53 protein-coding genes, 1 tRNA gene and 1 pseudogene (1 of these 55 only partly in view) are annotated in these 56,607 nt (G+C 61.8%); 26 read left to right on the top strand and 29 right to left on the bottom strand.

The window, feature by feature from the left end; all coding sequences use genetic code 11:
* The 4 genes and pseudogenes from ACGYLO_RS21335 to ACGYLO_RS21320 form a co-directional block, all read left to right on the top strand.
* Positions 1–690 carry the 3' portion of an N-acetylmuramoyl-L-alanine amidase gene (locus ACGYLO_RS21335; protein ID WP_271687578.1) on the top strand. The gene continues 531 nt to the left of window position 1, outside the view, so 690 of the gene's 1,221 nt are visible here — the last part of the coding sequence; its start codon lies beyond the left edge, outside the window; it ends in the stop codon at positions 688–690.
* 128 nt (positions 691–818) lie between these two features.
* Positions 819–3,374: a penicillin-binding protein 1A gene (locus ACGYLO_RS21330; RefSeq protein ID WP_271687577.1), complete on the top strand. Its 2,556-nt coding sequence runs from the start codon at positions 819–821 to the stop codon at positions 3,372–3,374.
* Between the two features lie 126 nt (positions 3,375–3,500).
* Entirely contained in the window at positions 3,501–4,625 is a 1,125-nt protein-coding gene (gene prfB / locus ACGYLO_RS21325) for a peptide chain release factor 2 (RefSeq protein WP_067268656.1), read from the top strand.
* 49 nt (positions 4,626–4,674) lie between these two features.
* A pseudogene (locus tag ACGYLO_RS21320) lies at positions 4,675–5,557 on the top strand (amidase family protein).
* Between the two features lie 6 nt (positions 5,558–5,563).
* On the opposite strand, the gene ACGYLO_RS21315 reads toward ACGYLO_RS21320, so the two are convergent.
* Entirely contained in the window at positions 5,564–6,361 is a 798-nt protein-coding gene (locus ACGYLO_RS21315) for a helix-turn-helix domain-containing protein (protein ID WP_271687576.1), read from the bottom strand.
* Positions 6,362–6,577: 216 nt separating this feature from the next.
* On the opposite strand from ACGYLO_RS21315, the gene ACGYLO_RS21310 reads away from it, so the two are divergent.
* On the top strand, positions 6,578–6,937 hold the full coding sequence (locus tag ACGYLO_RS21310; RefSeq protein ID WP_271687575.1) for a hypothetical protein: 360 nt from the start codon (positions 6,578–6,580) through the stop codon (positions 6,935–6,937).
* 12 nt (positions 6,938–6,949) lie between these two features.
* On the opposite strand, the gene ilvN is transcribed toward ACGYLO_RS21310, so the two are convergent.
* The 6 genes from ilvN to ACGYLO_RS21280 all read right to left on the bottom strand — a co-directional run bounded on the left by ilvN (position 6,950) and on the right by ACGYLO_RS21280 (position 12,128).
* Positions 6,950–7,510, bottom strand: a complete 561-nt coding sequence (gene ilvN, locus ACGYLO_RS21305) for an acetolactate synthase small subunit (RefSeq protein WP_271687574.1) — start codon at positions 7,508–7,510, stop codon at positions 6,950–6,952.
* Between the two features lie 71 nt (positions 7,511–7,581).
* Positions 7,582–9,336: an acetolactate synthase 3 large subunit gene (locus ACGYLO_RS21300; protein ID WP_067268663.1), complete on the bottom strand. Its 1,755-nt coding sequence runs from the start codon at positions 9,334–9,336 to the stop codon at positions 7,582–7,584.
* A gap of 389 nt (positions 9,337–9,725) precedes the next feature.
* On the bottom strand, positions 9,726–10,544 hold the full coding sequence (locus ACGYLO_RS21295) for an arginyltransferase (protein ID WP_271687573.1): 819 nt from the start codon (positions 10,542–10,544) through the stop codon (positions 9,726–9,728).
* 72 nt (positions 10,545–10,616) lie between these two features.
* Positions 10,617–11,054, bottom strand: a complete 438-nt coding sequence (locus tag ACGYLO_RS21290) for an RDD family protein (RefSeq protein ID WP_271687571.1) — start codon at positions 11,052–11,054, stop codon at positions 10,617–10,619.
* A gap of 59 nt (positions 11,055–11,113) precedes the next feature.
* Positions 11,114–11,521: a DUF2852 domain-containing protein gene (locus ACGYLO_RS21285; RefSeq protein WP_209218085.1), complete on the bottom strand. Its 408-nt coding sequence runs from the start codon at positions 11,519–11,521 to the stop codon at positions 11,114–11,116.
* A gap of 124 nt (positions 11,522–11,645) precedes the next feature.
* On the bottom strand, positions 11,646–12,128 hold the full coding sequence (locus ACGYLO_RS21280) for a YbaK/EbsC family protein (RefSeq protein WP_271687570.1): 483 nt from the start codon (positions 12,126–12,128) through the stop codon (positions 11,646–11,648).
* A 115-nt stretch (positions 12,129–12,243) separates the two neighbouring features.
* Here ACGYLO_RS21280 and ACGYLO_RS21275 point away from each other — a divergent pair, with 115 nt between their 5' ends.
* The 4 genes from ACGYLO_RS21275 (at position 12,244) to ACGYLO_RS21260 (ending at position 17,145) form a co-directional block, all read left to right on the top strand.
* Positions 12,244–15,045, top strand: coding sequence for a glutamine-synthetase adenylyltransferase (locus ACGYLO_RS21275; protein ID WP_394377340.1), 2,802 nt, complete (start codon positions 12,244–12,246; stop codon positions 15,043–15,045).
* Positions 15,042–15,305, top strand: coding sequence for a hypothetical protein (locus ACGYLO_RS21270; protein WP_271687567.1), 264 nt, complete (start codon positions 15,042–15,044; stop codon positions 15,303–15,305). The genes ACGYLO_RS21275 and ACGYLO_RS21270 overlap by 4 nt, the downstream gene beginning before the upstream one ends.
* 62 nt (positions 15,306–15,367) lie before the next feature.
* Positions 15,368–16,594, top strand: coding sequence for an RSP_2647 family RNA methyltransferase (locus ACGYLO_RS21265; RefSeq protein WP_271687565.1), 1,227 nt, complete (start codon positions 15,368–15,370; stop codon positions 16,592–16,594).
* Positions 16,594–17,145: an RSP_2648 family PIN domain-containing protein gene (locus ACGYLO_RS21260; protein ID WP_271687564.1), complete on the top strand. Its 552-nt coding sequence runs from the start codon at positions 16,594–16,596 to the stop codon at positions 17,143–17,145. Before ACGYLO_RS21265 ends, ACGYLO_RS21260 begins: the two co-directional genes overlap by 1 nt.
* A 1-nt stretch (position 17,146) precedes the next feature.
* Here the strand turns inward: ACGYLO_RS21260 and ACGYLO_RS21255 are convergent, their stop codons facing one another.
* The 6 genes from ACGYLO_RS21255 to ACGYLO_RS21230 all read right to left on the bottom strand — a co-directional run bounded on the left by ACGYLO_RS21255 (position 17,147) and on the right by ACGYLO_RS21230 (position 22,225).
* Positions 17,147–17,830 carry a M48 family metalloprotease gene (locus tag ACGYLO_RS21255; RefSeq protein WP_271687562.1) on the bottom strand — a complete coding sequence of 228 codons (684 nt, stop codon included), beginning with the start codon at positions 17,828–17,830 and terminating at the stop codon, positions 17,147–17,149.
* Positions 17,831–17,902: 72 nt separating this feature from the next.
* The gene (locus ACGYLO_RS21250) at positions 17,903–18,334 is read right to left on the bottom strand and encodes an OsmC family protein (protein ID WP_271687561.1); all 432 of its coding nucleotides are present in this window, start codon (positions 18,332–18,334) and stop codon (positions 17,903–17,905) included.
* A 72-nt stretch (positions 18,335–18,406) separates the two neighbouring features.
* Positions 18,407–19,594 carry a VWA domain-containing protein gene (locus ACGYLO_RS21245; RefSeq protein WP_394377339.1) on the bottom strand — a complete coding sequence of 396 codons (1,188 nt, stop codon included), beginning with the start codon at positions 19,592–19,594 and terminating at the stop codon, positions 18,407–18,409.
* Positions 19,594–19,764, bottom strand: coding sequence for an apolipoprotein acyltransferase (locus ACGYLO_RS21240; protein ID WP_067262001.1), 171 nt, complete (start codon positions 19,762–19,764; stop codon positions 19,594–19,596). The genes ACGYLO_RS21245 and ACGYLO_RS21240 overlap by 1 nt, the downstream gene beginning before the upstream one ends.
* Positions 19,765–19,791: 27 nt before the next feature.
* The gene (locus ACGYLO_RS21235; protein WP_271687558.1) at positions 19,792–21,162 is read right to left on the bottom strand and encodes a DUF2927 domain-containing protein; all 1,371 of its coding nucleotides are present in this window, start codon (positions 21,160–21,162) and stop codon (positions 19,792–19,794) included.
* A 223-nt stretch (positions 21,163–21,385) separates the two neighbouring features.
* Entirely contained in the window at positions 21,386–22,225 is an 840-nt protein-coding gene (locus ACGYLO_RS21230) for a MoxR family ATPase (RefSeq protein ID WP_271687557.1), read from the bottom strand.
* 169 nt (positions 22,226–22,394) lie between these two features.
* On the opposite strand from ACGYLO_RS21230, the gene dksA reads away from it, so the two are divergent.
* Both dksA and ACGYLO_RS21220 read left to right on the top strand, forming a co-directional pair.
* The gene (gene dksA, locus ACGYLO_RS21225) at positions 22,395–22,817 is read left to right on the top strand and encodes an RNA polymerase-binding protein DksA (RefSeq protein ID WP_067262021.1); all 423 of its coding nucleotides are present in this window, start codon (positions 22,395–22,397) and stop codon (positions 22,815–22,817) included.
* 59 nt (positions 22,818–22,876) lie between these two features.
* Positions 22,877–24,043 (top strand): FAD-dependent monooxygenase, encoded by a 1,167-nt coding sequence (locus tag ACGYLO_RS21220; RefSeq protein WP_271687554.1) that lies wholly within the window; start codon positions 22,877–22,879, stop codon positions 24,041–24,043.
* A 33-nt stretch (positions 24,044–24,076) separates the two neighbouring features.
* On the opposite strand, the gene ACGYLO_RS21215 is transcribed toward ACGYLO_RS21220, so the two are convergent.
* From ACGYLO_RS21215 to ACGYLO_RS21200, 4 genes are all read right to left on the bottom strand, one after another.
* Positions 24,077–25,126, bottom strand: coding sequence for an ornithine cyclodeaminase (locus ACGYLO_RS21215; protein WP_276154305.1), 1,050 nt, complete (start codon positions 25,124–25,126; stop codon positions 24,077–24,079).
* Positions 25,127–25,140: 14 nt separating this feature from the next.
* Positions 25,141–26,064 (bottom strand): arginase, encoded by a 924-nt coding sequence (gene rocF, locus ACGYLO_RS21210; RefSeq protein ID WP_271687552.1) that lies wholly within the window; start codon positions 26,062–26,064, stop codon positions 25,141–25,143.
* 132 nt (positions 26,065–26,196) lie between these two features.
* A complete protein-coding gene (locus ACGYLO_RS21205; protein WP_271687550.1) occupies positions 26,197–26,664 on the bottom strand; it encodes a disulfide bond formation protein B in 468 nt (155 codons plus the stop codon).
* A complete protein-coding gene (locus ACGYLO_RS21200; RefSeq protein ID WP_209218107.1) occupies positions 26,661–27,239 on the bottom strand; it encodes a YqaA family protein in 579 nt (192 codons plus the stop codon). Before ACGYLO_RS21200 ends, ACGYLO_RS21205 begins: the two co-directional genes overlap by 4 nt.
* A gap of 126 nt (positions 27,240–27,365) precedes the next feature.
* Between ACGYLO_RS21200 and ACGYLO_RS21195 the strand changes: the two genes are divergently transcribed.
* Positions 27,366–27,449 (top strand) — tRNA-Leu (locus tag ACGYLO_RS21195).
* Positions 27,450–27,596: 147 nt separating this feature from the next.
* On the opposite strand, the gene ACGYLO_RS21190 is transcribed toward ACGYLO_RS21195, so the two are convergent.
* The 4 genes from ACGYLO_RS21190 to ACGYLO_RS21175 form a co-directional block, all read right to left on the bottom strand.
* Positions 27,597–28,643: a tyrosine-type recombinase/integrase gene (locus tag ACGYLO_RS21190; protein ID WP_271687547.1), complete on the bottom strand. Its 1,047-nt coding sequence runs from the start codon at positions 28,641–28,643 to the stop codon at positions 27,597–27,599.
* On the bottom strand, positions 28,640–29,335 hold the full coding sequence (locus ACGYLO_RS21185; protein WP_271687545.1) for a hypothetical protein: 696 nt from the start codon (positions 29,333–29,335) through the stop codon (positions 28,640–28,642). Before ACGYLO_RS21185 ends, ACGYLO_RS21190 begins: the two co-directional genes overlap by 4 nt.
* Positions 29,332–29,547, bottom strand: a complete 216-nt coding sequence (locus ACGYLO_RS21180) for a hypothetical protein (RefSeq protein ID WP_271687543.1) — start codon at positions 29,545–29,547, stop codon at positions 29,332–29,334. The genes ACGYLO_RS21185 and ACGYLO_RS21180 overlap by 4 nt, the downstream gene beginning before the upstream one ends.
* Before the next feature lie 594 nt (positions 29,548–30,141).
* Entirely contained in the window at positions 30,142–30,687 is a 546-nt protein-coding gene (locus ACGYLO_RS21175; protein WP_295037004.1) for a TetR/AcrR family transcriptional regulator, read from the bottom strand.
* A 126-nt stretch (positions 30,688–30,813) separates the two neighbouring features.
* Between ACGYLO_RS21175 and ACGYLO_RS21170 the strand changes: the two genes are divergently transcribed.
* The 14 genes from ACGYLO_RS21170 (at position 30,814) to adh (ending at position 48,352) form a co-directional block, all read left to right on the top strand.
* A complete protein-coding gene (locus ACGYLO_RS21170; protein WP_271687540.1) occupies positions 30,814–31,494 on the top strand; it encodes a cupin domain-containing protein in 681 nt (226 codons plus the stop codon).
* Position 31,495: 1 nt separating this feature from the next.
* Positions 31,496–32,173, top strand: a complete 678-nt coding sequence (locus ACGYLO_RS21165) for an SDR family NAD(P)-dependent oxidoreductase (RefSeq protein WP_271687539.1) — start codon at positions 31,496–31,498, stop codon at positions 32,171–32,173.
* The gene (locus ACGYLO_RS21160) at positions 32,173–33,258 is read left to right on the top strand and encodes an NAD(P)/FAD-dependent oxidoreductase (RefSeq protein ID WP_271687538.1); all 1,086 of its coding nucleotides are present in this window, start codon (positions 32,173–32,175) and stop codon (positions 33,256–33,258) included. Before ACGYLO_RS21165 ends, ACGYLO_RS21160 begins: the two co-directional genes overlap by 1 nt.
* A 97-nt stretch (positions 33,259–33,355) precedes the next feature.
* The gene (locus ACGYLO_RS21155) at positions 33,356–34,561 is read left to right on the top strand and encodes an MFS transporter (protein ID WP_271687537.1); all 1,206 of its coding nucleotides are present in this window, start codon (positions 33,356–33,358) and stop codon (positions 34,559–34,561) included.
* A gap of 62 nt (positions 34,562–34,623) precedes the next feature.
* The gene (locus ACGYLO_RS21150) at positions 34,624–35,118 is read left to right on the top strand and encodes a DUF2938 family protein (protein ID WP_271687535.1); all 495 of its coding nucleotides are present in this window, start codon (positions 34,624–34,626) and stop codon (positions 35,116–35,118) included.
* An 830-nt stretch (positions 35,119–35,948) separates the two neighbouring features.
* On the top strand, positions 35,949–36,803 hold the full coding sequence (locus tag ACGYLO_RS21145) for a helix-turn-helix domain-containing protein (RefSeq protein WP_394377338.1): 855 nt from the start codon (positions 35,949–35,951) through the stop codon (positions 36,801–36,803).
* Positions 36,804–36,918: 115 nt separating this feature from the next.
* Entirely contained in the window at positions 36,919–39,903 is a 2,985-nt protein-coding gene (locus tag ACGYLO_RS21140) for a molybdopterin cofactor-binding domain-containing protein (RefSeq protein ID WP_271689184.1), read from the top strand.
* Positions 39,900–40,727: a xanthine dehydrogenase family protein subunit M gene (locus ACGYLO_RS21135; RefSeq protein WP_271689185.1), complete on the top strand. Its 828-nt coding sequence runs from the start codon at positions 39,900–39,902 to the stop codon at positions 40,725–40,727. The genes ACGYLO_RS21140 and ACGYLO_RS21135 overlap by 4 nt, the downstream gene beginning before the upstream one ends.
* Positions 40,715–41,221 carry a (2Fe-2S)-binding protein gene (locus tag ACGYLO_RS21130; protein WP_271689186.1) on the top strand — a complete coding sequence of 169 codons (507 nt, stop codon included), beginning with the start codon at positions 40,715–40,717 and terminating at the stop codon, positions 41,219–41,221. The genes ACGYLO_RS21135 and ACGYLO_RS21130 overlap by 13 nt, the downstream gene beginning before the upstream one ends.
* Positions 41,214–42,743 (top strand): AMP-binding protein, encoded by a 1,530-nt coding sequence (locus tag ACGYLO_RS21125; protein WP_271689187.1) that lies wholly within the window; start codon positions 41,214–41,216, stop codon positions 42,741–42,743. The genes ACGYLO_RS21130 and ACGYLO_RS21125 overlap by 8 nt, the downstream gene beginning before the upstream one ends.
* 20 nt (positions 42,744–42,763) lie before the next feature.
* Positions 42,764–43,585, top strand: a complete 822-nt coding sequence (locus tag ACGYLO_RS21120) for an enoyl-CoA hydratase/isomerase family protein (protein WP_394377337.1) — start codon at positions 42,764–42,766, stop codon at positions 43,583–43,585.
* A gap of 37 nt (positions 43,586–43,622) precedes the next feature.
* Positions 43,623–44,882, top strand: a complete 1,260-nt coding sequence (locus ACGYLO_RS21115; protein ID WP_271689188.1) for a benzoate/H(+) symporter BenE family transporter — start codon at positions 43,623–43,625, stop codon at positions 44,880–44,882.
* Positions 44,883–45,739: 857 nt separating this feature from the next.
* Positions 45,740–46,699 carry a GAF domain-containing protein gene (locus ACGYLO_RS21110; RefSeq protein ID WP_394377336.1) on the top strand — a complete coding sequence of 320 codons (960 nt, stop codon included), beginning with the start codon at positions 45,740–45,742 and terminating at the stop codon, positions 46,697–46,699.
* Positions 46,700–46,828: 129 nt separating this feature from the next.
* Positions 46,829–48,352, top strand: a complete 1,524-nt coding sequence (gene adh, locus ACGYLO_RS21105; RefSeq protein WP_243263512.1) for an aldehyde dehydrogenase — start codon at positions 46,829–46,831, stop codon at positions 48,350–48,352.
* A gap of 432 nt (positions 48,353–48,784) precedes the next feature.
* Here adh and ACGYLO_RS21100 read toward each other — a convergent pair whose 3' ends face one another.
* From ACGYLO_RS21100 to ACGYLO_RS21065, 8 genes are all read right to left on the bottom strand, one after another.
* Complete coding sequence (locus tag ACGYLO_RS21100) at positions 48,785–49,639, bottom strand: hypothetical protein (RefSeq protein WP_271687531.1); 855 nt, start codon at positions 49,637–49,639, stop codon at positions 48,785–48,787.
* Positions 49,636–50,841 (bottom strand): amidase family protein, encoded by a 1,206-nt coding sequence (locus ACGYLO_RS21095; RefSeq protein ID WP_271687529.1) that lies wholly within the window; start codon positions 50,839–50,841, stop codon positions 49,636–49,638. Before ACGYLO_RS21095 ends, ACGYLO_RS21100 begins: the two co-directional genes overlap by 4 nt.
* 11 nt (positions 50,842–50,852) lie before the next feature.
* Entirely contained in the window at positions 50,853–52,151 is a 1,299-nt protein-coding gene (locus ACGYLO_RS21090) for a TRAP transporter large permease (protein WP_271687528.1), read from the bottom strand.
* 2 nt (positions 52,152–52,153) lie between these two features.
* A complete protein-coding gene (locus tag ACGYLO_RS21085) occupies positions 52,154–52,663 on the bottom strand; it encodes a TRAP transporter small permease (protein WP_067627084.1) in 510 nt (169 codons plus the stop codon).
* 84 nt (positions 52,664–52,747) lie between these two features.
* Positions 52,748–53,707, bottom strand: coding sequence for a TRAP transporter substrate-binding protein (locus ACGYLO_RS21080; RefSeq protein WP_271687527.1), 960 nt, complete (start codon positions 53,705–53,707; stop codon positions 52,748–52,750).
* Between the two features lie 69 nt (positions 53,708–53,776).
* Positions 53,777–54,445, bottom strand: a complete 669-nt coding sequence (locus ACGYLO_RS21075; protein ID WP_271687526.1) for a DUF4286 family protein — start codon at positions 54,443–54,445, stop codon at positions 53,777–53,779.
* Positions 54,446–54,630: 185 nt separating this feature from the next.
* The gene (locus ACGYLO_RS21070) at positions 54,631–55,509 is read right to left on the bottom strand and encodes a LysR family transcriptional regulator (protein ID WP_271687525.1); all 879 of its coding nucleotides are present in this window, start codon (positions 55,507–55,509) and stop codon (positions 54,631–54,633) included.
* Positions 55,510–55,733: 224 nt separating this feature from the next.
* Positions 55,734–56,607: IS256 family transposase (locus ACGYLO_RS21065; protein WP_394377335.1), on the bottom strand; the 874-nt coding region annotated here is incomplete at its 5' end.

The raw sequence follows: 56,607 nt of genomic DNA, 5'->3' as shown, positions 1-56,607 counted from the left end.
GTCGTTCTGGACCCCGGCCACGGCGGCATCGACCCCGGTGCGCAGCGCGAGGGATTGGACGAGAAAGACCTGATGCTCAACTTCGCCCGCGACCTGCGCGATGCGCTGCGGCGCAAGGGGGTGGATGTCTTGCTGACCCGGGATGAGGATATTTTCGTCGCCTTAGAGCACCGGGTCGCCATCGCCCATCAGGCCGAAGCGGACCTTTTCATTTCGCTCCATGCCGACAGCCTGTCGCAGGGCGGGGCGAGCGGGGCGACGGTCTATACCCTTTCCGATGATGCCAGCGATGTGGCGACCGAACATCTCGCGGCGCGACATGACCGGTCGGACATCATCGCGGGGGCGGATTTGACCGGCTCAGATGATCAGGTGGCGGGCATCCTGCTGGATCTTGCCCGGCAAGAGACCGAGCCGCGCTCAGATGCGCTGGCCGAGATTTTGGTCGATGGCATGGGCGCGGCGGGCGGGCCGTTGAACAGCCGACCCCTGCGGCGGGCGGGTTTCTCGGTCTTGAAGTCCGCCGATATTCCTTCGGTTTTGGTCGAAGTGGGGTTCCTGAGTTCCAAGCGCGATCTGACCAATCTGCGCGATCCGGTGTGGCGCGCGTCAATGGTGAGCGCGATGGCGGATGCGATCGTGACGTGGCGTGATCAGGATGCGGCGCTCAAACCATTGATCAGAAAGTAAAATAAAAAGATCTGACCGCTTTCGCGATGGGCGAAGATTCGCCCCCGCTGGCGGCCATGTGTTTTGACCCGAGCCGGTGCATCCTGTATAGGCTCGGAACTGTCCCTAGCCAATGGTGGTCCGCGCGCGTGTTTCGATTTGTTCTGTCCTTTTTCGGGGGGATCTTTACCACCCTGACCCTGAGCGTCGGCATGGTGGCTTTGACCATCGGGGCGGTGTTCTGGATGTATGGCCGTGATTTGCCCAGCCATGAGTCGCTGGCGCAATACACGCCGCCGACGATCAGCCGAATTTACTCGGGCCAAGGCCGTTTGATTGACGAATTTGCCAAGGAACGCCGTCTTTTCGCCCCGGCCAATACCATTCCGGATCTGGTGAAACAGGCCTTCATCTCGGCAGAGGACAAGAACTTCTACACCCATGAGGGCTATGACCTGCGCGGCATCGGTGCGGCGGCGGTGGATGCGGTTAAATCGCGCGGGCGCGACGTGCGCGGGGCCTCGACGATCACCCAGCAGGTGATGAAGAACTTCCTTTTGTCGGGCGACCGCCGGGCCGAGCGTAAAATCAAGGAGATCATCCTTGCTTCGCGCCTTGAAGAGACCTTGAGCAAAGAGAAAATTCTTGAGCTCTATCTGAACGAGATTTTCCTCGGCCAGAACTCCTATGGCGTGGCGGCGGCAAGCCAGACGTATTTCAACAAGACGCTGAGTGAGTTGGCCCCGCATGAGGCGGCCTTCCTCGCCTCGCTGCCCAAGGCGCCGTCGGATTACCACCCGGTGCGTCGCAAGGACCGGCTGCTGGCGCGGCGGAACTTCGTGCTGCGCGAGATGAAAGAGAATGGCTATATCTCGGAAGCGGTCTATGAAACCGAAGTGGCGCAGCCGCTGCGCTCGGTCCAGAACGGTGATTTCGAGAGCTTCAAGGCCGAACTGCCGCCGCGGGATTACTTCACCGACGAAATCCGTCGCCAGTTGAGCGAAGATTTCGGCGAGGGGGAGTTCTTTACCGGCGGTTTGACCGTGCGCGCGACCATCGACAACGAGATGCAGCCCATCGCGGCCAACGCTCTGCGCCGTCAGCTGGAGCAATATGACCGCGGGCGGGGCATCTGGCGCGGGACGCGTTTTGAGATCCCCGCCGATCAATTGGACAGCGAAGAGGAATGGCGCGCTGCGCTGGCGGACCTGCGGGTGCCGCGCGACATCGATCTGGAGAACCAGTGGTATCCGGCGGTGGTGCTTGAGGTCGGCAGCAATGACGCCCGCATCGGCATCGAAGGCGTCGAGGATGACGAAGACGGCCACTGGATCCCGGCCAAAGACGTGCAATGGGCGCGCAAACGGCTAGATGACGGCTCTCTGGGGCGCAAGGCTCAGGTGGCGGGCGACCTGCTTGAGGTGGGTGAGGTCGTCTTGGTCCGGCGCATGACCTCGGACAGCGACGGATCTTTCATCCGCTGGACTTTGCGGCAGGTGCCAGAGGTGCAGGGCGGTTTCGTCGCGATGGACGTGCACACGGGCCGCGTGATCGCGATGCAGGGCGGCTTTTCCTATCAGGCGAGCGTGTTCAACCGGGCCACACAGGCCAAGCGCCAGCCGGGGTCGAGCTTTAAGCCCTTCGTCTATGCCTCCGCGCTCGACAGTGGCTATAGCCCCGCGACCATCGTGGTCGACGCCCCGATTGAGATCAACACGCCGCAGGGCGTTTGGCGGCCGCAGAACGCCTCGCATAAATTCTATGGGCCGACGCCCCTGCGTACGGGCATCGAACAGTCGCGCAACCTGATGACCATCCGTCTGGCGCAAGAGGTCGGGATGGATGTGGTCGGCAGCTATGCGGAGCGTTTCGGCGTTTACGACGACCTCGCGCCCTTGCTGTCGAACGCGCTCGGCAGTCAGGAAACCACGCTGTATCAAATGGTTTCGGCCTATGCGATGTTCGCCAATGGCGGTGAGCGGGTGCAGCCCACTTTGGTCGACCGGGTGCAAGACCGCTATGGCCGCACCGTCTACAAACATGATGAACGCAAATGCTACGATTGTGAGCAGATCAACCTCGCCCCCGGTGAAGCGCCGCGGATCATTTCCAACCGCGAGCGGGTGATGGACCCGGTGACCGCCTATCAGTTGACCTCCATGATGCGGGGCGTGGTCGAGCGTGGCACGGCGCGCAATGCGGTGAACCTGCCGGTGCCGATCGCGGGCAAGACAGGCACCACCAACGATGAGAAAGACGCGTGGTTCGTGGGTTTCTCCTCCAACGTGGTGGCGGGCTGCTACATCGGTTTTGATACCCCGCGCCCGATGGGCCGGGGCGCGGGCGGCGGGCGGCTCTGCGCGCCTGTCTTCCAGCGCTTCATGTCCGAGGCGATCAAGAAGTATGGCGGCGGTGACTTCGCGGTCCCCGACCAGTGCCGCTTTATCAAGATCGACCGTTTCACCGGTGCCCGTTTGAGCGACAGCGCCACCGGCGCCAATGTCGTGTCGGAATGTTTCCGCGATGGCGAAGAGCCGCTTTTCGGCATTTCTTTCGACGGCGGCTTTGCCATGGGGGCGGACCTGCCACTGGTCGAGGAACTTGGCGGGTCTTCCTCGCGTCAGGTCACCACGTCGACCGGCAAGAAAGCCACCGTCGGCCCCAAGGCTAGCTTTGGCACACTCAGCTCCGGCGGTCTTTACTAATCAGGCCAAAGGGGGCGGGGCAAAGTTGCGCTTTGCCGCCCCCCACTTGCCGCCGCTGGCGGGCTGGTCTATCTCTCGTGCGGCTCCGGTTTTCGGGGCCGCATTACTTATCAAAGGCAGGCACACATGCGCGCAGAGGCACAGAATACCGCGGACCAGATCAGCAAATCGCTGGAATTGCTGGCCCAGCGACTGGATGTGGAGACCGCGCCCTACCGGCTGGAAGAATTCAACGCCCGCGTCGAAGACCCGAACCTTTGGGACAACCCCGATGCGGCGCAAAAGCTGATGCGCGAGCGTCAGTCGTTGGTCGATGCCATCGACACCTATGAGGGCATCAAACAGGAGTTGGCCGACAATCTCGAACTGATCGAATTGGGCGAGATGGAAGAGGACGAAGAGGTCATCTCTGACGCCGAGGCGGCGCTGAAGGCGCTGGCAGAAAAGGCCGCGCAGAAAGAACTCGAAGCGCTGCTAAACGGTGAGGCCGACAGCAACGACACCTTCCTTGAGATCAACGCAGGCGCGGGCGGCACGGAAAGCTGTGACTGGGCCAGCATGCTGGCGCGGATGTATGTCCGCTGGGCCGAGAAGAAGGGCTATAAGGTCGATCTTCAGGCCGAAAGCCCCGGCGACGAGGCGGGCATCAAATCCGCGACCTATAAGATTGAAGGCCACAACGCCTATGGCTGGCTGAAATCCGAAAGCGGTGTGCACCGTCTGGTGCGCATTTCGCCCTTCGACTCGGCAGCCAAGCGGCACACCTCTTTCACCTCCGTGAAGGTTTACCCGGTGGTCGACGACAATATCGAGATCGAGGTGAACCCCTCCGATATCCGCATCGATACCTACCGGTCCTCCGGCGCGGGCGGTCAGCACGTCAACACCACCGACTCGGCGGTGCGGATCACCCACCACCCCACGGGCATCGTCGTGACCTCTTCGGAGAAGTCGCAGCACCAGAACCGCGACATCGCTATGAAAGCGCTGAAATCGCGGCTCTATCAGATGGAGTTGGACAAGCGCTCGGCACTGGTGAACGAGGCGCATGAGAACGCAGGTGACGCGGGCTGGGGCAACCAGATCCGCTCCTACGTTCTGCAGCCCTATCAGATGGTCAAAGACCTGCGCACCAATTACGAGACCTCGGACACCAAAGGCGTGCTCGACGGCGATCTCGACGGGCTGATGGGGGCGACGTTGGCGTTGGCAGTCTCGGGCAAAAGCCGGGCCGAGGCGCAGGGCGACTGAGCCCATGACGTCCCCTTCATGGAATGACAGTGACCAATAGGGGGACATGATGGAATTGCTAAATTGGGACGCCTCAGAACTGTCTGAGGCGCTGGCCGCGCGAAAGATATCCGCGGTCGAGTTGATGCAGGCGACATTGGACCGGATCGTGGCAGTGAACGGCAAGGTGAATGCCGTCGTCTCCCTCCGTAATCGCGACGCTTTGCTGGCCGAGGCTGAGGCCGCCGACGCGGGCCCGCGCAAGGGCTGGCTGCACGGCATTCCCATGGCGATCAAGGATTTGGCGGATGCAGAGGGGCTGCCCACCTCGCAGGGCTCGCCGCTCTTTGGGGCAGCCCCGGCCACGCGGGATCACCCGGCGGTCGCGCGGCTTCGCGCCGCCGGTGCGATTGTGATCGGCAAGACCAACACCCCGGAATTTGGCCTCGGCAGCCATACCTTCAACCCGGTGCATGGGGCGACCTGCAACCCCTATGACCTTGACCGCTCGGCTGGCGGCTCCTCTGGCGGGGCGGCGGCGGCGCTGGCGGCGCGGATGGTGGCCGTGGCCGATGGGTCCGATATGATGGGCTCCCTGCGCAATCCGGTGGGGTGGAACAACGTCTACGGCATGCGGCCCAGCTGGGGCACGGTGCCTTCGGGCAATGACGGCGCCCTCGGCGCAGGTCTGGCCCTTTGCGGTCGAACAGGTGCACCCGACCGAGATCGACGGTCAGCCGTTGGATACCTATCACCGTTGGATGCAGGTGGTGGTCCCGGCCAGCCTGATCGGCCTGCCGGTGGTCAACATCCCCGCAGGTTTCGACGCGCGCGGTCTGCCCTTGGGGCTGCAACTGATCGGCAGACGCGGCAGCGACGCGCGTCTGCTCCAACTGGCCCAAGGTTGGCATGAGGCGACGGGCTATCCGAAGGCGCAGCCGCCCCAGCTTTAACGGGGCTTAGTTAAAAGGCGCGTCAGGCTGAAGCAGGCGGCGGTGGTAGGGCATCAGCGCGTCGATGTCGGTGAACCCCGCCTGCCGCGCGGCGGGCAGAACGGTTTTGGGGTCTCTGCCGATATACTCATAGGTCAGCCGGGTCACCCGCGTGCCCGCGGCGCTTTCGGGGGCGGTGCGGGTGACGTAGCCAACCCAAAAGTTATTTTCGAAAGAGGCGACGCGGTTGAGGTAGTTGAACGACCCGGTCAGCGTACGACGCCGCGAGACGACGATGGAAACCCCATTCTCCTGCCGTGAGACGATGCCGCGATATTCCCGCGCCATCGGGTTGGTCGGCAGCTCTTGCGCGCGCAACGATGGCGCGCTCTCATAGCCGCGCAGGAAGGTGCTGCTGCCATGGCGCGTGATAAAAACCACGCCGGTCACGAACCTGTCCTGATCCAGAAAAGACCGCCGCGCGAAACGGTAAAAACCGCTTGGGAAATCCGCCTCGGGCACATTTTGAATTCCGGTGCCCAGGAAGTCGCGCAGGAAGCTGTTGTTGATCGGATCTTGGTTCAGGGAAATCTCGGTCACCGGCTCCAGCAGCACCCGCGCGTCGATCTCGAAAAAGCGGCAGATCCGCGCCAGCACATCGGGCCGGGGGAAGCTTTCGCCCGAAAGGTAGCGGTTGAATTGCGTGCGATTGATGCCAAGCTGCCGGGCAAGGTCAGAGATCGAGGGGTAATCCGCTGCCAACTGGCGCAGATTGGCGCCGAACATGCTACGAAGTTCAGAGGGAGAGCGGTTGGGAGCGGACATGCAGCCTCGTTCTGAATGGGTCGCGACCTTGGAATAAAAGCCGCTATGGCCAGATGGTTAACAGACTGACGCGAAGGCGCGTCAAAGCTGACGCCGAATTGTAGCTGACCCTACTGGAACCGACACAAAATGCAAGCGCACGTTGCATTTTAACCTATGTTTCACCTCTTTCGATTGTCGCAGAATGGAGAACAAACATCGAAAGCGGGGTGTACTATGATTGGTGTAGTTCTGTGGAGCGATAATAGCGCCGGAAAAGCGGTTTTCTGGTGCGAAGATCAAGGCGATCTTGCCTATTACGAAGAGCCGGCGATCCGTGTCGGGCAGGGGGCGGGGTTTGACACGGGCGATATGGTGCAGTTCGACGTCTCAGTGCATCGCAAGCTGCGTATCGCGGACAACCCCCGGCTGGTTCAGGAGAAAGCGGCTTCGCATCTGCCCGAGGCGCTGCGTCACGATAGCCCCTTAGCGGCAGAGCCGGAGGCAGAGGGAAAGCGCCAGCATGGCGCCCAGATCATACCCTTTACCGCCAAGCCCGGACCGCGCCAATTCCGCGCGGCCCAGCTGAAAGCCTAAACGCCCCGCGTGTCAGACACCACGGGCGAGGGCGGCCACGCCGGTGCGGGCGACATCGGCCAGCCCCAGCGGGCGCATCAACTCGGCGAAAGCGTCGATCTTGTCGGGCGCGCCGGTGATCTCGAAAACAAAGCTTTCGAGCGTGCTGTCGACCACATTGGCGCGGAAGATATCTGCCAGCCGCAGCGCTTCGACCCGTTGCTCGCCCTTGCCGACGACTTTGAAAATCGCCAGTTCCCGTTCCACGCTCGGCCCTTCGACGGTGAGGTCATGCACCTCATGCACCGGCACGATGCGACCGACCTGCGCCTTGATCTGCTCGATCACCTGCGGGGTGCCGCTGGTGACGATGGTGATACGCGACAGATGCCCGGTATGGTCCACCTCGGCCACGGTCAGACTGTCGATGTTATACCCCCGGCCCGAGAACAGGCCGATCACCCGCGCCAGCGCGCCGGGCTCGTTCTCGACCAGCACGGCCAGCGTGTGTTTTTCAACCACATCCGAGAAGTTGGGCCGTAGGTTATAGGCGGAATGCGAGGTCGCACCTTTTTTGATTTTTAGGGCAGCCATGTCTTCGTCCTTCTTCATCTTCGCCGGAAATTCGAAAAATTTCCGGGACGTTTTCTTTTAAAGAAAACGGGTTACACCAACACCGAGCCTTTTGCGTCGATCACGCCCTGGGTCTCATGATCGCCGGGCAACAGCATCTCGTTATGCGCCTTGCCGCTTGGGATCATGGGGAAGCAGTTCTCATGCTTCTCGACCAGACAGTCAAAGATCACTGGCCCGTCGTGGTTGATCATCTCCATGATCGCATCATCAAGGTCATCGGGGTCCGAGCAGATAATCCCCTTGGCGCCAAAGGCTTCGGCCAGTTTGACGAAATCGGGCAGGGCTTCGGACCAGCTTTGCGAATAGCGCTCACCGTGCAGCAGTTCCTGCCACTGGCGCACCATGCCGAGCCGCTCGTTGTTGAGGATGAACTGTTTCACCGGCAGGCCGAATTGCATCGCCGTGCCCATCTCTTGCATGTTCATCAGCCACGAGGCTTCGCCCGCCACGTTGATCACCAGCGCCTCCGGATGCGCCATCTGCACGCCGATGGAGGCGGGGAAACCATAGCCCATGGTGCCAAGGCCGCCCGAGGTCATCCAGCGGTTCGGCTCCTCAAAGCCGAGGTATTGCGCGGCCCACATCTGGTGTTGGCCTACTTCGGTGGTGATATAGCGGTCGTGATCCTTGGTCAGCGCTTCGAGCCGCGCCAGCGCGTGCTGGGGTTTGATCACCTTGCCGGATTGGTTGAACTTGAGGCAATCGATGCTGCGCCATTCTTCGATCTGCTGCCACCATTTCGCCACCGCCTCGCTATTGGTCTTGCGGCCGCGCGATTTCCAGACCTTCAGCAGGTCTTCGAGCACATGGGCCACATCACCGACGATCGGAATGTCGATGCGGATCACCTTGTTGATCGACGAGGGGTCGATGTCGATATGCGCCTTGGTGGATTTTGGGCTGAAACTGTCAATAACACCGGTGATCCGGTCGTCGAACCGCGCGCCAATGTTGATCATCAGATCACAATCATGCATCGCCATATTGGCCTCGTAAAGCCCGTGCATCCCGAGCATCCCAAGCCATTTGTCACCCGACGCCGGGTAGGCGCCGAGGCCCATCAGGGTGGAGGTGATGGGAAAGCCAGTGGCATCAACCAATTCGCGCAGCAACTGGCTCGCCGCCGGGCCGGAGTTGATGACCCCGCCGCCGGTGTAGAAAATCGGACGCTTCGCCGTCTCCATCGCCGCGACCAGTTCGGTGATCTCGGCCATGTCGCCCTTAACCTGAGGCTGATAGCGCGAGGTCGAGGGTTTGGGGGACTCGTAGTGGCCGGTGGCGAATTGCACGTCCTTGGGGATGTCGATCAGCACCGGGCCGGGGCGGCCATGGGTGGCGACATGGAAGGCCTCGTGCAGAGTGGCGCCAAGGGTATCGGTCTCTTTCACCAGCCAATTGTGCTTGGTGCAGGGGCGGGTGATGCCCACGGTGTCGGCCTCTTGAAAGGCGTCGGAGCCGATCATGAAGGTCGGCACCTGACCGGTCAGCACCACCAGCGGAATCGAGTCGAGCAGCGCATCCGTAAGGCCCGTGACCGCATTCGTGGCACCGGGGCCGGAGGTCACCAGCACCACGCCCGGTTTGCCAGTGGAACGGGCATAGCCTTCGGCGGCGTGCACCGCCCCTTGCTCATGGCGCACCAGAACGTGTTTGATCGAATTCTGCTGAAAGACCTCGTCATAGATCGGTAGCACCGCGCCACCGGGATATCCAAAGACGGTGTCCACACCCTGGTCAATCAGGGCTTGGACGATCATTTTCGCTCCGGTCATCTGGCGTTTCATCTTGGGTGCTCCGTAAGGCAGGTTATTGCGATTGGCATAAAAAAACCCCCGGTCTGACGGGGGCGCATGGGAAGGATTATGGTCTACCGTTACCGGCCCATGCGCGTGTGTCTTACAATAATGACTAGGTCGGTCATCTTAAGGGTCCTCTAAGCGTGGCGTGAGATTAGGAGGGGGAAAGAGGGGCGTCAACAGCGAAATGGCGAAAAACTTGTGCGTCGGGCGGGATTGTTTGTAGGTTTATTTCGCAACGCGTACCATCTGCGTTATTTTCGGAAAGATTTGATCGGCATAGCGTACTTTCCTGCATTTCCGGCGCGGTATCACACAAAACAAAACGGGCAGCCCAAGGGGCCGCCCGGTAATAGTGCCAAAATCAATTGGTTTCCTCAGCGTGGGGTCACATCCGGCAGGGTGATATTGGCCACCTGTTCGGCGATGGGATCGTTGCTGAGCGGATGCTGGTCGGGCACGAAACCCTCAGGATCGCGCATCTTTTGCCACTGGCCCCCCATATAGACCTCAAGCCCCGAGAATTTGGCCTTATATCCCATCTTCTGGCTGCCGGGCACCCAATAGCCAAGATAGACATAAGGCAGCCCCGCCGCGCGGGCGATTTCGATATGGTCGAGGATAATGTAATTGCCCAGCCCGTTGCGGGGCCGGTCGGGGGTGTAGAAGGAATAGACCATGCTCACCCCGTCGCCCAGCACATCGGTCAGGCAGACGCCAACGAGGGCATTGTCGGCCTCAGGGTCGGTATACTCAATCACCCGGCTGCGGATCGGCGTTTCCTCGATCATGGCAGCGAATTCGAACACGTCCATATCCGCCATGCCCCCATCCGCATGGCGGCTGTCGAGGTAGCTGCGGAAAAGGTCATATTGCTCTTCCGTGGCCCAAGGCGATGTCGCGCGGCGTTCCAGCCCCGCGTTGCGCTTCAGGATGCGGCGCTGGCTTTTGCTGGGGCGAAAGGCCGCCACGTCGATCCGCGCGGAAAGACAAGCGGCGCAATCGGCGCAGGAGGGGCGGTACAGAACATTTTGCGAGCGGCGGAAGCCTTGGCTCGACAGGCTGTCATTCAGGCGAGCGGCATTATCGCCCTGAAGGGCGGTGAACAGCTTGCGCTCCATCCGGCCCTCCAGATAGGGGCAGGGTTGCGGCGCTGTGACATAGAATTGTGGTGTCAAAGGCAGTGTATGTCGCATGGGCTTCCAGCATTTATCGGGGGATGCTATCAACCACCCCCCGCGCCGCCAAGGGCAAATTTGCGTCCGCCCCTAGCGGCTGAGCCGCCGGTTCACCGGCACGGTGCCAAGCGCCATGTCCGTAAGGCTTTGACGGCGGGCCGTGGTGCAGATGAGAACGGCCGAGACGACCTGAATGACCGTGACCGTCATCGACAGCGAATAGCCGATGGTATGCAAAAGCGCGGTCATGAAATCGAAGGGTCGGTCGCGGTGGTCGCGCAGCTCCATCGCCATCAGGCGCATCCCCCATGTGGCCGAGCCGCCGGTCAGCGTGGCCACCCGGTAGGCAAAGCCCACCACCAGCGTCAGAAAGGGGAAAAAGAACAGCCCCGTAAAGGCCGTGAAGGGCAGGATCAGCACGCAAAAGAGCAGGACAAGGGTCACATCGATGACCCAAGCCAGCAGCCGCTTGCCAGCGATGCCGTCATAGAATTGCGGGTGCAGATCGGGGTCGGGGGTCTGGGTCATGTCTTGTCCTGCGAATGGCCCCCCGGCGCGCGGGCCGGGGGGTGGGGGTCAGGGTGCGATCAGGCGTTTGTGGCCGTTTCGTCCCGCTTGGCACGCTCGTCCATGAACTGGTCGAACTCGGCCTTGTCCTTGGCCTCGCGCAGACGCTCAAGGAAGGCTTCGAAGTTGTGCTGCTCTTCCTCCAAACGGCGCAGCGTGTCGGCCTTATAGGCGTCAAAGGCGCGGTTGCCGGTGCTGCGCGACATCATCGCGCGGCTGGATTTGCGGCTGCAGGATTTCGAAGAGAACATGCGTTTGCTCCAAGTCATATAGGCAAGAAGGGCGAGGCCGAGGGGCCAGAAGAAGATGAAGCCGAGCACCATGGCGGCGATCCATGCGCCTTTGCCGCGTGCGTCCATCCAGGCTTCCGTCCGGGCCAGCCAACTGGGGCGGGGGGAATAGGTCGGGTCGGTGGTCACTGTCGTCATTGTTGAGCCTTTCGGTCGTGACGGGCCTGTCGCCGGCCCGGGCGTTTCGGATAATGTGAATGTCTTTCACATTGAATAGATCGGAATGACGAACCCGTTTCGCAAGGGGCTATGTGAATGTTTTTTACATTATTTGGGAAGCGACAGTGAAATCAGCGACTTGCGCGCCCGAAAGCTGCGCCATCTTCTGGGGTTCAAGGCAGAAAACGTGATGCGGCGTGCCCGCAGCGGCCCAGACCAGCGGGAATTGCAGCAGATTGCGGTCAAACCAAGCGCGCGGCGGCGTGATATGCCCCAAAGGCGCGACGCCGCCGATGGCAAAGCCGGTCTGTGCCCGGATCAGCGCGGCATCGGCTTTGCCCAAAGGCTCCCCGGCCAGCGCCGCGGCCTGTTCCAGATCGACCTGCTGCGCGCCCGCGGTGATGAACAGCAGCGCCGCCGCGCTGTCTTCGCCGCGCAGAACGATTGATTTCGCGATCTGGTCGACCGCGCAATCAAGCGCCGTGGCCGCATCCACCGCCGTCCGCGCCAAAGCCGTCTCGCGGATTTCCGGCGTCACCCCCGCGGCCTCCAGCGTGGCACGCACGCGTTTCAAACTCTTGCTCATTCTCTGCCCCTTGTCGCATCGTGCCCCCTTGGGGCGCGCGCCAAAGTCGTAGCAAGCCCGTGCCCTGTCGCAACCCCCATTGACGCCGCTTGGATCAGCCCGCAAAGCTGGCCCCATGACAGACCCATCTCTCGCCGCCCGGATCACCCGTTCCCCCCGCGTCTACCACTGCGAACGTGCGCAGGATGCGGCGGCGCTGCTGCCCGATCTCGCGCCGGAGTTGCGCGAAATGATCTCGGCTGCGGCCTCGACCGCGCCCTATCTGATGGCGCTTTTGGAGAAAGAGGCGGGTTGGCTGAGCGCGGCGGTGGCCAATCCCGAAGCCGCTCTGGCCGATAATTGCGCGGCAGCGGCGGAACTGGCCCCCGACCGGTTTGCCGATGGGCTGCGGCAGGGCAAGCGGCGTATGGCGTTGCTGACCGCGCTGGCCGATCTGGGCGGGGCATGGTCGCTGGAGGAGGTGACAGGTGCGCTGACCGAATACGCCGATGCCGCCTGCGGCGCGGCCCTGCGGGCGGGGCTGGCGGCACAGATCAAACGCGGCAAGCTGCCGGGGATGACGATGGACGATCTTTCCGATTGCGCGGGCATGGTCGTCTTTGCCATGGGCAAGATGGGCGCGGGGGAGTTGAACTATTCCTCCGACATCGACCTGATCTGCCTTTTCGACGAAAGCCGTTTCGCGCCCGATGATTTCCACGCCGCCCGCAGCGCCTTCGTCAAAGCCACGCGCGCCATGTCTGCCACGCTGAGCGAGAATACGGCCCAAGGCTATGTCTTCCGCACGGATCTGCGCCTGCGCCCCGACCCGGCGGTCACCCCCGTCTGCATCGCGATGGAGGCGGCGGAGCGCTATTACGAAAGCCTTGGCCGCACATGGGAGCGCGCGGCCTATATCAAGGCCCGTCCCGCAGTGGGCGACATCGCGGCAGGCGAGGCGTTTTTGCAATCTTTGCGCCCTTTCGTCTGGCGTCGCCACTTGGATTTCGCTGCCATCCAAGACGCCCATGACATGCGGCTGGCGATCCGTGAGCACAAGGGCTTGGGCGGCCCAATCACCCTGCCGGACCATGACATGAAACTGGGCCGGGGCGGCATCCGTGAGATCGAGTTCTTCACCCAGACCCGGCAGCTCATCGCCGGGGGCCGCGATGCGGACCTGCGGCCCCGTGGCACGCTGGCGGGATTGCGCGTGCTGGCCGAAAAGGGCTGGGTGCCCGAGGAGGTGGCCGAGACGCTTGGTGATCACTACCGCGCGCATCGCACGGTCGAGCACCGATTGCAGATGGTGCAAGACGCCCAGACCCACACGCTGCCCCGAAACGATGCCGATTTCGACCGGCTGGCCGCCATGATGGATATGGATGTCAAAGACTTACAGTCCGATCTTCATGAGCGACTTCAAGCCGTGCACGACCTGATCGAGAGCTTTTTCGCAGCCACAAGGGAAGAGCCCGAAGCCGCGCGCCCGGCGCATCAATTCGACACTTCGGTGCTAGACCGCTGGCCCAGCTATCCCGCGCTGCGCTCGGAGCGGGGGGCGGATATCTTCGGGCGGCTCAAACCGCTTCTGCTGGACCGTCTGGCGCAATCGGCGAAACCGGATGAGGGGCTTTTGGCCTTTGACGGTTTTCTCGCGGGGCTGCCCGCCGGGGTGCAGCTGTTCTCCCTTTTGCGGGCCAATCCGCAACTGGGCGATCTCTTGGTGGATATCGTCGCCACATCGCCCGCGCTTGCCACGCATCTGTCGCGCAACTCCGGCGTTTTCGATGCGGTGATCGGCGGCGATTTCTTCTCGGACTGGCCGGGGCAGACCAAGCTGACCGAGATGCTGGAGCAGCACCTTGCGGGGGAGGCGGATTATGAATTGCGCCTTGACGGCACCCGCCGTTGGGCACGCGAATGGCATTTTCGGATCGGCGTGCATCTGCTGCGCGGGCTGATCGACGCGGCCACCGCCGGGCGCCAATATGCCGAGCTTGCCCAAGCCGTCTTGCAGGCGCTTTGGCCCGTGGTCGTCGATCAATTCGCCACCCGCCATGGCCCGCCGCCGGGGCGCGGGGCGGTGATCCTTGGCATGGGCTCGCTCGGGGCCGGGCGGCTCACGCCGACTTCGGACCTCGATATGCTGGTGATCTATGACGCCGATGGGGTGGAGAGTTCCGATGGCCCCAAACCCCTCGCCACACGCAGCTATTATGCGCGGCTGACCCAAGCGATGATTACCGCGATGACCGCGCCGATGGCCCAAGGCAAACTTTACGACATCGACATGCGCCTGCGCCCTTCGGGCAATCAGGGGCCGGTGGCGACCAGCCTTGCCAGTTTCGAGAGCTATCAGAAAGAACAAGCATGGGTGTGGGAGCATCTGGCCCTCACCCGCGCCCGGGTGATCGCGGGGGCAGAGGATCTGGGCCGCGATGTTGACGCGCTGTGCAAAGACATCCTCAGCCGTGCCGCCCCGCGTGACAAGGTGCTGGGAGAGGTGGCCGATATGCGCCGCCGCATCGCCGCCGCCCGCAGCCCCGCAGGCGCGCTCGACGCCAAGACCGGCGCGGGCCGGCTGCAGGATATCGAACTCTTCGCGCAGGCGGGGGCGCTCATCGGCGGCACTGGCGCGCGTGAGATCGACGCGGGCCTTGCCGCCGCGCGCGACGAAGGGGTGATCGACACCGAAGGGGAGGCGACCCTCTCCGCCGCCTATACCGACGCTTGGACCCTGAACTGCGCCGCGCGGCTGCTCTCGGCCAATCCGATCGAGGCAGGGGCGATGGGGCAGGCGGGGGCGAGCTTCCTCTGCCGGGTGCTGGAATGTGACGACCTCTCTGCCTTGGAACGCAAGATGCAGACCGACTACAACAGCGCCGCGCAGATCATCAACGCAGCGCTGCCAATGCCGGGGCGGGAGGGCGCATGAGCGATCCCGATGACCCAAAGGGCCTGATCCGCGAATCCTACCGGATGGAGGGGATCGGCCCCGCCGAATGCCGCAGCATCTTCCTTGATTGGGCCCTGAGCTTGCCGGACGGACACGACAGCGCCGCCGCCATCACCCGATTGCTGGAACGGCACCGCGCCGCCGCCGATCACCCGATGACCCAAGTGCTGCGCGAGGGGAAGACGACGCTGACCACCCCGCGCCGTCGGGGCGGCTGGCGGGGCAGGGCGCGCAACTGACTGCCAATGGGGGCTTGCGAAACCTCTTTCCCCAGCCGCGCGAACGCAGTACGAGGGGCGCTATGACAACGCCCCAAACCCCCTCCGCCCCGCAGCCTGCCACACGTCCCGTGGTGCGCCTATTGCCCAAGGCCAACGCCCGCGCCATCCGCCACGGCTTTCCTTGGGTCTACGCCAATGAATTGGTCACCGACCGCCGCACGCGCGGGCTCGCCCCCGGCACGCTGGCGCTGCTGGAGGATGCCGAGCGCAAGCCCATGGGGCTGGTCGCGGTCAATCCGAATTCCAAGATCATCGCCCGGATGATCGACCAAGACGCCGAGGCGCAGATCGATCAGGCCTGGTTCGAAGCGCGCCTCAGTCGCGCCCTTCAACTGCGCAGGCAGCTTTACGATCAGCCCTACTACCGCCTGATCCATGCCGAGGCCGATGGCCTGCCGGGTGTCATCATCGACCGTTTCGGCGATACCTGCGTGATCCAACCCAATGCCGCTTGGGCAGACGCGCTGATTGAGCCGCTCGTCGCCGCGCTGCAATCGGTGACGGGCGTGCACAACGTGCTGAAAAACGCCTCAGGCCGGACCCGCAAGCTCGAAGGGCTCGACGATGCCTCGGCCACGTTGGCAGGCGAAACGCCCGAGGGGCCGCTGCCGGTGCCGATGAATGGCGCGACCTATATGGCCGACCTCACCGGCGGGCAGAAAACCGGCCTGTTCTATGACCAACGCCCGAACCACGCCTTTGCCGCCAATCTCGCGCGGAATGGCGGGCGGGTGCTCGATGTCTTCTCCCACGTTGGCGGCTTCTCCCTCGCAGCACTTGCGGGCGGCGCATCCTCGGCGCTGGCGGTGGACGGCTCCGCCCCCGCGCTGGAACTGGCCGAGGCCGGGGCGACGGCGATGGGCATGCAGGACCGTTTCGCCACCCGCCAAGGGGATGCTTTCGAGGTGCTCACCGCCCTGCGGGACGAGGGCGAGACTTTCGACGTGGTGATCTGCGACCCGCCCGCCTTTGCCCCCTCGCGCCAAGCGGTCGACGCAGGGCTTCGTGCCTATGAACGCGTCGCGCGGCTCTCGGCGCAACTGGTGGCGGAGAACGGCATTCTGGGGCTTTGCTCCTGCTCTCATGCCGCTGACCTGAACCAGTTCCGCACGGCTTCGGTGCGCGGCATCGGTCGGGCCGGACGCCGCGCCATGCTACTGCACACCGGTTTCGCCGGGGCGGACCACCCGCAACTGCCGCAGCTTGCGGAAAGCGGCTACCTCAAATCGCTGTTCTTCCGCCTGTGATGGAAACGCGCCCCCGCGTGCTGATCGACACCTGCGTGCTTTACCCCACGGTGATGCGCGAGATGGTGCTCGGCGTGGCGGCGCGGGGCGCGTTCGAGCCGATCTGGTCGGCGCGTATCTTGGAGGAATGGGCCCGCGCGGCGGTCAAGCTTGGCCCCGCGGGCGAAGCGCAGGCACGGGCCGAGATTGCGCTGTTGCGCGGCAAATGGCCGGAGGCCGAGCGCGAGGCTTCCCCCGGTCTGCAAGCGCGGCTTTGGCTGCCGGATGAGAATGACATCCATGTGTTGGCCGTTGCCGTGGCCAACAGCGCCGATATGATCCTGACGCTGAATGCCAAGGACTTTCCCCGTCAAATCCTCGCCGAAGAGGGGCTGAGCCGCGCCGATCCTGACAGCTATCTGCATGGCATCTGGCAGGCGACGCCTGAGATGGTCGCCCCCGTGGCAGAGGCCGTCTTGCAAGAGGCGCGGCGGCTTTCCGGTGAGCCATGGGAAATGCGTGCCCTGCTGAAAAAGGCGCGGTTGCCGAGGTTGGCAAAGGCTTTGGGCTAGGTCAACCGTCCCACCGCACCTGCATCTGGCGCAGTTTGTCGATCCGCTCTTCCGTCTTGGGGTGGCTCAGCAACCACGCAGGCGGACGGTTGCCGCCAGATTGGCTGAGCGCGTCGAGCTTTTCAAACAAGGAGATTTGCGGGCCAATGCCGATCCCGGCCTTGGTGAGCAGGGCGGCGGCATAGGCGTCGGCCTCATATTCATCGTTACGCGACAGCCGCGCGGCCAGCAGGCTGGTCAGCCCGCTGGCGATCCAGACGCCGATGCCGGGAATGAGCCGCCCCAGCACCATCGCAAGGGCCGTGCGCAGGGCGTTCTGACCCGAGAAATCAATCATCCGGCGGCGCGAATGGCCAAGGGCGACATGGCCCAATTCATGGGCGATAACGCTTGCCAATTCTTCAGCCGTTACAGCACCTTGGCGGAACTTGTTATAGAAGCCGCGGGTGATGAAAATCCGTCCATCGGGGGCCGCCAGCCCGTTTACGGGTTCGATCTCATAAAGATGCACCTTGATGCGCGGCAGGTCGAGCGCGCGGGCCATGCGGTTGCTGATCTCGTTCAACTTCGGATCAACCAGCGGCGTCGATTTCGCATCCAACTCCCGCGCCGTGCGCCAAGCCGAGAAACGGTACATCGCCAGCGCATAGAGGATGGCGAGGAGGATGGGGATAACGCGGATCATGCGCCCAATATGGGGAGCGGGGGGACCGGGGGCAAGCGGCCATGGCCTGCGCCCCGGTCGTATTCTTGGCGATCAGACGAGTTTCGCGTCCATCGTGATCTCAGCCGTCAGCAGTTTGGAGATCGGGCAGTTCTCCTTGGCGGTTTTGGCCGCCTCATCGAAGTCTTCCTGCGACGCGCCGGGGATGCTGGCCTCGACCGTCAGATGCACTTTCGGCACATGAAAGCCGCCGTCTTTCTCTTCGAGATGCACCTCGGCCTTGGTCTCGATGCTGTCAGGCGTCAGGTCGCTTTGGCCAAGGATCATCGACAGGGCCATCGAAAAGCAGGAGGCATGGGCCGCACCGATCAGCTCTTCGGGGTTGGTGCCTTGCTTGCCCTCGAAACGGGTGTTGAAACCATAGGGCTGGTCGGACAGCACGCCGCTTTCGGTCGAGACATGGCCATTGCCCTCTTTGAGCGAGCCTTCCCATTTCGCGCTGCCGGATTTGATGATCGGGGACATTCTATTTCCTTCCACATTGCTTGCCTTCGCCCCCTGAAGTGGCGCGGCGCGGCAGGCTGTCAAGGAAGGGGGTTAGCGCGTCATGGTCTTGATCCCACGGCTCAACCCTTCGAGCGTCATGGGCACCATGGCCTCAGCGCCGAAAATCTCTTGGATCATGGCGATGGATTGGGTGTAGCCCCACTGGCGTTCGGGGACGGGGTTGATCCACAGGTGGTTCGGCCATTGGTCGCGTGCGCGTGCCAGCCAAGTCGCCCCGGCCTCGGCGTTCCAATGTTCATTCGCGCCGCCCGGATAGGCGATCTCATAGGGTGACATGCTGGCGTCGCCCACGAAAATGCATTTGTAGTCAGAGCCATAGCTGCACAGCACCTCATGGGTGGGGATCTGCGCGTCCCAGCGGCGGCGGTTGTCGCGCCACACGCCTTCGTAGAGGCAGTTGTGGAAGTAGAAATGTTCGAGATGTTTAAACTCGCCCTTTGCGGCGCTGAAGAGTTCTTCGACCACTTTCACATGCGGATCCATCGAACCGCCGATGTCGAGAAACAGCAGCACTTTCACCGCATTGCGCCGCTCGGGGCGGGTCTTGACGTCGAGATAGCCATGTTCCGCCGTGGCGCGGATCGTACCGTTGAGGTCAAACTCCTCTGCCGCGCCATCGCGCGCCCAACGGCGCAGGCGTTTCAGCGCCAGTTTGATGTTGCGTGTGCCGATCTCGACATTGTCGTCGAGGTTGCGAAACTCGCGTTTGTCCCAGACTTTGACCGCGCGTTGGTGGCGGCTTTCCTTCTGACCGATCCGCACGCCCTCGGGGTTGTAGCCATAGGCACCGAAGGGCGAGGTGCCCGCCGTGCCGACCCATTTGGAGCCACCCTGATGCCGGCCCTTCTGCTCTTCCAGCCGCTTTTTCAGCGTCTCCATCAGCTTGTCGAAACCGCCCATGGCTTCGATCTCGGCCTTTTCCTCAGGCGTGAGGTGCTTTTCGGCCATCTTGCGCAGCCAGTCTTCGGGCAGGTCCACGGCATCGAGCACATCGTCGAGGCTGATCTTCTCCAACCCTTTAAAAGCGGCGGCGAAAGCGCGGTCGAACTTGTCGATGTTGCGCTCATCTTTGACCATCGACACGCGGGCGAGGTAGTAAAACGCCTCCACGTCATAGGTCGCAAGCCCCGCTTTCATGCCTTCGAGAAAGGCCAGAAACTCCCGCAGGGAGACCGGGACATTGTGGCGGCGCAGCTGATCGAAGAAGGGCAGAAACATCAGACGCTCAATGCGCGGTCCAGCAGAACCGTGGCGATCATGCCGACGATGAGAAAGGCCATGCCATAGCCCGCGGCATATTGCGCGATGTCCTTGCGGTTGCCGCCGCGTTTGCGCGCGGTCAGCCCGCCGATAATCGCGCCGATCAATGCCAATCCGAGTGCTATCATAACCTATTGCCCGTTTGTTTCGCGGGCCTATCCATTGCGCGGGTTGAGGCTTGCGATCTCGCGCAGCTTGGCCCGCACGGCCCAGTCAGGGCCAAAGCCGTATCGCGCCCAGCCGATGCTGTCCAGCCTGACGCGGCGCGCCTCAATGCCGCGGCCTTCGATCTCTAGCGCTTCGGCTTTGAGCAGCATGAGCGTGGCCAGAAGGGCGGCGTTTTCGCTGGCTTCGGCCACGGGCAGATGCGGCGCGATCAGGGCCAGCGCGCCTGCGCCGTCGCCGATGGTCACCGCATAGCCTGCCCGCTGGGTGGCGACATAGGCGCGGTGCAGCGTGGTGCCGGGGGTGCGGGCATAGAGGGCGTTGGCGGTTTGGTAATGCGCCTGTGCGGCGGCGGGTTCGGACATCTGGATGACCCGGCCCATGGCGTAATGCGAAAAGGCGTGGCGGTTGTCCTGCCAGCCCTGCGTCTCGGCGATGCGCAGCGCATCGCGGGCGGCGTTCAGCCGGGCATTGCGGCTCACGTCGCGGCCGAGGGCGGTCTGGATCGCGCGGCTCCAGACCTGCGGCGTGGCGCGGGCGGGGCGGGGGGCGACGGTGCCGCCTGCGGGGTTCACCCGGGCCAGAATGCCCGGCAGACGGGCGGCGACCTCTTCGCGGCTCATGCCCGAGCGCAGCGCGGGGTCATAGTAGATGCGCAGCACCAGCATGTCGAAACCGGTCAGTACCGTATGCACATTGTCGTCGTTAAAGACCGAATCCGGCAGGCGGTAGAGATCGTTCAGCGGCCCAAGCGCTTGGGCCAGTTCCTCATGCAGACAGTCGCGGCTTTCTTGCGGGCTCACATCATTGGGCAGGAAGATCGCTAGCTTGCGCCGCTCGGTCAGGCGGGTCCAATCGGTGGCGGGCGAGCGGCGCGCGCGGCGGTATTCCTCAAGCGTGCTGACGTTTGGCACCACGAAACAGGCCGCCTGCGGCAAGAGCCGGCGGATTTGGCTGCGGTTCACCGCTTGAATGGTGATGCCGGCCTCTCCGCCCGTGACCTCACGCAGTTCGATCCCGGCCTCGCGGCGCAGACGGGCCAGCAGACGCGCAAGGTCCGGCCCCAACGTGGCGGGCGGCTGGCCCAGCACGCGCAGGGTGATCGGCCCCTCGAAACGGGTCAGAACGGGCAGGGCGCGGCCACTTTCCATCCGGAAGGACAGGTCGAGGAAATCCTCCGCCAGCGCGGCATTCGACACATGCGGCTGAGCGGGGCGGGCTTGGGTGAACTGCTTCATCGGGGGCAGGGTGCTGTCGGCGATGACCGCGCGGGTTGCCACCTCGGAATGCGAGGCGGGCACGCAGGCGTTCAGCAGCAGCATCAGCGGCAGGATCAGCCGCGCCTTCACGCTGCGCCTCATGCGCCGGGGCCTCATGCGTGGGGGCCTCTCTGCTTCCCTGCGTGGGCTGGTCTATCCCAATATGCGCGTGGCGCGGTTGCTGATTGTCCTTGCATCTGCCTGCCCCATCGGTCGTTTCAACCCGGGTCTTTGCGCCCGTGATTGACCTCAGCCTAGGCAGGGGAAAAATCAAAAGCGAGGAAAATACCCGCTTTTGACGTAAAGTCGCATTTGTGTTGCCGCTCTACCGCTGGCGACGCGCCATGAAGGCCAACCGCTCGAACAGATGCACGTCCTGCTCGTTCTTCAGCAGCGCGCCATGCAGTTTGGGCAAAGCGTTGGGGCCGTCCTTGGTCAGATCTTCGGCGTCCATATCCTCGGCCAGCAGCAGTTTCAGCCAGTCCAGCACTTCGGAGGTTGAGGGCTTCTTCTTCAGCCCCTGCTGCTCGCGGATCTCGTAGAATTGCGTTAGCGCGGTGGTCAGCAGCTGCTGTTTGATGCCCGGATGGTGCACTTCGACGATCTGTTTCAGTGTCTCCATGTCGGGGAATTGGATGTAATGAAAGAAGCAGCGACGCAGGAAGGCGTCGGGCAGTTCCTTTTCATTGTTCGAGGTGATGATGACAATGGGGCGCTGACGCGCGCGGATCGTCTCGCCCGTCTCATAGACGAAGAATTCCATCTTATCGAGTTCCTGCAACAGGTCGTTGGGGAACTCGATGTCGGCCTTGTCGATCTCGTCAATCAAAAGCACGACCTTCTCATCCGCTTCGAAAGCCTGCCAGAGCTTGCCCTTGCGGATGTAGTTCTTGACGTCATGCACGCGCTCATCACCCAACTGGCTGTCGCGCAGACGGTTCACGGCGTCATACTCGTACAGGCCCTGCTGTGCGCGGGTGGTCGATTTGATGTTCCATTCGATCATGCGCAGGCCCAAAGCGTCGCTGACCTGCCGCGCCAACTCGGTCTTGCCGGTGCCCGGCTCGCCCTTCACCAGCAATGGCCGCTCCAGCGTCACCGCCGCATTGACGGCAATTTTCAGGTCCTCGGTGGCGACGTAGTCTTTGGTGCCTTGGAATTTCATCTTGTTTTCAACCTCGTGTGACGGGCGCTTGATCCTTGGCCTTTAACCAAAAATCAAAGGGATTGTGTAGTGACAATTGTTACCCGCTCAGATAGACGCTGCGGCAGGGGACGATGTCGGGAGACAGGCCTTTTTAATGTCTGAATTGAAAAACGCCGGGGAAAAACAAATGAAGCAGGAAATCTTCCTGCCGGACGACTATCGTCCGGCCGAGGACGAGCCATTCATGAATGACCGTCAGCTTGAGTACTTTCGTCGCAAGCTGATCAACTGGAAAGCGGAACTGTTGGCAGGCAGCCGCGACACGATCGAGACACTACAAGACGGCACCCGGAACATCCCGGACGTGACCGACCGCGCTTCGGAAGAGACCGACCGCGCCTTGGAGCTGCGCACCCGGGATCGGGCGCGTAAACTGGTCGGCAAGATCGACGCGGCGCTGCGGCGGATCGACGAGGGAGAGTTCGGTTACTGCATGGTCACCGGCGATCCGATCTCGCTCAAACGGCTGGACGCGCGGCCCATCGCCACCATGACCCTTGAGGCGCAAGAGCGTCACGAGCGGCGCGAGAAAGTCCACCGCGACGACTGACATCACCTGAAACACCACACGCCGGGGCAAATGCTTCGGCGTTTGTGGTTGGGGCGCGAATGAAACCTTCCAATGCGATTGTCGTGGGCGGCGGGATCGGCGGGCTGGCGCTGGCCACAGCGCTGGCGCGGCGTGGTGTCGCCGTGACCCTGCTGGAACAGGCCGCCCGCTTTTCCGAGATCGGTGCCGGGCTTCAGATCAGCCCCAATGGCCTCGCCGTGCTGCGCGGGTTGGGGCTTGAGCGTGGGTTGGCGGCACGCGGTGCGGTGCGCGGGCAGGCGGTACGGCTTTGCGACTATGCCAAGGGCGGCCAAGTGGCGCGGCTGGATCTGACCCGCCTCCCGGAGGACCAGCGTTATTATTTCCTCCACCGTGCCGATCTGATCGACCTTCTGCGCGAGGCCGCACAACGGGCCAATGTTAGTTTCGAGACCGATGCGCAGGTCGCCTCCATCCATCCCGGTGCGCTGCCGCAGGTGCAGATGGCACGCGGCGGGCGACGGCGGGCGGAACTGGTGGTGGCCGCCGATGGCATCCACTCGGTCGGGCGGATACAGTTGAATGGGGCGGATCAGGCGCGGTTCTCGGGGCAGGTGGCATGGCGCGCGCTTATTCCCAACGTGGTTAATCATCCCCCCGAGGCGCGGGTCACCATGGGGCCGGGGAAGCATCTGGTCAGCTATCCGCTGCGCGACGGTCACATGGTCAACCTCGTGGCCGTGGAAGAGCGTGACGATTGGGCCGCCGAAGGCTGGCACCACAGCGATGACCCCGCCAACCCGCGCCGCGCCTTTGCCGGCTTCGGCGGTGAGGCCGCGCAGATGCTGGAGATGGTGCAGGACGTGACCCTCTGGGGGCTGCACCACCACCCCGTTGCCGCCAATTGGCAGGCAGAGGGTGTCGCGCTTTTGGGCGACGCGGCCCATCCGACACTGCCCTTTCTGGCGCAGGGCGCCAATATGGCGTTGGAGGATGCATGGGTTTTGGCCGATTGCCTGACCCGCTATCCGCGCGACGCGGCGCTCACCGCCTATCAGTCCGCGCGTATCGACCGGGCGCGGCGCATCGTGAAAACCTCCGAAGGCAACGCCACCCGCTATCACCTGCGCTCTGGTCCGATCCGCTTTGCGGCCCATACCGGGCTGCGCATCGCCTCAACGCTGGCCCCCGGCACGATGCTGCGGGCCTTCGATTGGCTCTATGCCCATGACGTGACGAAAGGGTAGAGGCCGCCGCGGAGGAACGGCGGCCCCAAACACTCAACCCGCGCGTTGCAGCATGCCAAACAGGTCGCGCGGATCATCCGGGTCGGCCAGCAGGTCGAGCGGCTGGAAGAGGCCCGTCTCGGCGATCTGGTCGCGCACATAGCGCAGGGCCGAGAAATCCTCGATCGCGAAGCCCACGGAATCAAACAGCGTGATCTGCTGCTGGTCGCGGCGCCCCTCGGCCTGACCGGTCAGTACCTGCCAGATTTCGGTCACCGGGTGGTCAGGCTCAAGCTGCTGGATCTCGCCCTCGATGCGGGTCTGCTCGGGGTATTCCACGAAGATGCCCGAGCGGTGAAGGATCGCGGGCGCCAGTTCCGTCTTGCCCGGACAGTCGCCGCCGATCGCGTTGATATGCACGCCGGAGCCGACCATATTGTCGGTCAGGATCGTGGCATATTGCTTGTCCGCGGTGCAGGTCGTGATGATCTGCGCGCCCATGATCGCCTCCTCGGCACTGTCGCATTCCACGACCTTCAGCCCCGAGCCCGCCAGATTGCGCGCGCATTTGGCGGTCGCCGCGCGGTCGATGTCGTAAAGCCGCACCTCATCCACGCCGCAGATCGCCTTCATGGCGAGGCTCTGGAACTCGGACTGCGCGCCGTTGCCGATCATCGCCATGACCCGGCTGCCCTTGGGTGCCAGCAGCCGCGCCACCACCGCCGAGGTCGCCGCCGTGCGCAGGGCGGTGAGGATCGTCATCTCGGTCAGCAGCACCGGGTAGCCGTTGGCCACATTGGCCAGAAGGCCAAATGCGGTGACGGTCTGGAAGCCGGTCTTGGTGTTGTCGGGGTGGCCGTTGACGTATTTGAAACCGTAAACATCGCCGTCAGAGGTCGGCATCAACTCGATCACGCCCTTCTCGGAATGGCTCGCCACGCGGGGTGTCTTGTCGAAAAGCTCCCAACGTTTGAAATCGGCTTCGATATAGTCCGCCAGCCCGCGCAGCATCTCTTCGACGCCGACATGGTGGATCAGCTTCATCATCTGGTCGACGGAAACGAAAGGCACCAGCGCCTTGTCGGAGGGTTTGAGGTTGGTCATCTTGGGGTCTCCAATCAATATGCGCGTGTGGGGCGGTCAAAGACGCGGCGGCCAAAGGCCGAGGCGGTGAGGTCGACCATCAGCTGTGCGGTGCGCCCGCGTTCATCGAGGAAGGGGTTCAGCTCCACCAGATCGAGCGAGGTCATCAGCCCGCTGTCCGAGAGCATCTCCATCACCAGATGGCCCTCGCGCACGGTGGCGCCGCCCGGCACGGTGGTGCCCACGGCGGGCGCGACGGAAGGGTCGAGGAAGTCGACATCCAATGAGACGTGCAGCATGCCGCCCGCCGCCGCGACCTTGTCGAGGAAGCGTTGCAAGGGCTTGGCGATGCCACTTTCGTCAATCTCGCGCATGTCGACGTAGGTGACCGTGGTCTCCTGCAGCGCCGCGCGTTCGGCGGCATCGACCGAGCGCAACCCGATCATGGCGATATTATCATGGGGCAGGGGGGTGTCGATCTTCGGAAAGCCATCGAAGCCTTCGCGCCCGGTGACATAGCCCAGAGGGGTGCCATGCAGGTTGCCGCTGTCGCTGGTCTGCGGCGTGTGGAAATCCGTATGCGCATCGAGCCAAAGCACGAAAAGCGGGCGGCCTGCCTTCTCGGCATGGCGCATCGCGCCCAGTACTGTGCCAAGCGCCAGCGCGTGGTCGCCGCCCATGAAGATCGGCAGCCCGTCGTCCATCGCCGCATCGGCGGCGGCGGCGAGGCTCTCGGTCCAGGCGATGGTCTCTTCCAGCGCGTGCAGCTTCTCATGCTCTTTGGGGTGGAAAGGGGCGGGGGCCACGTTGCCGCGGTCGGTCACGCTATGGCCGAGGTCGCGCAGCGCGCGCTCCAGCCCGGCGGTGCGGTAAGCGTCCGGCCCCATCAGGCAGCCGCGACGGCGTTTGCCGCTGTCCAGCGGAACGCCCAGCAAAATACAGTTCTGTTGGTTCGACATGGGGGACTCCTGAGATGTTTGATCTCAGATAATCCGCGCATCTGTCGAACGACAAGCCGTCAAACTGTCCGTTTCGGGGGTGTTTTTGACAAACTGGAAGGTCATCTGTCCAGTTTGTCCGGTTCTCGTTCTTCAGGCCGCCTTCCGCGCGGCGGCGACCCAAAGGCCGATCAAGATGAAAGAGAAAATCGCGTTCCACCCGGCCATCGACAGGCCCAGAAACTGCCAGACGATCTCATCGCACATGACCAAGCCGCTCGGGCCTTCGGTCGACAGGAGCGACCCGCCATCGAGGCTGCCCAAATCCATGCCGCCGCCGGTGCAGGAACTTGGCCCGGGCCACCAGCCCCATTCCACACCGGCATGAAAGATGCCGATCAGTGCGGTCACCGCCGCCGCCATGGCGCCGAGCCAGGCCAGCACGCGCGGCCCGCCGAGCAGCACGATTGCCCCGATCAGCACCGCCGCTGCATGGGGCCAGCGCTGCCAAAGGCACATCTGACAGGGCGCGTAGCCGCCCAGATGTTGAAACCCGAAAGCCCCCAGCAACAGCGCGGCCGAACCGAGCGTCGCGAGCAAAGTCAATGTCTTACCCGTCATAGTACCTTCACCACCATGAAGCCGCCGATCAGCAGGGCGACTGCCAATGTGAACATCAAACCCAAGCGTCGTTCAATGAAGTCTCGGATCGGTGCGCCAAAGCGCCACAGCAGCCCCGCCACGACAAAGAACCGCAGCCCGCGGGCGAGGATTGAGGTCATGATAAAGGTGCCAAGCGGCATACCCGTCCAGCCCGACATGATGGTGATGACCTTGTAAGGGAAGGGGGTGACCCCGGCGACCAGCACCGCCCAAAAGCCCATGTCATTGAACCGGGTCGAGAATTCCGCCATCGCATCGGTCTTGCCCAGACTTGCAAGGATCGGCTGGCCGAGGTTCTCAAAGGCCAGCGCGCCGATGGCATAGCCCAAAAGCCCGCCCAAGACCGACGCGAGCAGCGCCACCCCGGCGATCAGCCAAGCGCGATTTGGCCGCGCGATGATCATCGGGATCATCAGGATGTCAGGGGGGATCGGAAAGAAGGAGCTTTCGACAAAAGCGACAACGGCAAGCGCCCAAAGGGCATGGCGGTGTTGGGCCAGGCCCAGGGTCCAGTCATAAAGGCGGCGGATCATTATCGGGGGCTCCGGCTGTTTTGAATGCCTCACCATGTCGCGCGTCCAAGGTCAAGCAACTGGGCGCGCAGCACGGGTGAAAATCCACTTGCTCCTGCCGCTTTTGCAGGCTACATCGCCCTACGTGCCCAAGTGGCGGAATGGTAGACGCAGGGGATTCAAAATCCCCCGCCGCGAGGCGTGCCGGTTCGAGTCCGGCCTTGGGTACCAATATGCAAATACCTGATTTTCTTACGGAAAATCAGGTATTTTGTTTTATGATGACTTGTGTTTTTAGGTTCTGACGACGTGACTCACACAAATGACGCACACAAATGACTCACACAAATGACTCACACTCGGTTGTTCCAGAGCCGTTCATCCACGCCTTTCTTGGGGAGTGCGGCTGAGCTTCTTTCTGCTGGCATCCTTCCGATAGTATGCGACCATCTCAGCACTTTGACCTGTGACCGCTTGGATCTCAGCATCGCTCGTTCCGGCTTCGGCAAGCTCGACAATGGCGAGTTTGCGTAGACCATGGAGCACGTAAGGTGAGGCCCGTCTACCGAGTGACCCCCGCCACGCGCGTAAAGTTTTCTCGACCGAGTTATATCCTAAGGGTTCGCGTAGGTTTTTAGAAAGGACGTGCTCACCATTTCTTTCAAAGGCCTCCAGCGCAGCTTGTAGTGATTGCGGGCAATAGACTTCTAGTTCCTCATCTGCCTTGTCGTCGACTACCGTCATCCATTCCCCTTGAAACTGGTCCCAACGCATTGCGATCGCGGCACCTGGTCGTTGGCCGGTCCCGATGATCAGAGAGGCTGCAACCCGGACGCGCTCTGGTGCATCGGAAAGAGCTGCAACCATCCACTTTGGCCAAGGCTTGTATTGTTTGCTAGGTTTATGTTTGCCAAAGCCTGCGGCCGGGTTCCGGCCAAGCGGCCAATCAAGTTCCCGGAGAGCGTAGTTCCAGAGCAAGCTGATGGTCTGACCGAACCGAGAGGCTTTGCGTGGAGTGTCCTGCATCTGAGTGAGCGCCGCCTTCACCATTTTGCGCTCGGTCTTACGCATGTCCATGCTGCCGTTCTTTTCCATGATCCGGTCCATCGGCGCGCGGTAGCTTTTAGCCGTGCTTGCTGCAACCTTTCCAGCTCCGTGTGTTAGGTCACTGCGCCATGCCTCGATGCATTCACGCCAAGTGTAATTCTGCGGCCTGGCCTGCTGATCCAATTTTCCGCCTTGAGCTTTCCAGTACAGCTCATCCAGCTTTTTGAAGTCGCCGCCCCAGTCGAGCTTAATTTCTCGAGATTTCTGTTTTTCGCCATCGCGCCAGACCACGCGATGATACGGATCCCACGTCTCGCGTCGCGCGTTCCACTTCCAGTTCAAGCGTGGTTTGGTCACGCGGGGTTTTGCAGGTTTCAAAGGGTAAACTCTTCTTCTGGACGCGCGGCCTCTGCGTCAAATACGGTGTGCAGAAGGTCGACACGCCAGCGTTTTAAGTTCCCAATCTTCACCGGGCCGGGGAGCGCGCCTTGCGCGACAAGCTCGCGAAATTCGGTTGTGGTCATGTCGAACATAGCCGCCGCCGTATTTTCCTTCACGACCAATTTTTCGGTGCGTTTCGCCGACCTCATTGTGCCCATACTCCAGGCACCGGCTGCGAGTGTACGCACTTCAGGCGTAATGTCGCCTTGTGCGCTCCTACAGCGTTTGAGATACGGGCGATTAGCACTTTGGTTCGACTCCGTGGTCTGCGTTGATATCAGAGCCACAGGATCGTATTTTTGTCGGCTTCTTCGAAGGTCTTTCCGTTGAAAAGCGGGATTATTGGCAAAAAAGCCAGGATATTGGTTCGGGAAATGGTCGAAAGTGGTGAAGTAAAAAATTAACCGGAAATACTTTTTTGCAAACTCAGAGGCATTTATTTTCGTTGATGCGAGAACGCATTGCCGATACGGGCCCCGGGCTCTAGCGGATCTCGCGTGTATCCAGACTTCAAGCGCACTGGCGCGTCCGGGGCCATCACCGTTCGCGCAGACCTCCTTATCAAGAGAGGTATTGCGCGACTTTGCCGAAGGCTCCGTGCTGAAGATTGAGTTGACTTGTTCGCTCAAGACGACAGCGCCATCAGATGATCAGCAACGTGCTCAAAGGTAGGCATCAGTGCTTTGGAAAACCCGTAGGCTATAACGAGAAGGAACATATCTCCGACGGCGTCATGCACAGTTCCCCTGCCAGCAAAACAGTTCCACCCCTCATAAAATGAGTATGCTTCCGCCAAAGATCTCAAGGTATAGGCGACAATGCGAGCGATTAACTGAACCATGGATGTGACCTTTCCAACGTGAAACGCTACACGCGGCTGGCCAATAGTTCAGGTGGTGCATTCTTATTTGGAAGCTACCCGCGGGTGCCCGAACCGGTTCCGAAAAGAGGCCTACGTATCGAAATGGTGTTCGAGTTTCTGCGCATGCATGAAATTTAGGACGCGCTGAAAGGATGAACAAGGTTAAGAGTAAAAAAAATTTTCACTGGATCGGAGTAACCGGCTTATCGAGCATCGTAGCCCACGGCGCGATGAGAATCCTTTTGGTGTCGACGATCAGTACATCTGATCGTTTAGTACATCTGATCGTTTAACAGATTGGTGTTCTTGGAGTGCGCTATTAAACGATCACGCATAGAGTCTGACGGTGTCCGCAAACCGTGTTGTTTTGCTAGGCGGACCTCCTACACGTTCACTGCGAGTGCTCCATCTTAGTTAAGCTCGCGATGAGCTTCGGGTTTGGGCGGTTTCCAGTCATTCGCTGCTTACGCAAACTAATCGTGTAAAGTCGAAGAAGAGGACGTTCAGTGCGGCGATCCAGTTTGTCGATGCGCAATAGCAGCTAACGGGAATCGAGAGCGCTCCATATAGCCGTCAAATCCTGGCGATACTTCGGATCGCGGCCTTGGCGATCTGGTCGAACATCGCACGATCGTCGGAGGATGAAGCAACGATCATGCCGCCTTCCAGCGCCGCGACGATGAGGCAGGACGTGTCTTCGGGGTTTTGAACGCTATGGCGTTGGAACAGGTCAAGCAGCCACATTCTATTCATTTTGAAGAATGCCTTTGTTTTCTGGTTAACATTCTTGGGAAGCCCGATCGCTTCTGCTCCCATAATTGCGCAAAGACAGATGGTTTCGTCTAAGACAAGCGCTTGAGAGTAGAGCGCAACGTAGCTGTCCAACGCCGTTTGCAAGCTGGCCGTGTCGATCTGTTCAAGTTCCTCTTTGAACTGGCTGGTGTAGCGATCAACCAAAGCTTCGCCCAGGTCGGGTTTGGTCGGAAAGTGATAGTGAACGCTTGCGCTTTTGATGCCTACATCGCTTGCCAAGTCACGGAAGCTCATCGCTGAGAAACCCGCGCCGCGGACACGCTTTTCAGCGGCGTCGAGGATTTTGTCTTTCATTGTCGGTGGCATGCGGGGCTCCTGTCTATCATGTGGTAGATAGGTGTTGACAGTAGCGAGGGCAATATCTAACTGAAAGCCTATCGACTGATAGGTAGTTGTGTGGCGCCTCTTCGCGCTGGACCGGAAGGATGTACCATGGACCTGAACGCAAATTTTGATGAACGTGCCGTTGTACATTCGGACAGGGAGCCGTGGGTTGCATCCCCGATGAAGGGCGTGGAACGCCGGATGCTGGACCGGATCGGGGATGAAGTCGCGCGGGCGACGACCATCGTCCGCTATGCGCCGGGCAGCGCGTTTTCGGCGCATACCCATACGGGCGGCGAAGAGTTTCTTGTGCTTGATGGTGTCTTTCAGGATGAACACGGTGACTTCCCGGTTGGTACATACGTGCGCAACCCGCCGACGTCTTCGCATACCCCAAGCTCCGCATCGGGGGCGACGATCTTCGTCAAGCTGTGGCAGTTTGACATGAATGACCGTCAGCAGATCACCATAGACACCACCAGCCAGCCCCCGCAGCCAGTGCGTGCGGGTGTTTCAGAAATCCCGCTGTTCAAGGATGTGCGGGAACGGGTGCGGATCGAGCTTTGGGAGCCCAACGTGGCAGTGACGCAGGCTGGCCACAACGGGTTCGAAGCCCTTGTGATCGAAGGCAGCTTTATCGAAGGCGATGAGGTCTTCGGGGTCAATTCCTGGCTGCGCCTGCCGCCCCACATGCCGCTGAACGCCGTTTCCGGTCCTGATGGGGCGCGGCTTTGGATCAAATCCGGCCATCTCGCGGACACGCCAACAGCCCCCAATGCCGGAGGTTGAGATGTCAGACCCACTTGCAATCATTGGCGGGGCGGGGGCCGGTCTTGGGCAGAGCTTGGCGCGCGCCTTTGCTCAGAACGGCTACACTTCTATCGGCCTCAACCGCTCGGTTCCCGATGGCGCGGCGGGTACGACACTTGCCGTCGACCTGTCCGACCCTGATCAAACATCCCTAACCGTGTCGGATCTGATCCAAACCCATGGGGCACCAAAACTGGTGGTTCACAACGCGGCGAAGCTGGTGATCGCGGGGTTTGCGGAGACCACGACGACAGATTTTGAGGCGACATGGCGTGCGATGGTGCTTTCAGCGGTCAATCTGGCCCAAAGCGTGTTGCCTGCGATGGTGGAAGGGGGCGGTGGCACCTTCATCGTCTCCGGCGCAACAGCGAGCCTGCGCGGCGGCAAGAATTTTGCGGCCTTTGCCTCGGCCAAGGCGGGGTTGCGGGCGTTGACCCAATCGCTGGCGCGTGAATATGGGCCGCAGGGTATCCACGTTGTGCATGTGGTTCTTGACGGAATTGTCGACACGGATGCCAGCCGCGCCCTGCACAGTATGGACCCTGCACGGATGATGAAGCCGGAGGATATTGCCTGCACCTATCTGGCGCTGGCGGATCAACCACGGTCCACCTGGACCCATGAGCTGGACCTCAGGCCGAAGGGAGAGGCGTTCTGATGCAGACCGATGTTCTGATTGTGGGCGGTGGTCTGTCGGGTCTTGCGCTTGCCGACCATCTGGCCCGCCAAGGCCGCGATTTCTTGCTGGTTGAAGCGCAGGACCGCCTCGGCGGGCGCATCCTGACCAAGGAGTTTTCGGGCGGCGCGTTCGACCTTGGGCCTGCATGGTTCTGGCCGGGCCAGCCGCGCATGGCGGCCCTCGCGGATCGTTTTCAGATCCCTGTGTTTGAGCAGTTTTCAACGGGTGACTTGGTCTATCAAGCGCAAAACGGCGCCGTACAGCGCGGGCGCGGCTATGCCTCTATGGAGGGGTCGTACCGCTTGGCAGGGGGGATCGGCAGTTTGGTGCAGGCTTTGGCCACAGGGTTGAACCCGGCAATGATCATGACCAATACGCGGCTGAGGTCGGTCGACCATTCGGCGGACAACATCGCGGCGCAGGTTGACCATAACGGCCGCACACTGACCATCACGGCAAATAGAATCGTGATGGCCGTGCCGCCCCGGGTCATCGCCGAAACCGTTGCCTTTGACCCCACCCTAAATGCGGCCCAAACGCAGGCCTTGCAAAACGTGCCGACCTGGATGGCTGGTCAGGCCAAGATCGTCGCGGTTTACGACCAGCCTCATTGGCGAAATGCCGGGCTGTCCGGCGACGCCATGAGCCAGCAAGGGCCAATGGTCGAAATCCACGATGCTTCGCCAAGGCAGGGCGGTCCCTATGCGCTCTTCGGTTTTGTCGGGGTCCCTGCGGATGCGCGTGCCCAGCACAAAGATGAGATGATGCGTCTCGCGGTGATGCAGCTGACGGCGATGTTCGGTCCGGAAATGGCAGACCCGATGCACCTTGTTTTGCAGGACTGGGCGACCATTCCAGACATCGCGCGCCCACAGGATCGACACCCGATCCGAAGCCACCCCCGCTATGGTTTGCCGACCAACCTGCGTGCCCTTTCAGCACGCGGGATAATTTTTGCGTCGACGGAAACCGCCCTGGAATTCGGAGGCTTTCTTGAGGGCGCATTGGAGGCGGCAGCCCATGCGGCCAACACACTGGCGCTGCACGAACCCATGCAGACCTGATCACCGGCCGCCCGCAAGGTTTGGGGCATCCATTAGACAAATTAGAGCACGCGGCGCCAAGCCAATCCAACGGGTATGGTGGCCATACGGGTGAAATATGATGACACAGACGATAGACACGACTGAAACCGCAGGGTTTCGGCGCAACCTGACGGTGCTGATCCTCGCGCAATCTTTGGGGGCTGCCAGTGGACCGATTGTCATCTCGCTGGGGGGATTGGTTGGCCAGGACCTTGCGACTGACCCTGCTTTGGCGACCCTGCCGGTGAGCATTTACAATCTTGGGCTTGCCCTTGGAGCGGTGCCTGCCGCTTGGATCATGCGACAATACGGGCGGCGCAGCGGTTATCTTCTGGGGGCGATGATCGGCGTGTTGTCGGGATTGGTAGCCGCTGGTGCGATATCGTTTGGGACGTTCACATTCTTCTGTATGGGAACGTTTCTGGCGGGGCTCTATGCGTCCTATGTACAGTCTTACCGTTTCGCAGCTGCCGACGGGCGCGAAGGAGCAGACAGGGGGCGGGCCATTTCATGGGTCATGGTTGGCGGGCTGGTCGCTGCCATTATCGGACCGCAGCTGGTCATTGCCACGCGCGACGCTGTGCCGGGGGTGCCCTTCGCCGGTAGTTTCCTGAGCCAAGCGGCGCTTGCGCTCATCGCGTTTTTTGTTCTGACTCGGTTAAGGGGCCGCCACTCCGCAGCCACAGCGCAAACGCCATCCGATGACGGGGGGCGCAACGTGCTCCAACTTCTGGCTTCGCCGAAATACATGCTTGGGGTTACCGCTGGCGTGGTGTCTTACGGGCTCATGTCATTCGTCATGACGGCCGCACCGCTGGCGATGGTCGGATGCGGGCATTCGATTGACCACGCGGCGTGGGGTATTCAGTGGCATGTGCTGGCGATGTTCGCTCCAAGCCTTGTGACGGGCAAGCTAATCGCTCGGTTCGGCAAGGAAAAGGTCACCGCCGCTGGCCTGATCATTATCGGCATTTCAGGTGCTGTTGCGCTGACCGGTTTGGATCTGAGGCATTTCTTTATCTCTCTCATCCTTCTTGGGATCGGATGGAACTTTGGCTTCATCGGAGCCACTGCGATGGTGGCTGCCGCGCATACAGAGGCCGAGCGCGGGCGTGCCCAAGGGCTGAATGATTTCGCCGTCTTCGGCACAGTCGCAGCGCTTTCGTTCTTTTCCGGCGCGTTGATGCAGGCGTCGGGATGGCATCTCATCAATCTCATGATGTTCCCCTTCATTGCCATCGTGCTTGCACCATTGGTCTGGCAAGCGGCGCGATGTTTGTAAGGGCCGCTCCGAAAGGCCTCTGAGATTAACAAAAGAATGCAAACCAAAAGGACAGACTCAACATGCCTAATTTACAAATTCTCATATCAGCGACCCTTGTAGGGATCGTGGGCACGTTGATTTTCGACGCAGTTATGGCCTTTATGGCTCGGTTTTTAGGGTACACGGCCACGAATTGGCGCATGGTCGGGCGCTGGATGGGTCATATGCCCAATGGGCAGTTCATTCAGCGCAATTTGAAAGACGCCAAACCGATTCCTGGCGAAAACATTATGGGCTGGTCGTTCCACTACGCCATCGGCATCGGCTATGGAGTACTCTTGGCTTTGATCTGGGGCGCGGATTGGTTTGCTGATCCCCAGCTTGCGCAGCCCATGAGCCTTTCTATTGCTTTGCTTGTCTTGCCGTATTTTATTATGATGCCGGGCATGGGGCTGGGTATCGCAGCGTCGCGGGCACCTTCTCCAATTATTGCCTGCATAAAAAGCGCTTTTGGCCATTCGATATTTGGCCTTGGTCTGTTTACTGCGGCATTGTTGTTAAAGGCGCTTTCCTGAACCGCGCAGCGTTTTTTGTAGCGTGTGATGCGGTAGAGAATAGCCGAACCTTGGACAAGGCTGTCACAGGTTAGCGTCCTTCAGGGTTAGGCTGCGTACAGTCTGAAGGAGGCGCGATGGGTCATCGCGGCGCAGTATTTGGAATGCGTGTCGAAAGTCAGATCTGGGCCGTTCGCGTCGATCGATACAAATGGCGGAGAGCGGAAGTTCGCCGCAAACGCGATCCGGCCCTGCCTGAACATTGAAAGCTGACATTCAGGCGATCCTGAAACTGGTGTTCACTCTGCATTGCCGTATGGCCGCAAGGAGCCCAAATTGTCCGCTTGAGGGGCAGACTTTTTCGCAGGTGCGGCATCAGCAGGACCAGCAAGAACGGCCCGGAGCTGACGTTCGTTGCCAGCGCAGCCAAAGACCAGTGCTCAGCCTTCTCTTTCTATTCAATCATTCGGTATTTGACAGTTTCATCTGTGACTACGCTTGTCGATGTAAGGCTCTGCTCCGCTCACACGACTGAGATTTGGAAGAAGCTCAAATTTCCATGCGACTGAAAGGAAATGGCTTCTGTGTCGCCGAAGGTGTTTTGCGCATACCGAAGTGCGTTTGCGCTAAGCGGAGCGATTTCCGCACCAACGAAATAGATTTATTAAGCCGACCAGATTGCGACCACGTTGATCAAGCAGGGTATTCGGCATCCGCGAACGAGTGAAGTTACAGATTGAACAAGTGCCTTCGAGGATGGCCTGAAACGTCCAACCGCCATGATACCTGCACCCGAGATACTTGCAGCCGAGCGAGATTGACAGGTTCGCGAAAACTGGTAACGATTCCAGATGTCGTCTGCTCTGAGGATCGCTATCGGGACGTTCGGGCGGGTCGCTCTCCTTGATATGGACCGGCCCCTTGTCAAGCATGCCCATGCACAATGCCACGTGCTGCTGAAGGTCGAGGGTGCCGATACCGAGTTTGACGTGGGCGGTCGGCGCGTGGCGCTGACCGACGAAAGCGCCGTGCTCATCAACGCTTGGGAACACCACAGCTACGTGCACCGCGCGGGCCAACCGCCGACGATCATCCTCGCGCTTTACATTGAGCCGATCTGGCTGAGCGCGTTTCGCGGCAATTGGGAAGCGAGTGCGGGACCGGGTTTTTTCCCCCATCCGGGCGGCGCCATCACCCCGCAGATCCGCCGTCAGGTCGGCGAGACCGCCGAGGCGATGGTGCAGGACCCAGGCGACGCCGCAACACATGAGCGGCTGATCGGGCGGCTGATGGTTTCGATCATCGAGCGGCTGGCGCTTTGGCGCGAGGTGCAGCCGTCGCTTCGGGCGCGGGCCACAGCAATGCGGGCGCCCGACCGGCGGATCGCGCGGGCCCAGGCCTTGATGCGAGCGGACCCGGCTCGCATTCCTTCGATGGAGTGGTTGGCACGCGAAAGCGGCGTGTCCCGCGCGCATTTCTTCCGGTTGTTTGAGGCCGAGACCGGCATTTCTCCGCGTGTCTATCTGAACACCCAGCGGGTCGAGCGCGCGGTGCAGGCAGTCGCCAACGACACCCGCAGCTTCACCGACATCTCTGCCGATTTGGGCTTCTCAGTGCCGGCGCATTTCTCGCGCTTCTTCCATGACCATGCTGGCTCCTCGCCGAGCACCTTCCGCGATGTCTCGGCGCTTCGCGACAGCGGCTGACCCCGGTTTTTGAGACTCCTCGGTAAGGTCCGAGACCTGGCGGGATCGCGGGGCCTGCGGATGCGCGCCTAACGTCACTTCCCAAGGGCTTGCCCATGCCAAGCCGGGAGGAGACATGAAAGATACCGTTACAGAGCCACTCGTCGGCCGCTCGGTCGCACGCGTCGAGGATCCGGCACTCCTGTCGGGGCACGGGCGTTACATCGATGATCTGCCGGTGGCACCCGGAACGCTGGCTTTGGCCTTCGTGCGGTCGCCGCACGCACACGCCGACATCCGGTCGATCGACACCGCCGAGGCGGCCCGCGCGCCCGGCGTCGTCGCCGTCATCACCGGACAGGACGTCGCCGCGCGCACCCGGTCGATGACCGTGGGCGTGAAGGCCGATGTCGAATGCTGGCCGATGGCGGTGGATCGCGTGCGCTATGTCGGCGAACCGCTGGTCATGGTCGTGGCAACCGACCGCTACCTGGCTGAGGATGCCGCAGATCTGGTCGCGGTTGACTATGGCCCGCTCGGCTCAGTGGTCGATCCCGTCGCGGCGCTCTCGGACGATGCGCCGGTGCTTCATCCCAGCCTCGGCGGAAACCTCATTAACGAAAGGCGCTTCCGCTACGGCGATCCCGAAGCGGCGTTCGAGGCCGCCCCGCACCGCATCGGCGTCGACGTCACCTATCCGCGCAGCGCCTGCACCCCCATCGAAACCTACGGCGTGATCGCCAACTACGAGCCGGGCGAGGATGCCTATGACGTCACAGCGAATTTTCAGGGTCCTTTCTCGATCCACGCGGTGGTTGCCCGGTCACTGAACGTGCCGGGCAACCGGCTGCGGCTGCGCACACCGCCCGATTCCGGTGGCTCTTTCGGGATCAAGCAGGGCGTCTTTCCCTACATGATCCTCGCGGGCATCGCCGCGCGCATCGCGGGCGCGCCGGTCAAGTGGATCGAGGACCGGCTGGAGCATCTGTCGGCCAGCGTTTCTGCGACCAATCGGCAAACCCGGATTGAAGCGGCGGTTGAGGCGGATGGTCGGATCACCGCACTCGACTGGGATCAGATCGAGGATTGCGGTGCCCATCTGCGCGCGCCGGAGCCCGCCACTCTCTACCGGATGCACGGCAACATGACCGGTGCCTACGACATCCAGAATCTGGCGATCCGCAATCGTGTCGTGCTGACGAACAAGACGCCAACGGGCCTTAACCGCGGCTTTGGCGGCCCGCAGATTTATTTCGCACTGGAGCGACTGATGGATGCCATCGCGCGGCAGCTTGGGCTGGACCGGCTGGAGGTCATCCGCCGCAACCTCATCCCTGCCGGGGCGTTTCCCTACCGCACGGCAAGCGGTGCGCTTTACGACTCGGGCGATTACGCCGCGGCGCTGGACCGCGCGGTCGCCGAAGGCGGTCTTGCCGAGCTTTACGCCCGCCGCGACAGGGCCCGCGCCGAAGGCCGACGCTATGGCATCGGCTTTGCCTGCGTTGTTGAGCCTTCAGTATCGAATATGGGTTACATCACCACCGTCCTGACCCCTGAAGAGCGTGCCAAGGCAGGGCCCAAGAACGGCGCGCAGGCAACCGCAACCATCGCAATCGACCCGCTCGGCTCGGTTACGGTCAAGGTCGCCTCGGTCCCGCAGGGTCAAGGCCACCGGACCGTGCTGGCGCAGGTCGTGGCCGACAAGTTCGGCCTGCCGATGGAGGCGGTGCGGGTTCTGGCTGATGTGGACACGATGCGCGATGCCTGGTCCATCGCCTCGGGCAACTACGCCTCGCGCTTTGCCCCGGCGGTCGCTGGTGCGACCGAGATCGCTGCAACGCGGCTGCGCGACAAGCTGGCCAAGGTCGCGGCCACGCAGCTGAACATTGCGCTCGAGGACGTGTCCTTCGAGGCGGGCCGCATACGCGCCAGGGACAATCCTGACAACGGCCTGTCCTTCGCGCGGGTCGCCGCCACGGCGCACTGGTCGCCGGGCACCGTGCCGGACGGCGTGGATCAAACCCTGCGCGAGACGGTCTATTGGAGCCCACCCGAACTGGAGGCTCCGACAGCCGAGGACGGGATCAATTCTTCGCTCTGTCACGGGTTCATCTTCGATTTCTGTGGGGTCGAAATCGACCCCGAGACAGCCGAACCCAAGATCGACCGATATGTGACCATGCACGATTGCGGGCGCATCCTGCATCCCGCGATGGTGGAAGGACAGGTGCGCGGGGGCTTTGCCCAGGCGGTGGGCGCGGCGTTCCTTGAGGAATATGCCTACGGTCCGGACGGTTCATTCCAGTCCGGCACGCTGGCCGATTATCTCTTGCCCACGGTGATTGAGGTGCCCGAACCGGTCATCCTGCATCACGAGACGCCGTCGCCCTTCACACCGCTCGGTGCCAAGGGTGTGGGCGAAGGCAACTGTATGTCAACACCCGTCTGCATCGCCAATGCCGTGGCCGACGCGCTGGCCCCCGAAGGCGATGCACCAGACATCGTCCTCCCGGTGACCGCGGCCAAGCTCGCGCCGCATATCTTCGGCGATGAGCCCGCCCCGAAAGACCCGGTGCCCGAGACGAAGGCCGAGGCCACGGTGGGTGGGCGCAAGCTCACGGGCGAAGGCCGCGCCTTGGTGCAGGCCAGCCGCACCGATGTCTGGCAGATGCTGCTCGATCCCGCGACGCTCGATGCAATTATTCCCGGCTCGCACGGCGTGCAGAAGGTCGGCGAGACACGCTTCAAGGCGGATGTGACGCTGGGCGTCGGGCCAGTCCGGGGCCGCTACAAGGCCGATATTGAATTGTCGGACCTCGACCCGCCCAACGCCGTGACGCTGTCGGGCCAAGCTGTTGGCGCGCTTGGCACCGGTGGCGGACACGGCCGCATCACACTGACCGACACCGACGACGGCACCGAGATCGCCTACCGCTACGAGGCCGAGATCGGCGGCAAGGTCGCCTCGGTCGGCGGGCGGCTTCTGGACGGCGCAGCCAAGGTCGTGATCGGCGAGTTCTTCCGCGCGCTGGCCCGCCATTGCGGCGGCGGCGCGCGCGGCGGGCCTTTGGCGCGGCTCATGGGCCTTTTCCACCGCATCACGAAAGGAGGCCGGTCATGAAGCCCGCCCCATTCGACTATGTCGCCGCCACGGAGATGGGCGAAGCGCTGGAAGCACTGCATCAAGGTGGCACCGAGGCACGGGTCATCGCGGGCGGCCAGTCGCTGATGCCGATGCTGAACATGCGCCTCGCGCGCCCCGCCACACTCGTTGACATCACTCGCATCCCGGCGCTGTCTCGGATCGAGGCCAAGGGCGATAACGTCACCATCGGGGCGGCCGTGCGCCAGAGCACGCTGGAACGCTGGCCGGATCTGGCGGACCGCTTGCCGCTGGTGCGCGCCGCGCTGCCATGGGTCGGACACACGCAACTGCGCAATCGCGGCACGGTTTGCGGCTCTGTCGCCCATGCCGATCCCAGCGCCGAGCTGCCGCTTTGCCTAATTGCCCTCGGCGGCACCGTGACCCTGCGCCGCCGTCGCAAGACACGAGCCGTCGCGGCGCGCGATTTCTTCCAGGGCATGATGTCCACTGACCTCGCCCCCGGCGAGATGATCACCTCGGTCACTTTCCCGGCCCACCAAACAGGCACCGGATACGCGTTCCGCGAAGTGGCCCGCCGCCATGGTGATTTCGCCATCGTCGCCTGCGCCGCCATCGCCCGACCCGACGGCACCGCCACGCTGAGCGTGGGCGGCGTCGCCGACACGCCCAGCACGCTCGATCTGCCCGCAGACGCGCAGGGTCTCGATGAGCGGCTGAACGAGTTCGCCTGGCATCTGCAGGCCCGCGACGACCTGCACGCGACCGCCCGCTACCGCCGCGATCTGGTCCGGCAACTCGGCCGCGCAACCTTGAAGGAGGCACTGTCATGCCGCGACTGACCCAAGACGAGACGCACCCGGTGCGCTTCACCCTGAACGGACGTCCCGTTTCGGCGCGTGTGTCGCCACGCACATTGCTGACGGATGTCCTGCGCCACGAGATCGGCGCAACCGGCACTCATGTGGGCTGCGAACACGGCGTCTGCGGTGCGTGCACGGTCCAGATCGACGGGGAGCCCGCGCGCGCCTGCCTGATGCTCGCCCAACAGGCCGAGGGCTGCGAGGTCCGCACGGTGGAGGGGCTTGCGAAAGACGATGCGCTGAGCTCCCTGCAAGAAGTCTTTCGCGAACACTTTGCGCTGCAATGTGGCTTCTGCACCGCGGGCATCCTGATGACGCTCGACGCGCTGTTTTTGCGCCAACCGGACGCGGATGAAGGGGCGATCCGCGAGGCGCTCTCGGGACATCTGTGCCGCTGCACGGGTTACGCGCCCATCGTTCAGGCGGCGCTTGCCGCCCGCAACCGCATCAAGGGAGGACCAATCGATGCTTGACCTCGGAACCAGCTTTCTCGCGTCCGTGGAACGCGACCCCGACGCGATGGCCATCGCCGAAGGGGAACAGACAATCACTTATGGTGACTGGTATCGCCGGATCAGCGCGTTGGTGGATGGGCTTGGCCAGATCGGCCTGCGGAAGGGCGATACACTCGTCACGGCAATGCAGAACCGGTGGGAGAATGCGTCGCTGCATTGGGCCTGCCAACTTGCCGGGATCGTCATAACGCCCGTGAACTGGCGTGTCACCGCCGATGAGTTGGACCACGCTCTGCGCGACAGCGCGACCCGCGTGCTGGTGCATGATGATGCCGCGTCCGGCGCGGTAGCCGGATCGGTGCTGGCCCACGGCCTGACAGTCATACCGCTGGGCGGCGATCAGGGCCTCGCGGCGCTGCTGGCGGGACACGCGCCCGACGCCGTGCCACAAGCGGGGCCCGAGGATCTGTCGGTCATGCTCTATACATCCGGCACGACCTCGAAGCCAAAGGGCGTGCCGCGTCGCCACCGTGCCGAGCGCGCCGCCGCCATCGCCCATGTGGCTCAGAACATGTATCATCACGGCGAGCGAACGCTGGGCGTCATGCCGCTTTATCACACGATGGGCATCCGGTCGCTTCTGTCAGCCAGCGTGATCGGCGGTGCCTTCATCTGCTTGCCGCGCTTTGACGTGCCGGGTGCGCTGGACGCCATCGAGAATCATCGGGTCACCAACCTCTATCTGGTGCCGACGCTCTATCACGACATTGTCCACCACACCGCATTCACGCCGGACCGGGTTGCATGCGTGCGCAAGCTGGGCTTTGCAGGCGCGTCGATGACCGATGGCCTGTTGCAGAAACTCGCGGAGGCTTTTCAGCCCGATCTTTTCGTGAACCATTACGGCTCGTCCGAGATCTACACCTTCTCCATCTGCCAGGACGCTGCGGCCAAACCCGGATCGGCGGGCCGCGCGGCGATCAACCAGCGTTTGCGCGTCGTGCCGCTCGGCGCGGCGGATGCCAGCGAGACCTGCGCGCCAGGAGAGGAAGGTGAAATCGTTGCCTGCATGCAGGGCGACGAGGCCTTCGAGGGTTACTGGAACCGCCCCGAGGCGGACCGCAAGGCGATCCGCGACGGCTGGTATTTCACCGGCGACTGCGGCCATTTCGACGACGACGGTGATCTATTCGTCACGGGCCGCGCCGACGACATGATCATCACTGGAGGCGAGAACGTCTCACCCGTCGAGGTGGAAAGCTTCCTCTCGCTGCACCCCGCTGTGGCCGAGGTTGCTGTGGTTGGCCTGCCGGATGCGCGTTGGGGCAAGGTCGTGACTGCCTTCGTCAAGCGCGCCGGCGATGTTACCGAAGACGATCTCGACGCCCATTGTCGCAACTCGGACCTGTCCAATTTCCGCCGTCCGCGCCGCTACGTTTTCGTTCGCGAAATCCCGAAATCCCCGGTCGGAAAGCTCCTCCGCCGTCTGCTCGTCGCAGGCGAATACGAGGCCGAGCCGACCGAGACCACACCCGTATGAATCCAAGGAAAGAAACTGACATGAAAGACGCTAACATGACCGAAACCCTTACCTTCACCGATCCGCGCCTCGCTGAACTCGACGGCTTCCACGTGCAGCTCAATGCGAGCAATGAACGCGCCGACATCATCCTCGCGCGACCGCCCTACAACGTCATCTCGATGGGCGCACGCGATCAGCTGCGCCTTGTCTTCGAGGCTCTCGATGCCGATGATCGCGTGCGCATCATCGTGATCTCGGGCGAAGGCGAGCATTTCTCGTCGGGTGGCAATATCAAAGGCTTCCTTGAGGCAAGCCCCGAGCATGTCTCGCATCTGGCTTGGAACATTGCCGCGCCTTCGCGCTGCACCAAGCCGGTGATCGCGGCCAATCGTGGCTACACGTTCGGCGTCGGCTTCGAGCTGTCGCTGGCCTGCGATTTCCGAATCGTGTCCGAGACCTGTCGCTACGCGCTGCCCGAACAGAAGCTGGGTCAGATCCCCGGCTCGGGCGGTTCTGCCCGGCTGCAGAAAATCGTCGGCGTCACCCGCACTAAGGACATCGTCATGCGATCTAAGCGCATCCCGGGTCAACAAGCACTCGATTGGGGTATCGCCACCGAATGCGTGCCCGACGGCGATCTCGAACAGGCGGTGACCGACCTGGTCACCGAGCTGCGCGAATTTTCACCGATGGCGCAGCGCACCGCGAAGAAGCTGCTGAACGACACCGACGATGCGCTTCTCAGCACCGCGATCGAGATGGAGGGGCTGAACTACAGTCGCCTGCGCCAATCTGAGGATTTCCGCGAGGGCGTCGAGGCCTTCCACGCCAAGCGCAAGCCCGCGTTCACCGGCCGCTGAGACGGCCAAGCAACTACATTAAAGGGAGGAGACCCAAGTGGAACAGACAGGACAATCGAACTGGATCGAGAAGGGTCCGGGCTTCGGCGCTGGCCTATCGGGCCTACGCGAGGCGCTGGGCATCAAGACAGCGAGCGCGGGACTGGTCGCGGCAATCTTCGGATGCTCGGGCCCGGCGCTGATCGTGATCGGGGCGGCCAATAATGGCGGGCTGACCGAGGGACAGACAGTAGCCTGGCTGTTGGCGATCTATGGCCTTGGCGGGCTAATCAGCCTGATCATGGCGCTTTACTACAAGCTGCCGGTAACCGGGGCCTATTCGATCCCGGGCGCAGCGCTGGTCGCGGGCGCGCTTGGCGCGTTTCCCTTCGAACAGGCGGTCGGAGCGTTCCTGATGGCGGGCGCAATGGTGTTCGTCCTCGGCATCACCGGGCTCATTGGCAAGGTGATGCGCTGGCTGCCCATGCCCATCGTGATGGCGATGATCGCAGGCGCACTCATCCGTTTCGGTATTGGAGCGGTCACCTCGATCGAAAAGCTGCCCATCGTGGTCGGGGCCGCGACCATCGCCTTCTTTCTGTCGATGCGGTTCCTGCGCGCAGTGCCGCCAGTGCTGACGGCACTTGTCCTCGGCCTCGTGGCCGTGACCCTGACGGGAGGCTTTCAGGGCGGCGAGGCGGCGATCAGCTTTGTCGCACCGGAGTTTACCACGCCCGTGTTCACCGTCGACGCCTTCCTGGCCATTGCCGTGCCGTTGGCCGTGCTGGTCATCGGCGCCGAGAATGCTCAAGCTATCGGGGTCCTCTACGCCGAGGGTTACCGCCCGCCGATCAACGCGATGACCGTTATCTCGGGCATCGGCGGCATGCTGGCGGGACTGATCGGCGGCCATAACGCCAATATCGCAGGGCCGATGACAGCGATTTGTTCGTCCGATCAGGCCGGCGAGAACCCCGAGGGGCGATATGCGGCCACGGTCCTGAACGGCGTGCTGTTCGCGGCCTTCGGGGTCTTCGCCGGCGTCGCGGTGCCGTTGATCATGGCGCTGCCCGGACCGCTGATCGGGGCCGTGGCCGGTCTGGCGATGATTACCGTCCTTCTCAGCGCGTTCCAGTCCGCCTTCGACCGCAAGGCGGGCCACCAGATCGGTGCCTTTGTCGCGCTGATCGTAGCGATGTCGAACGTGTCGTTCCTCAGCATCAGTGCGCCCTTCTGGGCCCTGGTCGCAGGTGCCGCGGTGTCGATGCTGAACGAACGGGTGGTCATATCCAAGCCTGTGGCCACTCCGGCATCCTGAAGAACGATGCTATCTCGAACGAGCGATCCAAAGGGGGGGTGCCAGCGCCCCCCACAACTGTTTTATTGGTCGCCACCGCGATCCTGTCGAACCGGCGGCAAGGAGATAGATATTTGATTTCGTTCAGTGCGCTGGCGTTCCGATAACATAGTGCGTTAGCTTGTGTCGTCTGGTCGCAGTTCGTTGTCTTCCGCTACCCGAACGCGATGTCGAACCAATTCAGATCGGACGGCTGAGGTTTGTTCACAGCAATAGTCCAAGAGTTGCAAGGGACTTTGCCGTCGCGCATTCGGAGTTCCAAGGCTGGCTTGCAACTCTCCCAGAGCAACTTCATGTCTTTTGCAAGGGCGAGAAACAACCGCTTTTCACTCTCTGTCCCTGACGACTTTCGCATTTGCAGCGCAAATCGAGCACTCGAGCCGAACGGAAGGAAAGTCCGCACACCACCAGTTCGCCTCCGCCTTAATTTCGCGCCCGCAGCGAAGATCCGAAATGACGGGCCGTGTCGCAGCGGAAGCAGGGCCCGGTCAAAGGCCGCAATGGGCCGGGAGCGACGGCCAAAGTCCAACCCGAACGAGCGTTCCCGCCGCGCTGCCGCAGGTCCGCTTCGAGCCCTCTCATACCGATGCTGCAATCTGCACGAAAGTCTGCTTCTTCAGTAGTGCATCTTGCTACTTTGGCTATCTCTGGGCGAAACACAAACTAAACACAGTTCAATACGCAAGCAGAATATCCCTTCAACTTCGCGGCCAATATCAAACAGATTGTGCTGGTGCTGCTTGTTGGAATTGCAATCAGCTTGCCAGATGCACCGATTGCCATAAGATAGGTCCACCTTCACGATAATAGGAAGGCCGATGGACCCTAAGACTTCGCACGCTGATCGAGTTCTCGAAGCGACACGTTCCGCTTCTGCTGCCGCACGTTCGCAAATCGCGGCGAGCTGGCATCGATCCGTGCAGAAACACGGGTTGGACCCCAACAACCGACGCGCACCAGACAAGATTGAACACGCTGCGTTGCGGGAACGGTTGGAGGTCTACGAGAAGTTCATGATGGTCGCCGCACCGCGATTGGACGCGTTGTATTTGCTCGTCGGGCAATCGGGGTGTGCGGTTCTGATGACGGACACCGAGGGCGTTATCCTCGACCAGCGCATGTCGGATGCTGACACCCCTGCCTTTGAACGCTGGGGCCTGAGCGCGGGCGCGAACTGGAGCGAGGAGCGTGAGGGAACCAACGGGATTGGCACCTGCCTGACCGAGCGTCGCCGTGTGATCATTCATCAGGACGAACATTTTCATGCCCGCAACACCGGAATGAGCTGTATTGATGCGCCGATTTTTGACGAGAACGGGCAGATCGTGGCCGCGCTTGATGTGTCCTCGGCGCGGGCGGATCAAACCGAGGCCTTTAATCGACTGATCGGGGCGCAAGTGGCGCAAACCGCCCGCGCGATTGAAGAGGCCAACTTTCGGGCGGCGTTCAGCGCGGCGCGCATTATCGTGGCCGAAAGCAGTGAAGCGGATTCTGCGACCCTGCTGGCCGTGGACAGCCACGACCTTGTCATTGGCGCAACCCGCGAGGCACGCCGCGCGTTTGGATTGGCCGGAACGGGGCCGCTTGCCGCGCGTCCTGCCGCTGATATTTTGGGCCAGGAAGACGGCCCCACAGGGTTCCAGCGCGCTGAACGCGCCGCCGTGGTGCGTGCGCTTGCGCGGGCCGACGGCAACGTGTCACAGGCCGCGCGCCAGCTTGGTGTGGGCCGCGCGACGCTCTATCGGCGCATGAAGCGGCTGGGCTTGCACGAAACCTGACTGAATCTGTCTCAGGGATGAGACACATCACCCACTCTTTCTGTTTTGCCCTACTGACGGACGCGAAAGCCCTTGTCAGGTTATGCCTCAGCCCGGGTGGAGGACTTGGGCATTCAGGAGGAAAAAATAATGAAAGATCTCGCACATACTGAGTCTGGGACATACACGTCTCCGTTCAAAACAAAGTATGACAACTTTATCGGCGGCAAATTCGTGCCGCCTGTGAACGGACGCTACTTTGAAAACGTGACGCCGATTACCGGCGAAAAAATCAACGACATCGCCCGCTCTGACGCGGATGACGTCAATCTGGCATTGGACGCTGCACATGAGGCGAAAGCCGCGTGGTGCGCGACGTCGACAACCGCGCGTGCAAACATTTTGCTGAAGGTCGCAGACGCGATTGAGGACAACCTCGAGCTGCTGGCCCAAGCCGAAACATGGGACAACGGCAAGCCGATCCGCGAAACGATGGCCGCGGACATTCCGCTTGCCGCAGACCATTTCCGCTATTTTGCGAGTGTGCTGCGTGGGCAAGAAGGCTCAATGAGCGAAATTGATGCCGATACTGTGGCCTATCACTACCATGAACCGCTGGGCGTCGTCGGCCAGATCATTCCATGGAACTTCTCAATTCTGATGGCCGCGTGGAAACTTGCGCCAGCACTGGCTGCGGGCAACTGCGTGTTGATGAAACCGGCGGAACAAACACCGGCTGCGATTATGGTCTTGGCAGAGCTGATCAATGACCTGCTTCCGGCGGGTGTGCTGAACATCGTCAACGGTTATGGCGCGGAAGTTGGCGCGGCATTGGCCACGTCAAAGCGTATCGCGAAGATCGCGTTCACAGGGTCTACGGCGACAGGCCGCACGATCATGCAAGCCGCGACCGAGAACCTGATCCCCGTCACGCTTGAGCTGGGCGGCAAAAGCCCTAACGTCTTCTTCTCCGATATCATGCGCGAAGACGATGCGTTCTTTGATAAGGCGATCGAGGGCTTCGTTCTGTTCGCCTTCAATCAGGGCGAAGTTTGCACCTGCCCGTCACGCGCCTTGGTGCAGGAAGACATCTACGAGGCCTTCATGGAGCGCGTCATCGAACGTGTGAAAGCGATCAAGCACGGTGATCCACGTGACCCTGAAACGATGGTTGGCGCCCAAGCCAGTACCGCCCAGCAAGAGAAAATCCTGTCTTACTTCACCATTGGCCGTGAAGAAGGCGCTGAAGTTCTTATTGGCGGTGCAGCTGCGGAGTTTGGTGGCGAATTGTCAGGCGGTAACTACATCCAGCCGACGATTTTTAAAGGCGACAATTCCATGCGCGTCTTTCAGGAAGAAATCTTTGGCCCGGTCGTTTCGGTCACAACCTTCAAGGACGAAGCAGAAGCCTTGGCAATTGCGAACGATACGATGTACGGCCTTGGTGCCGGCGTTTGGTCGCGGGATATGAATACCTGCTACCGTATGGGCCGCGCAATCGAAGCAGGCCGTGTTTGGGTGAATAACTATCACGCTTATCCAGCGCATGCGGCCTTTGGAGGTTACAAACAATCCGGCATCGGACGCGAGAACCACAAGATGATGTTGGACCACTATCAGCAGACCAAGAACATGCTGGTCAGCTACAACCCCAACAAACTTGGGTTCTTCTAGGTTAACGAAGAAGGCTCCCGTGCTTGTGCGCGGGAGCCAACCAAGACCGCGATAATCAAACCAGACATAACCCAAAGATCTGTGTTCGTCGAAATACCATAGCGATCTCAATACTGCCGTCGGCGACCCAAAAACTCGTTACCGATTTTCGCTGCATTGCGTGTTTTCGAACGAATTTCGCCGAATACACAGTTACGAGTTGATACCGGCTGTTGGACCGAATGAATCAAAAGTCAGCTTCGTCCGCTCTGCCGACCTTCACCCTCCGAAAATGCTGCGCGATGGACGAATGACCGGTTCGACGAAGCTGCGCCGCAGCGCCCGGCTAAGAAGCGAACGGCAGCAACGGGCCGAAAGCAGCGGCCAACGCCATGCCAACTCACCGCGAAAACTTGGAACCTTTATTTAACCGTGTTTTAATTCAGGGGTACTTCAGAATGCATCTACTAAGGGCATTGGGAACAGCAGGGTGACGCGATCTGGGTTCATTTCTGCGATGATGATGGTCCCATTCCCATGCACAGCCAATCCGTGACCATAGGTGGAAAAGGTGCGGCAACGCCCAACTAACTCACCATTCGGGGCATAGGCTGATAGACGTGGTGTCTGATCACTGACCAGCAAGAGACCATCGGGTGTCAGAGCCAACGCCATCGGTTTGTGCAAGCCCTCAATCTGTCCCAGCCAGCGGCCTTCGGTATCAAAGAGTTGAACGCAGTTGTTCTCACGATCAGCCACGCAAAGCCTGCCTTGGCTGTCGAACAGCAGACTATGCGGGGTCGAGAACGCGCCCGGTCCAGTTCCGGGATGACCAAAGGTTTTAAGGTGGCACAGTTTGGGATCAAAGATGTGAACCGCGCTGTTCCCATATCCGTCGGCAACATAATAGCGCCTGTCCGGACCTTGGGTGCAATCGCAGGGATGGTTGAAGGGGCGTCCTAAGCCTGGACGCTCCGCGCAGTCCATCCGGCTAAGCTCTTGCATTGTATCATTGAGCAGCACGATCTTGTGGCCATCCATGTCCGTGGCGGCCAGTTTGTTCTCAAAGGTGGCCCGAAGCCCGTGGCCGCATACGAACTGCGGCAGATCGGAGCTTTCGCCCGTCATCGCACCGTCCGGACCGAGCATGATCAGTTCAGGTGCTTGCCGCCGGAGAACCACAATTCTGTTGCCCATGACCGCGACATCGGAAATGCCCGATAGCATGGAATGGCTGACATGGCTTACACGGTAGCGCTGTGCGCCCAACGCCACATAGGCGGTGGGGCGTTGGGCGTTTTCGCTCATAACGCGCTCTGTAATGTTTCGGCCATTGCGATCAACATCGCATCCCGTCCCGCCGGAGCGGTCAGCATCAAACCGGCGCCGGGATGGCTGGTGATCGGCATGTTGATCGAACAGCCGTCGATCACATTCGCCAGGCTGGTGTTGCGCAGCGCCAGCAGGTTGATCCGGTCATAGGTTGCATCGTCGTTCAGGTCAGCCAGCTTTGGCGGCATGATGGCCACGCTCGGCAACGCCACGGGCGTGTCGCCAAAAACGCGCGCCGCTCGCGCGATCAGTGCTTCCCGCACGGCTATCGTGCGGGCGAATTCGATGCCGGTGACGCCATCTGCCCGCGCCATACGCGAGGCGACGCGCGCATCGAGCTCGGCACGGGTTTTGTCAAAATGGGCGCCATGATGGGCGCGGGATTCAACTGCCGAGAATTGCCAAACGGGTAGGGCGCGGTAGTCCTCGAAGAAATCGAGGGTTTGCCGCCGGATGCTGACGCCAAAGGTCCGAAGGGCTTCGAGAGCGGCTTCAAAGGCGTCGGCGACCTCGGCGTCTAACCCGTCCATGCCGAAGTTTTCCGGTACTATGACAGCACGCGGCGCAGAGGACGCGGCAAGCGGTTGGTCCCGCAGCACGTTCAACACCGGGCGCAGGAGCCCAACTTCCCGGGTCAGCACGCCGACACTATCCAGCGAATGCGAAAGCGGCACCGCCCCCTCGCGAGAGATCGTTCGCGCCGTCGCCTTGAATCCGAATAACCCGCAAAAAGCCGCAGGGATACGCGCGGAGCCGCCAGTATCTGTCCCAAGCGCGATGTCAGCCGTTCCCCGCGCCACGGCAGAGGCACCGCCCGAGGTCGAACCACCGGCAATACAGCCTTCGCGCAGCGGGGTGAGGGGGGTGCCGTAATGTGGGTTCAGACCAAGGCCGGAATAGGCGAACTCAGTCATATTAGCGTGACCGACCAGCCCCGCGCCTGCGCCGCGCAGTCGCGCAACTGCCTCAGCGTCCTTGGTTGCGGACGATGCATCATTGCGAACCAGCGACCCCGCATGGGTGACTTGGCCCCGCACGTCGAACAGGTCTTTTACCGCGACATTCAGCCCCCATAGCGGCCCTTCGCCTTCGACCGGGTCATCGAAAATGTGGGTGAAATCGGGCGAGGTTGCACGGGCGCGGGCCTCGTCGAGAAGGGATTGGGCGGTCTGTGTCATTAAGTCTGCCTTTAGATCGTTTGCTCTACAAGCCATGTCGCGATGCCGGGGAATGCTGTCAGCAAGATCACGGCCAGCACCAAGATAAGGAAATAGGGTATGATCATGCGGGTAATCTCGAAAATCGATTTACCAGTCAGGCTTTGAATCACAAACAGGTTGAATCCCAGCGGCGGCGTGATCTGTGCCATTTCGACGACGATGATCAAATAGATACCAAACCACACTGGATCGATCCCCACGGCGGCCACGGCGGACATCACAACCGAGGTTGTCAGTACCACGATGGAGATCCCATCGAGGAAACAGCCAAGCAACACGAAAAACACGGTCAGCACAGCGATCAGCCCCGGTGCGCCCAGTCCGCTGGCCGAGATGATTTCGGCCAGTTGTCCGGGCAAGCCGGAAAAGCTCATCGCCGAAGTGAGGAAGGCCGCGCCAAGCAGGATCAGTCCGATCATGGCAGAGGTGCGCGTGGCCCCCAAAAGCGAGGCGGTGAAGCTGTCGAAGTTCAGCGACCGACCGAAGGCCGCGATGATCAGCGCCCCGGCCACGCCGATGGCGGCGGCTTCGGTTGCAGTGGCGACCCCGGCATAGATCGAGCCGATGACCCCGATGATCAAGCCCACCACCGGCAGCAACATGCGCAGGCGGCGCAGGCGCTCACCCAAAGGCATGCGGGGTTCGGGGTCTGGCACGCCATCGGGGTTCATCTTTACCCAGATCGCGATATAGCCCGAAAACAGCGCCATGAGCATCAGCCCCGGCACGACGCCCGCAATGAACAAGCGGTTTACGGACACTTGGGCCGCGACGCCATAGACGATCATCACGATCGACGGCGGGATCAGCAAGCCAAGCGTGCCCGATCCAGCCAAGGAACCGATGGCAAGCCGGTCGGCATAGCCGCGCGATTTCAGCTCTGGCAGGGAAATGCGACCAACGGTGGCGGTGGTGGCAGCCGAAGACCCCGACACCGCCGCAAAGATGCCGCAGCCCACGACGTTGACATGCGCCAAGCCGCCGGGCAGTCGCCCGACCCAAGGGGCGAGACCAGAAAACAGGTCTTCGGCCAGACGTGTGCGGTAAAGAATTTCGCCCATCCAGATGAACAGTGGCAGCGCCGTCAATGTCCAGCTGGCGGAATGGGCCCACATGGTGGTGCCGAGGATCGCATCGACCGGCGTAGAGGTGAACATCAAGAAGATCACGACGCCCGAGGCCATCAGCGCCACGCCAACCCAGATGCCCAAGCCCAAAAGCACAAGCAAGGTCACGACCAGAGCGGCCGATTGCAGAAAAATATCCATGATTATTCGCCTCGACCTTGTTCGTTTGTATCGTCGCTCTCGACTGGCAGCCCGAGGATCAGGCGCAGGGTGCGCTCGGCAAAGGCCAGTGCAAACAGCACCGACCCCAGCACCATCGCGGACTGCGGCCACCACAGCGGGACGGCCACCACGCCTTGGCTGACTTCATTGTAGGTCCAGCTTTCGTGGACATAGCCAAAGATCGCCCAAGCGACCCAGCCCATCATCACGGCGGCAAAGGCCGCCGCCAGAATATCGGCGATATGACCCAGACGTTCCGGCATCAACTGCCGCAACGATGTGACGCGAATATGATCGCCCCGTATCAGCGTGGCCGGCAGCGCGAGGAAGATCGACGCACTCAGCCCCCATGCCGCGAAATCATCGGCTGACGGGATTTGGCTTCCCATTAGGCGCAGGCCGATCTGCGACAGGATCAAGACCGCGATCCCCAGCAAGGACAGCGCGGCCAAGGCTCCGCAAAAGTTGAAGAGATGGCGGGTCAGCATCATGGCGGCGGGCTCCGAATGAGGGGGCGAATACCCCGGTCTATGTGGAAAAAGGCCCGGGCAAACGACTGCCCGGGCCTGCTGAGATCAGTTCATCGCGTCGACGATCTTCTGACCTTCTTCGCCAGCCTGTTCCAGCCATTCTGTGCGCATTGTCGCGGCGATGGTCTCAAAGTCGCTGGCCAGCCCTTCGGGGGTCGGCAGGACATTCATGCCATTGTCGGCCATCGTGTTGGTTGCTTCGCCTGTGGCTTCCTCAGCCATCTCAAAGCCACGGGTTTCCGCCAGTTCAGCCGCTTCTTGCAGCGCGGTTTTCACCTCTTCGGACAGGCCATCGTAGGCGCCTTTGTTCACGATCACCATGTTCTTGGGCAGAAAGGCCTGAACGTCATAGTAATGCGACACGAAATCCCATGCTTGGCTGTCGACACCCGTCGAGGGCGACGTGATCATGCCGTTGATGACACCCGTCGAGAAGGCTTGGCTAATCTCGGAGGTGGCGATGGTGGCGGGAACGGCGCCCAGAAGCTCGGCCAGACGCGCGGTCGAAGGGTTGTAGGCGCGGAATTTGACACCCTCGAAGGAGGCGGCGTCGGTCACTTCCTGGTTCATGTAGACGCCCTGCGGCGGCCAGGGGGCGGCAAACAACAGCACCAGACCATCTTCGGCCAGCTTTTCTTCGTAGATCGGGCGGGAGGCTTCCCAAAGCGCGCGGGCCTCGTCAAATGTGGTCGCCAAAAGCGGCACGGCATCGGCAGAGTAAACCGCGTCTTCGTTGCCAAGCGCCGAGATCAGGACTTCGCCGATGGGAACGATGCCGCGCTGCACGCCGCGCTTCAGTTCGGGGCGCTTGAGCAGGACCGAGTTCGACACAACGTCGATTTCCAGCGCGCCATCCGACAGGCGGGCCACGTCATCAGCGAAGGCGCGGATGTTCTGGGTCAGATAGTTGCCGTCGGGCGCATCGGCCGACATTTTCCACGTTTCGGCATGGGCAAGACCGGCTGTCAGGGCCGCGATCGCGGTTCCGATGAAAAGGTGTTTCATGTGAGGTATCTCCTGTTGGGGTGGTTTGTTGTTCTTGCCCTGCCGTTTTGGCAGGGCGGGGTGGTTCACTCAGTCTTCCAATGCGGGGAGGTCTTGCGCGTCCAGCGACCACATCAGGCGGAAGGTTTCGGCCTCGCGCACCGCGCCGCCCAGCTTTTCGGTCAGCTGGCGCAGGGTCGCTTCGGCGATCGGCTCTGACGTCACATCCACCGCGATGCAAGGCGCCAGAACGCGCCCTTCGGTGTTTTCAGACGGCAGCGGGGTCGAAAGGGTTGCGTCGGGGATCATGTGATGCACGCGCAGCACACCCTCTTCGGCCATCAATTTACCAAGCATGTCGGCGACGGCGTCGTGATCCATGGCATCTGGCACCAGTTCGATCAGCACCAGCGCGCCGCCCCAGCCAAAGCCGCCCTCTTGCGCGACTTGCATCACCCGACGGCGGGTGTTGGACATGCGCCCGAAGTTGGTGATCGACCATTGCGTCTGTTTGGTAAAGGCTTTGCGGTAGGCTTCCGAGGTGAAATCGGCAATGTTGCTGGCGCGGTAAAGCGCGAGGTAGCGCCGTGCCGAGCCCGATACCGCACGATAGCGCCGCGCGCCGGTGAAGCCCGGAATGCGAACGCGCTCTTCCATATGCTCCCGGTCATACCACTGGTTGAAGTCGGCCTCATGGTCGGGGTCGATATCGCTCCAGACGAAAAGCTGTGCCTGATCGGTTGTACGGATATTGCTCATTCTGCATCCTGATCCTTGGACAAAGCTTTCCCGTCACGTGGCGGGGCACGGCCCGTCTCCGTCGAGGTGCGGTCGAGCTTTGTCGATTGTTGTTGGGGCACACTTGCCGAGATGGGGTCCAACGACAAACGGGATTATTCAGGGGGGGGTGATAGGGTTTTCCGATCAGGCCAATTCAGGCCGTGTCAGGTCTGCTGCTGATGCCGCTCTGCACAGGCCCGCGCAAGATCGGCAATTGCCTTGTAGGTGGCTACGTCGGAACTGCGCCGCCAGATGCAATAGAGGGGGAGTGGCGGCAGCTGCGCATCGACATCAAGCTCATAGATTCCCGGCCCGGCCAAATCGCAGGCCAGCGGCAGGGTCGCGATACCCAGCCCGCGCTGCGTCAACCGCGCAATCGCAGCCATTGAGGTGATGCAGTGCACGATCGAAGGCCGCAGGCCGCGATCGCTGAAAAGCGCAAGAACGTTGGCGTGCGGGCGTGAATTGCGGGTAAAGGTGATCAGCGGGCTGGTAACGACATCCGCAAGGGACAGTTTTTCGTCGCGCATCCCCTCGGGGCCGAACCATCCCATGGCCAGCGGCGGCAAATCCGCGCAAACGCAGGTTTGGTCGTGGCGGTCATCTGTCGTCAGCAACATATCCAGCGCGCCGCGTTCAAAAGCCGCGGCGATGTTCGGCGTGGGCTCGACCGTCAGTTCAAGCTCCAGCCGGGGGTAGCAGCGCGCCACCTCTTCGATCAGGTCACAAAGCCAAGTATGAACGACCGAAGACACCAACCCCAAACGCACCCGCCCCACGGCGGTGGTGGGATCGGAGAGCGTGTTGCGCAAATTGCGCTCCGTCGCGAGCATCTCTTGCGCTTTGTCGAGGATCATCGCCCCGGCCACCGTGATCCGGGTGGCGTGGAACTCACGGTCAAACAGATCGACCTGAAGGTCCGTCTCAAGTGAGGAAATCCGACTGGACACCGTCGCTTGGCTGACATTCAACTGCTCGGCTGCCGCCCGGAAGCTTCCCAAGTTGGCGACCGTGACGAAGGTTTCTAAAAAGCGCGTGTTCACCAAGACCCTCTATTTCTCTGCTTCGGTCGCAAAGAACGAGGGTAGGTCAGCCATGCGGTAAAGTCACTTGTCATTAAAAAAAGCCGTGGGCTAATCGGGGGTTGATCGACAATAGGACGGAAACCGGACCTTCGCTATGTTTTGCACCGATGACCGCAATGAGATCATGCCCCATAGCGTGGTGTAACTCGCGGCTGGCCGGGCGCTTTCGACGGCCGAGCTGATCAGTCCGTCTGAGTTGCAGGCAGGCTGATGATGGGATCATCGCAGACCGGTGCCAAGGTTTCCAGCGTCATGTATCGCGCACGCTGCACAGTCCATTCTTCGGTCTGCTCCATGAGGATGGCGCCGACGAGGCGACGTATGGCAGCCTCATTTGGAAAGATCCCGACGACGTCTGTCCTGCGCTTGATCTCGCCGTTCAAACGTTCAATCGGATTCGTCGAATGCAACTTCGTCCGATGCTGTTGGGGAAAGGTCATGTAGGCGAGCACGTCTTCCTCGGCATCATCCATCAGCCCAGAGAGCCTGGGCAGCTTGGACCGCATCTGGTCGGCGACGTTGCGCCATTGGACTTTCGCCGCCGCATGGTCTGGCTGTGCAAAAGCGGTTGCGATAAAGGCGGAGACGACGCGTCGGCTGCTCTTGCCTGCATGCGCAAGAGCGTTCCTCTGGAAATGCACCCGACAACGCTGCCAGCTCGTGTTCAGCACGCGTGCGACTGAGGCCTTGATGCCTTCATGGGCATCACTGATGACCAGCTTCACACCACATAGCCCGCGCCGCACCAGATCGCGCAGAAACTCCGTCCAGAAGGTTTCGGCCTCGGACGGGCCGATGGACATGCCCAGCACCTCTCTGCGGCCGTCTGTATTGACGCCGACGGCGATGGTGACGGCAACGGAGACGATACGCCCGCCCTGGCGGACCTTGAGATAAGTCGCATCGATCCAAAGGTAGGGCCATTCGCCGTCAATTGGACGGGTAAGGAAGGCATCGACCCGCTCGTCGATCTCCTCGCACAGGCGGCTAACCTGGCTCTTCGAGATGCCGGTCCCACCCATCGCCTGGACGAGATCGTCCATAGAACGGGTTGAG

Source organism: Sulfitobacter sp. 1A13353 (assembly GCF_043557255.1).
Classification (GTDB): domain Bacteria; phylum Pseudomonadota; class Alphaproteobacteria; order Rhodobacterales; family Rhodobacteraceae; genus Sulfitobacter; species Sulfitobacter faviae.
The sequence above is the reverse complement of the archived record's forward strand: the minus strand, read 5'-3'. Positions and strand labels throughout refer to the sequence as shown.

Bases quoted from the DNA above. Each gene is read 5' to 3' on its own strand.
- ACGYLO_RS21090 (WP_271687528.1), bottom strand. From the start codon at position 52,151: ATGGATATTTTTCTGCAATCGGCCGCTCTGGTCGTGACCTTGCTTGTG.
- ACGYLO_RS21300 (WP_067268663.1), bottom strand. From the start codon at position 9,336: ATGAAACGCCAGATGACCGGAGCGAAAATGATCGTCCAAGCCCTGATT.
- ACGYLO_RS21280 (WP_271687570.1), bottom strand. From the start codon at position 12,128: ATGAGCAAGAGTTTGAAACGCGTGCGTGCCACGCTGGAGGCCGCGGGG.
- ACGYLO_RS21245 (WP_394377339.1), bottom strand. From the start codon at position 19,594: ATGTTTCTGCCCTTCTTCGATCAGCTGCGCCGCCACAATGTCCCGGTC.
- ACGYLO_RS21315 (WP_271687576.1), bottom strand. From the start codon at position 6,361: ATGTCCGCTCCCAACCGCTCTCCCTCTGAACTTCGTAGCATGTTCGGC.
- ACGYLO_RS21230 (WP_271687557.1), bottom strand. From the start codon at position 22,225: ATGAAATTCCAAGGCACCAAAGACTACGTCGCCACCGAGGACCTGAAA.
- ACGYLO_RS21275 (WP_394377340.1), top strand. From the start codon at position 12,244: ATGACAGACCCATCTCTCGCCGCCCGGATCACCCGTTCCCCCCGCGTC.
- ACGYLO_RS21235 (WP_271687558.1), bottom strand. From the start codon at position 21,162: ATGAGGCGCAGCGTGAAGGCGCGGCTGATCCTGCCGCTGATGCTGCTG.
- ACGYLO_RS21125 (WP_271689187.1), top strand. From the start codon at position 41,214: ATGCTTGACCTCGGAACCAGCTTTCTCGCGTCCGTGGAACGCGACCCC.
- ACGYLO_RS21240 (WP_067262001.1), bottom strand. From the start codon at position 19,764: ATGATAGCACTCGGATTGGCATTGATCGGCGCGATTATCGGCGGGCTG.
- adh (WP_243263512.1), top strand. From the start codon at position 46,829: ATGAAAGATCTCGCACATACTGAGTCTGGGACATACACGTCTCCGTTC.
- ACGYLO_RS21295 (WP_271687573.1), bottom strand. From the start codon at position 10,544: ATGCGACATACACTGCCTTTGACACCACAATTCTATGTCACAGCGCCG.
- ACGYLO_RS21110 (WP_394377336.1), top strand. From the start codon at position 45,740: ATGGACCCTAAGACTTCGCACGCTGATCGAGTTCTCGAAGCGACACGT.
- ACGYLO_RS21285 (WP_209218085.1), bottom strand. From the start codon at position 11,521: ATGACGACAGTGACCACCGACCCGACCTATTCCCCCCGCCCCAGTTGG.
- ACGYLO_RS21075 (WP_271687526.1), bottom strand. From the start codon at position 54,445: ATGAGCAATATCCGTACAACCGATCAGGCACAGCTTTTCGTCTGGAGC.
- ACGYLO_RS21265 (WP_271687565.1), top strand. From the start codon at position 15,368: ATGACAACGCCCCAAACCCCCTCCGCCCCGCAGCCTGCCACACGTCCC.
- ACGYLO_RS21220 (WP_271687554.1), top strand. From the start codon at position 22,877: ATGAAACCTTCCAATGCGATTGTCGTGGGCGGCGGGATCGGCGGGCTG.
- ACGYLO_RS21200 (WP_209218107.1), bottom strand. From the start codon at position 27,239: ATGATCCGCCGCCTTTATGACTGGACCCTGGGCCTGGCCCAACACCGC.
- ACGYLO_RS21310 (WP_271687575.1), top strand. From the start codon at position 6,578: ATGATTGGTGTAGTTCTGTGGAGCGATAATAGCGCCGGAAAAGCGGTT.
- ilvN (WP_271687574.1), bottom strand. From the start codon at position 7,510: ATGGCTGCCCTAAAAATCAAAAAAGGTGCGACCTCGCATTCCGCCTAT.
- ACGYLO_RS21095 (WP_271687529.1), bottom strand. From the start codon at position 50,841: ATGACACAGACCGCCCAATCCCTTCTCGACGAGGCCCGCGCCCGTGCA.
- ACGYLO_RS21175 (WP_295037004.1), bottom strand. From the start codon at position 30,687: ATGCCACCGACAATGAAAGACAAAATCCTCGACGCCGCTGAAAAGCGT.
- ACGYLO_RS21170 (WP_271687540.1), top strand. From the start codon at position 30,814: ATGGACCTGAACGCAAATTTTGATGAACGTGCCGTTGTACATTCGGAC.
- ACGYLO_RS21120 (WP_394377337.1), top strand. From the start codon at position 42,764: ATGAAAGACGCTAACATGACCGAAACCCTTACCTTCACCGATCCGCGC.
- ACGYLO_RS21160 (WP_271687538.1), top strand. From the start codon at position 32,173: ATGCAGACCGATGTTCTGATTGTGGGCGGTGGTCTGTCGGGTCTTGCG.
- ACGYLO_RS21155 (WP_271687537.1), top strand. From the start codon at position 33,356: ATGATGACACAGACGATAGACACGACTGAAACCGCAGGGTTTCGGCGC.
- ACGYLO_RS21270 (WP_271687567.1), top strand. From the start codon at position 15,042: ATGAGCGATCCCGATGACCCAAAGGGCCTGATCCGCGAATCCTACCGG.
- prfB (WP_067268656.1), top strand. From the start codon at position 3,501: ATGCGCGCAGAGGCACAGAATACCGCGGACCAGATCAGCAAATCGCTG.
- ACGYLO_RS21100 (WP_271687531.1), bottom strand. From the start codon at position 49,639: ATGAGCGAAAACGCCCAACGCCCCACCGCCTATGTGGCGTTGGGCGCA.
- ACGYLO_RS21130 (WP_271689186.1), top strand. From the start codon at position 40,715: ATGCCGCGACTGACCCAAGACGAGACGCACCCGGTGCGCTTCACCCTG.
- rocF (WP_271687552.1), bottom strand. From the start codon at position 26,064: ATGTCGAACCAACAGAACTGTATTTTGCTGGGCGTTCCGCTGGACAGC.
- ACGYLO_RS21260 (WP_271687564.1), top strand. From the start codon at position 16,594: ATGGAAACGCGCCCCCGCGTGCTGATCGACACCTGCGTGCTTTACCCC.
- ACGYLO_RS21250 (WP_271687561.1), bottom strand. From the start codon at position 18,334: ATGTCCCCGATCATCAAATCCGGCAGCGCGAAATGGGAAGGCTCGCTC.
- ACGYLO_RS21145 (WP_394377338.1), top strand. From the start codon at position 35,949: ATGTCGTCTGCTCTGAGGATCGCTATCGGGACGTTCGGGCGGGTCGCT.
- ACGYLO_RS21215 (WP_276154305.1), bottom strand. From the start codon at position 25,126: ATGACCAACCTCAAACCCTCCGACAAGGCGCTGGTGCCTTTCGTTTCC.
- dksA (WP_067262021.1), top strand. From the start codon at position 22,395: ATGAAGCAGGAAATCTTCCTGCCGGACGACTATCGTCCGGCCGAGGAC.
- ACGYLO_RS21205 (WP_271687550.1), bottom strand. From the start codon at position 26,664: ATGACGGGTAAGACATTGACTTTGCTCGCGACGCTCGGTTCGGCCGCG.
- ACGYLO_RS21180 (WP_271687543.1), bottom strand. From the start codon at position 29,547: ATGGTTCAGTTAATCGCTCGCATTGTCGCCTATACCTTGAGATCTTTG.
- ACGYLO_RS21135 (WP_271689185.1), top strand. From the start codon at position 39,900: ATGAAGCCCGCCCCATTCGACTATGTCGCCGCCACGGAGATGGGCGAA.
- ACGYLO_RS21085 (WP_067627084.1), bottom strand. From the start codon at position 52,663: ATGATGCTGACCCGCCATCTCTTCAACTTTTGCGGAGCCTTGGCCGCG.
- ACGYLO_RS21150 (WP_271687535.1), top strand. From the start codon at position 34,624: ATGCCTAATTTACAAATTCTCATATCAGCGACCCTTGTAGGGATCGTG.
- ACGYLO_RS21140 (WP_271689184.1), top strand. From the start codon at position 36,919: ATGAAAGATACCGTTACAGAGCCACTCGTCGGCCGCTCGGTCGCACGC.
- ACGYLO_RS21255 (WP_271687562.1), bottom strand. From the start codon at position 17,830: ATGATCCGCGTTATCCCCATCCTCCTCGCCATCCTCTATGCGCTGGCG.
- ACGYLO_RS21290 (WP_271687571.1), bottom strand. From the start codon at position 11,054: ATGACCCAGACCCCCGACCCCGATCTGCACCCGCAATTCTATGACGGC.
- ACGYLO_RS21165 (WP_271687539.1), top strand. From the start codon at position 31,496: ATGTCAGACCCACTTGCAATCATTGGCGGGGCGGGGGCCGGTCTTGGG.
- ACGYLO_RS21080 (WP_271687527.1), bottom strand. From the start codon at position 53,707: ATGAAACACCTTTTCATCGGAACCGCGATCGCGGCCCTGACAGCCGGT.